This window comes from Mesorhizobium sp. BR115XR7A, assembly GCF_020165315.1.
Taxonomy (GTDB): domain Bacteria; phylum Pseudomonadota; class Alphaproteobacteria; order Rhizobiales; family Rhizobiaceae; genus Mesorhizobium; species Mesorhizobium australicum.
In genome coordinates this window covers 285,632-343,302 of the sequence record NZ_JAIUHW010000007.1, presented here as the reverse complement: position 1 = coordinate 343,302, position 57,671 = coordinate 285,632, and the positions used below count along the sequence as shown (strand labels likewise).

At 64.0% G+C, this 57,671-nt stretch carries 49 protein-coding genes (2 of these 49 running past the window's edge); 18 read left to right on the top strand and 31 right to left on the bottom strand.

Annotated features, from left to right (window positions below):
- The 8 genes from LB557_RS17655 to LB557_RS17620 all read right to left on the bottom strand — a co-directional run.
- Window positions 1-1,400, bottom strand: the 5' portion of a protein-coding gene (locus tag LB557_RS17655) for an alpha/beta fold hydrolase (RefSeq protein WP_224641684.1). The gene continues 154 nt to the left of window position 1, outside the view; the window shows 1,400 of its 1,554 coding nt (coding positions 1-1,400); the start codon lies at window positions 1,398-1,400; the stop codon falls past the left edge of the window.
- Window positions 1,401-1,510: 110 nt separating this feature from the next.
- Window positions 1,511-1,822, bottom strand: a complete 312-nt coding sequence (locus tag LB557_RS17650) for a formate dehydrogenase subunit delta (protein WP_015314122.1) — start codon at window positions 1,820-1,822, stop codon at window positions 1,511-1,513.
- On the bottom strand, window positions 1,812-2,642 hold the full coding sequence (gene fdhD, locus LB557_RS17645) for a formate dehydrogenase accessory sulfurtransferase FdhD (protein WP_015314121.1): 831 nt from the start codon (window positions 2,640-2,642) through the stop codon (window positions 1,812-1,814). The genes LB557_RS17650 and fdhD overlap by 11 nt, the downstream gene beginning before the upstream one ends.
- Window positions 2,643-2,644: 2 nt before the next feature.
- Window positions 2,645-5,557, bottom strand: coding sequence for a formate dehydrogenase subunit alpha (fdhF, locus tag LB557_RS17640; protein WP_224641686.1), 2,913 nt, complete (start codon window positions 5,555-5,557; stop codon window positions 2,645-2,647).
- Window positions 5,558-5,567: 10 nt separating this feature from the next.
- The gene (locus tag LB557_RS17635; protein ID WP_224641688.1) at window positions 5,568-7,124 is read right to left on the bottom strand and encodes a formate dehydrogenase beta subunit; all 1,557 of its coding nucleotides are present in this window, start codon (window positions 7,122-7,124) and stop codon (window positions 5,568-5,570) included.
- Entirely contained in the window at window positions 7,121-7,600 is a 480-nt protein-coding gene (locus LB557_RS17630) for a formate dehydrogenase subunit gamma (protein ID WP_140614859.1), read from the bottom strand. Before LB557_RS17630 ends, LB557_RS17635 begins: the two co-directional genes overlap by 4 nt.
- A gap of 134 nt (window positions 7,601-7,734) precedes the next feature.
- Window positions 7,735-8,634 (bottom strand): LysR family transcriptional regulator, encoded by a 900-nt coding sequence (locus LB557_RS17625; protein WP_015314117.1) that lies wholly within the window; start codon window positions 8,632-8,634, stop codon window positions 7,735-7,737.
- A gap of 146 nt (window positions 8,635-8,780) precedes the next feature.
- Window positions 8,781-9,158 carry a VOC family protein gene (locus LB557_RS17620; RefSeq protein ID WP_224641689.1) on the bottom strand — a complete coding sequence of 126 codons (378 nt, stop codon included), beginning with the start codon at window positions 9,156-9,158 and terminating at the stop codon, window positions 8,781-8,783.
- 144 nt (window positions 9,159-9,302) lie between these two features.
- Between LB557_RS17620 and LB557_RS17615 the strand changes: the two genes are divergently transcribed.
- Window positions 9,303-10,481: an Mrp/NBP35 family ATP-binding protein gene (locus tag LB557_RS17615; protein ID WP_224641690.1), complete on the top strand. Its 1,179-nt coding sequence runs from the start codon at window positions 9,303-9,305 to the stop codon at window positions 10,479-10,481.
- Window positions 10,482-10,499: 18 nt separating this feature from the next.
- On the opposite strand, the gene LB557_RS17610 is transcribed toward LB557_RS17615, so the two are convergent.
- Window positions 10,500-10,949 (bottom strand): SRPBCC family protein, encoded by a 450-nt coding sequence (locus LB557_RS17610; RefSeq protein ID WP_015314114.1) that lies wholly within the window; start codon window positions 10,947-10,949, stop codon window positions 10,500-10,502.
- A gap of 151 nt (window positions 10,950-11,100) precedes the next feature.
- On the opposite strand from LB557_RS17610, the gene LB557_RS17605 reads away from it, so the two are divergent.
- The 4 genes from LB557_RS17605 (at window position 11,101) to LB557_RS17590 (ending at window position 15,910) form a co-directional block, all read left to right on the top strand.
- Window positions 11,101-12,906: an IlvD/Edd family dehydratase gene (locus tag LB557_RS17605; RefSeq protein WP_224641691.1), complete on the top strand. Its 1,806-nt coding sequence runs from the start codon at window positions 11,101-11,103 to the stop codon at window positions 12,904-12,906.
- 231 nt (window positions 12,907-13,137) lie between these two features.
- Window positions 13,138-13,956: a chromate resistance protein ChrB domain-containing protein gene (locus LB557_RS17600; RefSeq protein WP_224641692.1), complete on the top strand. Its 819-nt coding sequence runs from the start codon at window positions 13,138-13,140 to the stop codon at window positions 13,954-13,956.
- Complete coding sequence (gene chrA / locus LB557_RS17595) at window positions 13,953-15,344, top strand: chromate efflux transporter (RefSeq protein ID WP_224641693.1); 1,392 nt, start codon at window positions 13,953-13,955, stop codon at window positions 15,342-15,344. Before LB557_RS17600 ends, chrA begins: the two co-directional genes overlap by 4 nt.
- A gap of 167 nt (window positions 15,345-15,511) precedes the next feature.
- Complete coding sequence (locus LB557_RS17590) at window positions 15,512-15,910, top strand: hypothetical protein (protein ID WP_015314110.1); 399 nt, start codon at window positions 15,512-15,514, stop codon at window positions 15,908-15,910.
- A 38-nt stretch (window positions 15,911-15,948) separates the two neighbouring features.
- Here the strand turns inward: LB557_RS17590 and LB557_RS17585 are convergent, their stop codons facing one another.
- The 3 genes from LB557_RS17585 to LB557_RS17575 form a co-directional block, all read right to left on the bottom strand.
- Window positions 15,949-17,178, bottom strand: coding sequence for an aromatic ring-hydroxylating oxygenase subunit alpha (locus LB557_RS17585; RefSeq protein ID WP_015314109.1), 1,230 nt, complete (start codon window positions 17,176-17,178; stop codon window positions 15,949-15,951).
- Between the two features lie 58 nt (window positions 17,179-17,236).
- The gene (locus tag LB557_RS17580) at window positions 17,237-18,820 is read right to left on the bottom strand and encodes a trimethylamine methyltransferase family protein (protein ID WP_224641694.1); all 1,584 of its coding nucleotides are present in this window, start codon (window positions 18,818-18,820) and stop codon (window positions 17,237-17,239) included.
- Between the two features lie 191 nt (window positions 18,821-19,011).
- On the bottom strand, window positions 19,012-20,505 hold the full coding sequence (locus LB557_RS17575; RefSeq protein WP_015314107.1) for a PLP-dependent aminotransferase family protein: 1,494 nt from the start codon (window positions 20,503-20,505) through the stop codon (window positions 19,012-19,014).
- Window positions 20,506-20,842: 337 nt separating this feature from the next.
- Between LB557_RS17575 and pgi the strand changes: the two genes are divergently transcribed.
- Together pgi and LB557_RS17565 are read left to right on the top strand one after the other, a co-directional pair.
- Window positions 20,843-22,486, top strand: coding sequence for a glucose-6-phosphate isomerase (gene pgi / locus LB557_RS17570; RefSeq protein ID WP_411970553.1), 1,644 nt, complete (start codon window positions 20,843-20,845; stop codon window positions 22,484-22,486).
- Window positions 22,487-22,491: 5 nt separating this feature from the next.
- Entirely contained in the window at window positions 22,492-23,214 is a 723-nt protein-coding gene (locus LB557_RS17565) for an HAD family hydrolase (protein WP_015314105.1), read from the top strand.
- On the opposite strand, the gene LB557_RS17560 is transcribed toward LB557_RS17565, so the two are convergent.
- Window positions 23,198-23,923 carry a class I SAM-dependent methyltransferase gene (locus LB557_RS17560; RefSeq protein ID WP_411970552.1) on the bottom strand — a complete coding sequence of 242 codons (726 nt, stop codon included), beginning with the start codon at window positions 23,921-23,923 and terminating at the stop codon, window positions 23,198-23,200. The genes LB557_RS17565 and LB557_RS17560 overlap by 17 nt on opposite strands.
- The gene (locus LB557_RS17555) at window positions 23,923-25,947 is read right to left on the bottom strand and encodes a long-chain fatty acid--CoA ligase (RefSeq protein ID WP_224641696.1); all 2,025 of its coding nucleotides are present in this window, start codon (window positions 25,945-25,947) and stop codon (window positions 23,923-23,925) included. Before LB557_RS17555 ends, LB557_RS17560 begins: the two co-directional genes overlap by 1 nt.
- A 466-nt stretch (window positions 25,948-26,413) precedes the next feature.
- Here LB557_RS17555 and LB557_RS17550 point away from each other — a divergent pair, with 466 nt between their 5' ends.
- The 5 genes from LB557_RS17550 (at window position 26,414) to LB557_RS17530 (ending at window position 31,676) form a co-directional block, all read left to right on the top strand.
- Complete coding sequence (locus tag LB557_RS17550; RefSeq protein WP_015314102.1) at window positions 26,414-28,006, top strand: ABC transporter substrate-binding protein; 1,593 nt, start codon at window positions 26,414-26,416, stop codon at window positions 28,004-28,006.
- A gap of 50 nt (window positions 28,007-28,056) precedes the next feature.
- A complete protein-coding gene (locus LB557_RS17545; protein WP_015314101.1) occupies window positions 28,057-29,064 on the top strand; it encodes an ABC transporter permease subunit in 1,008 nt (335 codons plus the stop codon).
- Window positions 29,065-29,134: 70 nt separating this feature from the next.
- A complete protein-coding gene (locus LB557_RS17540; protein WP_174361976.1) occupies window positions 29,135-29,989 on the top strand; it encodes an ABC transporter permease subunit in 855 nt (284 codons plus the stop codon).
- 2 nt (window positions 29,990-29,991) lie between these two features.
- Window positions 29,992-30,849, top strand: a complete 858-nt coding sequence (locus tag LB557_RS17535) for an ABC transporter ATP-binding protein (RefSeq protein WP_015314099.1) — start codon at window positions 29,992-29,994, stop codon at window positions 30,847-30,849.
- Complete coding sequence (locus LB557_RS17530) at window positions 30,846-31,676, top strand: dipeptide ABC transporter ATP-binding protein (RefSeq protein ID WP_224641698.1); 831 nt, start codon at window positions 30,846-30,848, stop codon at window positions 31,674-31,676. The genes LB557_RS17535 and LB557_RS17530 overlap by 4 nt, the downstream gene beginning before the upstream one ends.
- A gap of 252 nt (window positions 31,677-31,928) precedes the next feature.
- Here the strand turns inward: LB557_RS17530 and LB557_RS17525 are convergent, their stop codons facing one another.
- From LB557_RS17525 to LB557_RS17510, 4 genes are all read right to left on the bottom strand, one after another.
- Window positions 31,929-33,191, bottom strand: a complete 1,263-nt coding sequence (locus LB557_RS17525; RefSeq protein WP_224641699.1) for a cysteine desulfurase-like protein — start codon at window positions 33,189-33,191, stop codon at window positions 31,929-31,931.
- 38 nt (window positions 33,192-33,229) lie between these two features.
- Window positions 33,230-33,904, bottom strand: coding sequence for an amino acid ABC transporter permease (locus tag LB557_RS17520; protein WP_015314096.1), 675 nt, complete (start codon window positions 33,902-33,904; stop codon window positions 33,230-33,232).
- A 160-nt stretch (window positions 33,905-34,064) separates the two neighbouring features.
- Window positions 34,065-34,862, bottom strand: coding sequence for an ABC transporter substrate-binding protein (locus tag LB557_RS17515; RefSeq protein WP_140614841.1), 798 nt, complete (start codon window positions 34,860-34,862; stop codon window positions 34,065-34,067).
- A gap of 428 nt (window positions 34,863-35,290) precedes the next feature.
- Window positions 35,291-36,067, bottom strand: coding sequence for an HpcH/HpaI aldolase family protein (locus LB557_RS17510; protein WP_224641701.1), 777 nt, complete (start codon window positions 36,065-36,067; stop codon window positions 35,291-35,293).
- 121 nt (window positions 36,068-36,188) lie between these two features.
- Here LB557_RS17510 and LB557_RS17505 point away from each other — a divergent pair, with 121 nt between their 5' ends.
- The gene (locus tag LB557_RS17505) at window positions 36,189-37,280 is read left to right on the top strand and encodes an LLM class flavin-dependent oxidoreductase (RefSeq protein ID WP_224641704.1); all 1,092 of its coding nucleotides are present in this window, start codon (window positions 36,189-36,191) and stop codon (window positions 37,278-37,280) included.
- A 242-nt stretch (window positions 37,281-37,522) separates the two neighbouring features.
- On the opposite strand, the gene LB557_RS17500 is transcribed toward LB557_RS17505, so the two are convergent.
- The 13 genes from LB557_RS17500 to LB557_RS17440 all read right to left on the bottom strand — a co-directional run bounded on the left by LB557_RS17500 (window position 37,523) and on the right by LB557_RS17440 (window position 51,724).
- Window positions 37,523-37,918, bottom strand: a complete 396-nt coding sequence (locus LB557_RS17500) for a RidA family protein (protein WP_135916832.1) — start codon at window positions 37,916-37,918, stop codon at window positions 37,523-37,525.
- Window positions 37,919-37,994: 76 nt separating this feature from the next.
- A complete protein-coding gene (locus LB557_RS17495) occupies window positions 37,995-39,143 on the bottom strand; it encodes an acyl-CoA dehydrogenase family protein (protein WP_224641706.1) in 1,149 nt (382 codons plus the stop codon).
- 207 nt (window positions 39,144-39,350) lie between these two features.
- Window positions 39,351-40,163 carry an enoyl-CoA hydratase family protein gene (locus LB557_RS17490; RefSeq protein WP_224524384.1) on the bottom strand — a complete coding sequence of 271 codons (813 nt, stop codon included), beginning with the start codon at window positions 40,161-40,163 and terminating at the stop codon, window positions 39,351-39,353.
- The gene (locus LB557_RS17485) at window positions 40,160-40,630 is read right to left on the bottom strand and encodes a MarR family winged helix-turn-helix transcriptional regulator (protein ID WP_224641709.1); all 471 of its coding nucleotides are present in this window, start codon (window positions 40,628-40,630) and stop codon (window positions 40,160-40,162) included. Before LB557_RS17485 ends, LB557_RS17490 begins: the two co-directional genes overlap by 4 nt.
- Window positions 40,624-41,382, bottom strand: coding sequence for an SDR family NAD(P)-dependent oxidoreductase (locus LB557_RS17480; RefSeq protein WP_224641711.1), 759 nt, complete (start codon window positions 41,380-41,382; stop codon window positions 40,624-40,626). The genes LB557_RS17485 and LB557_RS17480 overlap by 7 nt, the downstream gene beginning before the upstream one ends.
- A gap of 370 nt (window positions 41,383-41,752) precedes the next feature.
- A complete protein-coding gene (locus tag LB557_RS17475) occupies window positions 41,753-44,047 on the bottom strand; it encodes a bifunctional salicylyl-CoA 5-hydroxylase/oxidoreductase (protein WP_224641712.1) in 2,295 nt (764 codons plus the stop codon).
- Between the two features lie 142 nt (window positions 44,048-44,189).
- On the bottom strand, window positions 44,190-44,789 hold the full coding sequence (locus LB557_RS17470) for a VOC family protein (RefSeq protein ID WP_224641714.1): 600 nt from the start codon (window positions 44,787-44,789) through the stop codon (window positions 44,190-44,192).
- An 80-nt stretch (window positions 44,790-44,869) separates the two neighbouring features.
- Entirely contained in the window at window positions 44,870-45,703 is an 834-nt protein-coding gene (locus tag LB557_RS17465) for an ATP-binding cassette domain-containing protein (protein ID WP_224713080.1), read from the bottom strand.
- Window positions 45,696-46,574 (bottom strand): ABC transporter ATP-binding protein, encoded by an 879-nt coding sequence (locus LB557_RS17460; RefSeq protein ID WP_140660595.1) that lies wholly within the window; start codon window positions 46,572-46,574, stop codon window positions 45,696-45,698. The genes LB557_RS17465 and LB557_RS17460 overlap by 8 nt, the downstream gene beginning before the upstream one ends.
- Window positions 46,571-47,419: an ABC transporter permease gene (locus LB557_RS17455; RefSeq protein ID WP_140660596.1), complete on the bottom strand. Its 849-nt coding sequence runs from the start codon at window positions 47,417-47,419 to the stop codon at window positions 46,571-46,573. Before LB557_RS17455 ends, LB557_RS17460 begins: the two co-directional genes overlap by 4 nt.
- Entirely contained in the window at window positions 47,412-48,419 is a 1,008-nt protein-coding gene (locus tag LB557_RS17450) for an ABC transporter permease (RefSeq protein ID WP_140660597.1), read from the bottom strand. Before LB557_RS17450 ends, LB557_RS17455 begins: the two co-directional genes overlap by 8 nt.
- Before the next feature lie 88 nt (window positions 48,420-48,507).
- Window positions 48,508-50,037 carry an ABC transporter substrate-binding protein gene (locus LB557_RS17445; RefSeq protein WP_224643806.1) on the bottom strand — a complete coding sequence of 510 codons (1,530 nt, stop codon included), beginning with the start codon at window positions 50,035-50,037 and terminating at the stop codon, window positions 48,508-48,510.
- Window positions 50,038-50,149: 112 nt separating this feature from the next.
- Complete coding sequence (locus LB557_RS17440; RefSeq protein ID WP_224643805.1) at window positions 50,150-51,724, bottom strand: phytoene desaturase family protein; 1,575 nt, start codon at window positions 51,722-51,724, stop codon at window positions 50,150-50,152.
- A 118-nt stretch (window positions 51,725-51,842) separates the two neighbouring features.
- Between LB557_RS17440 and LB557_RS17435 the strand changes: the two genes are divergently transcribed.
- From LB557_RS17435 to LB557_RS17415, 5 genes are all read left to right on the top strand, one after another.
- Window positions 51,843-52,634, top strand: coding sequence for a cyclase family protein (locus LB557_RS17435; RefSeq protein ID WP_140723067.1), 792 nt, complete (start codon window positions 51,843-51,845; stop codon window positions 52,632-52,634).
- Between the two features lie 152 nt (window positions 52,635-52,786).
- Window positions 52,787-54,358 (top strand): phytoene desaturase family protein, encoded by a 1,572-nt coding sequence (locus LB557_RS17430; RefSeq protein WP_140723064.1) that lies wholly within the window; start codon window positions 52,787-52,789, stop codon window positions 54,356-54,358.
- Window positions 54,358-54,840 (top strand): MarR family winged helix-turn-helix transcriptional regulator, encoded by a 483-nt coding sequence (locus tag LB557_RS17425; RefSeq protein WP_140723061.1) that lies wholly within the window; start codon window positions 54,358-54,360, stop codon window positions 54,838-54,840. Before LB557_RS17430 ends, LB557_RS17425 begins: the two co-directional genes overlap by 1 nt.
- Window positions 54,841-54,884: 44 nt before the next feature.
- Window positions 54,885-57,038 carry an indolepyruvate ferredoxin oxidoreductase subunit alpha gene (locus tag LB557_RS17420; RefSeq protein ID WP_140723058.1) on the top strand — a complete coding sequence of 718 codons (2,154 nt, stop codon included), beginning with the start codon at window positions 54,885-54,887 and terminating at the stop codon, window positions 57,036-57,038.
- Window positions 57,031-57,671, top strand: the 5' portion of a protein-coding gene (locus LB557_RS17415) for an indolepyruvate oxidoreductase subunit beta family protein (RefSeq protein ID WP_140723055.1). The gene runs 928 nt beyond the window's last position; 641 of the gene's 1,569 nt are visible here — the first part of the coding sequence; it begins with the start codon at window positions 57,031-57,033; the stop codon falls past the right edge of the window. Before LB557_RS17420 ends, LB557_RS17415 begins: the two co-directional genes overlap by 8 nt.

Sequence of the window (57,671 nt, the reverse complement as noted above, 5' to 3'; positions counted from 1 at the left end):
CCGGCGATCAAATTCACGACTTCGCTCTCGCGCGCGGTCAGGCAAGCCGGTTCGGCCGCTTTGGTCTTGGGCCGGCAGGCCGGCTCCAGGTGCTGTTCGGACATCGCAAGCACAAACGCCAGCGGCTCGTCCAGCTCGTCGATGCCCACACGCCCGCGATCGACGAAATGAAGACCCGAGCCGACGGCCAGATCGGCGACCAGCCTCGACGCCAATATCTCGCCGCGCCCGGCGTGAGCGGCGAGTTGTATCGTCACGCGGCCCGTCAATCCTGCAGGAGGGCCGCGCGACTCGATCTCGCCGACATGCGCCCCTTGCGCGCTTGCCACCCCGATTTGCTGCGCCGCGTCCCGCAACGCCGCCGCGCAACGCAAGGCACGCCCAGGGCCGTCGAAGCGCGAAATCATCATCTCGGAGTGCATGTCCGCGCAGCGCCCGCCATGGCGCGTCACAAGGGTCCGCCATGTCTCATGGAAATGCTGGCTGCGTTCGCTCCACATCCGGTCTCCGAGGCGGGCCGTGTCGTAGATCCGAGTCACGAGAAGCGCAGCCAGAACGCGTTCGGCTTCCACCACGGCGCGCTCGCCGGTCAGGAACTCCTCGATCAGGTCGGCGACCCGGTCGACATCACCGGTCCAGATCGGGTGGTCGCGTCCAGGGATTTCGACCAGCCGCGCGTTGGGGATTTTCCTGGCCAGAAAGCGGCTGGCGTCGGGGTCGACCCGCACATCGTTGCGGCGATGGATCAGCAGCGTCGGCGCGCCGATTGCCGCCAGGATGCCGCGCACATCGATCCCCGCGTTCATCCGCGCCAGCGTCGCCGCCGCGGTAGGGCTTGCCGACAGCCGCTCGAAGCGCGCCCACCAGGTTGAAAAGCGGGTATCGTCGACCCTGCCCGGTGCGAAATTGGGCAAGGTGGCGCCTGTGCCCCAGGCCGTCTCGGCCGTCGCGATGAAGGCTTCCAGACGCTCCGGCGGCATCACCCATTTGTGGAAATGCGCGTAGCCGCCATAGAGCGCCAGTGCCCGCGTCCGCTCTGGATAGGTGGCGGCGAACAGCATCGCCAGCGGCGCGCCTTCCGAAGCCCCAAGGATCGACGCGCGGCCGCTGCCGACCGCATCCATCACCGCGCGCACATCATCCATGCGGGTCTCGAGGCTGGGCAGGTGATGGACATCGACGCGGTCGGAAAGACCCGTGCCGCGCTTGTCGAACAGGATCAGCCGCGAGAAGGCCGAAAGCCGCCTCAGGAGCCTGGTATAGCCCTCGTCTTCCCAGTGCAGGTCGAGGTTGGAGATGAAGCCGGGGACGAAGACGAGGTCGAACGACCCCTGGCCGACCACCTGATAGGCGATCCGCACCTCGCCGCTAAGGGCGTATCGGGTCTCGATCGGCCTCACGAGGGTGTCCGCCCGGCCTGACGATTTCTGATCGCCAACCATAGCAGAGCCGCGCCGGTTGCGGCAGCTTATATTTTAGCGGAAATGAATGTAGCCGGCGGCCGACGCGGTTACTTTTGCGACGCGGCGACGTCGCCAGGCGAGGCCGCGAGGCCGAGCTTGAGATCGGCCTCCGCCGGCGTGATCGGCCGTTTGATCCTGGCCGAAGCGACCACGACCAGTTCGTCGAAGCCTTCACCGCCGCTGTCCAGCATCTCGAAGAACTGGCGCCGCATTCTCGGCTCCCAGAACTTGTTGATATGCTCGGCGACGCCGGCAACGCCTTCCTCGCGTGGCCTGGAGTGGAAAAAGGCGGCGATCTGGTTGGCCATGCGCACCAGCTTTTCCCCCGTGCTCATGATGTGCTCTTCGTCATGCGACATGCTGGGCAACTCCCGAAATCACCCGGTCGGGGTGGGTAAAAACATCGAAATCGTCGCCACGCACCAGCGCCACCAGCGTCATGCCGGCCTCTTCCGCGGTGCGGATGGCAAGGGCCGTCGGCGCCGAGACGGCGATGATGAAGGCTGAACCGATCGCCGCCGTCTTCTGCACCATTTCGACCGAAACACGGCTGGTCACTACGACGGCGCCCGATGCGCCATCGATATTGGCCTTGGCCAGCGCGCCGGCTAGCTTGTCCAGCGCATTGTGGCGGCCGACATCCTCGCGCGCCATGACGACGCCCTTGCCAGGGACGTAGAAGCCGGCTGCATGCACGGCGCCTGTCTCGGTATGCAGCGGCTGCACCTTCGACAGCAGCTTGACCGAGCGGGTGATATCGTCGGCCTCAAGCGTAAGTTTCGACGCACCCACCGGATCGACCGAGCGCATCGCTTCCTCGATGGATTCGATGCCGCACAGCCCGCAGCCCACCGGTCCGGCAAGCCGCCGCCGCCGCGCCTCGAAGCGCGTATTGGCCTGGTCCTTCAGCCGGATCTGGATGTCGATGCCGGCGCCATGATCCTCGACCTCGATGGCTTCGATCTCATCAGGCGCAGCGATGATGCCTTCGGTGAGCGAGAAGCCGAGCGCGAAGTCCTCGAAATCGGCGGGGCTCGCCATCATCACCGCATGCGTGGTGCCGGCGAAGGAGAACGCCACCGGCGTCTCTTCCGGCACCATGCGGTTGGCCGCAGCCGTGCCGCTGGCGCGGTGCGCCAGTCGCGATATCTGCGTCGTCGCTTTGCGGCGCGCGGCCAAGACTACTCCGCCGCCTGCAGCGGTGCGATGCGACGGCTCTGCTTGGCCTGCTCGTCATAGTCGCGTTGCCATTCCGACGGGCCGTTGGAAGCGCCGACCTGCACCGCGGTCACCTTGTATTCGGGACAGTTGGTCGCCCAGTCGGAGAAGTCGGTGGTAATGACGTTGGCCTGCGTGTCGGGATGATGGAAGGTGGTGTAGACCACGCCCGGCGATACCCGGTCGGTGATCAGCGCGCGCAGCGTCGTCTCGCCCGAACGGCTGGTCAGCCGGACCCAGTCGCCATCGCGCAAGCCGCGGTTTTCTGCGTCGTGCGGATGGATTTCCAGCCTGTCCTCGGAGTGCCACATGATATTTTCGGTGCGCCGCGTCTGCGCGCCGACATTGTACTGCGACAGTATACGGCCGGTGGTCAGCAGCAGCGGGAAGCGCGGTCCGGTTCTTTCGTCCGTCGCCACATATTCGGTGCGGATGAACTTGCCCTTGCCGCGCACGAAGCCGTCGACATGCATGATCGGCGTGCCAAGCGGCGCCTTGTCGTTGCAGGGCCATTGCACGGAGCCGACCCGGTCGAGCAGGTCGAAGGAGACGTTGGCGAAGCTTGGCGTCGTCTTGGCGATCTCGTCCATGATTTCGGACGGATGGGTATAGTTCCAGTCGAGGCCGATCGCACGGGCGAGTTCCTGCGTCGCCTCCCAATCGGCGTAGCGCGCCTTCGGTTCCAGCACCTTGCGCACCATATTGATGCGGCGTTCGGCATTGGTGAAGGTGCCGTCCTTCTCGAGGAAGGTCGAGCCCGGCAGGAAGACATGCGCGTAGTTCGCCGTCTCGTTGAGGAAGAGGTCGTGCACCACCACGCATTCCATCGCGGCCAAGCCGGCGGCGACATGCTTGGTGTCGGGATCGGACTGCAGGATGTCCTCGCCCTGGATGTAGATGCCCTTGAACGAGCCGTCGACGGCGGCATCGAGCATGTTGGGAATGCGCAGGCCGGGTTCGTCGTCGAGCTTCACGCCCCAGAGGCTTTCGTAGATGTCGCGCACCGCGTCACCCGAAATGTGCCGGTAGCCCGGCAACTCATGCGGGAACGAGCCCATGTCGCAGGAGCCCTGCACATTGTTCTGGCCGCGCAGCGGATTCACGCCGACGCCAGGCCGGCCGATATTGCCGGTGGCCATTGCGAGGTTGGCGATCGCCATCACCGTGGTCGAGCCCTGGCTGTGCTCGGTGACGCCGAGGCCGTAATAGATCGCGCCATTGCCGCCCTTGGCGTAGAGACGGGCGGCACCGCGGATCAACTCCGGATCGACGCCGGACAGCTTGCCGACGATTTCGGGGCTGTTTTCCGGCAGGGCGACGAAGGACGCCCAGTCCTGGAACTCAGCCCAGTCGCAGCGCTCGCGGATGAAGGCTTCGTCGAAAAGGCCCTCGGTGACGATGACATGCGCCAGCGAGGTCAGCACGGCGACATTGGTGCCGGGCTTCAGCGGCAAATGGTAGTCGGCTTCGACGTGGGCCGACTTGACCATTTCGGTGCGGCGCGGATCGAGTACGATCAGCTTGGCGCCCTGGCGCAGCCGCTTCTTCAGCCGCGAGGCGAACACCGGGTGCGCGGAAGCCGGATTGGCGCCGATGATAACCGCGACGTCGGTGAATTCGACGGAATCGAAGTCCTGCGTGCCGGCCGAGGTGCCGTAGGTCTGGCCGAGCCCATAGCCGGTCGGCGAATGGCAGACACGTGCGCAGGTGTCGACATTATTGTTGCGGAAGCCTTGGCGAACCAGCTTCTGGACGAGATAGGTCTCCTCATTCGTGCAGCGCGAGGAGGTGATGCCGCCGATCGCGGTGCGTCCGTACTGGTACTGGATGCGGCGGAATTCCTTGGCCGTATGGGCGATCGCCTCTTCCCAGCTCACTTCGCGCCAGGGATCACTGACCTTTTCGCGGATCATCGGCGACAGGATGCGGTCCTTGTGGGTGGCATAACCGTAAGCGAAGCGGCCCTTCACGCAGGAATGGCCGTGGTTGGCCATGCCCTCCTTGTAGGGCATCATGCGGATGACCTCGTCGCCCTTCACTTCGGCCTTGAACGAGCAGCCGACGCCGCAATAGGCGCAGGTGGTGACGGCCGAGCGCTCCGGCAGGCCCTTTTCGAGCACGGTCTTCTCGCGCAGCGCATCGGTCGGGCAGGCCTGCACGCAGGCACCGCAGGACACGCATTCGGAGGCAATGAAGTCCTCGTGCATGCCGGCGACCATGCGCGATTCGAAGCCGCGGCCCTCGATGGTCAGCGCGAAAGTGCCTTGCACCTCCTCGCAGGCGCGCACGCAGCGCGAGCAGACGATGCACTGCGCCGGATCATAGGTGAAATAGGGGTTGGACTCATCACGGGCGATGTAGTCGACCGCGAGCGAGCCATGGCCCGGCGCGACGCCATTTTCTTCCTTGACGTGGTTGCGGCCCTCAACGCCGTAGCGATTTTCGGTCAGGCCGACAGACTTCGCCACCACATCGAACTCGCTGGCGCCAGTTCCGGCCTTCTCGTGCCAGCCGGTCGGATGGTCGGAGACGTAGAGTTCCATGACGCCCCGGCGGATGGCGTCGAGCCTGTCCGACTGCGTGCGCACCACCATGCCTTCGCCGACAGGCGTCGTGCAGGAAGCCGGCGTACCGCCGCGCCCGTCGATTTCGACGAGGCAGACGCGGCAGGAACCGAACGAGTCCAGCATGTCGGTGGCGCAGAGCTTGGGGATCTCCACCCCGCCCTCCATCGCCGCGCGCATGATCGACGTGCCTTCCGGCACGCTGATGCTGCGGCCATCGACGGTCAGCGTGACCTGTTTTTGCGCCTTCGACTCCGGAGTTCCGTAGTCAACCTCTTCGATCAGCGTTGGGAAGCCGGCCTTGATGTTCATCTGCCAGCTCCTATTCAGCAGCCACGCGCGCTGGCGCGGGCTTGAAATCCTCAGGGAAATGGGTGATCGAGCTCATCACCGGGTAGGGCGTGAAGCCGCCCAGCGCGCAGAGCGAACCGAACTTCATCGTGTTGCAGAGGTCGGTGACCAAAGCGAGGTTCTTTTCCGGCTCGATACCGGCGGCGAGCCTGTCGATGGTTTCCACGCCCCGCGTCGAGCCGATGCGGCAAGGCGTGCACTTGCCGCAGCTTTCGATGGCGCAGAATTCCATGGCGAAGCGTGCCTGCTTCAGCATGTCGGCGGTATCGTCGAAAACCGTGATGCCGGCGTGGCCGATCAGTCCATCGCGCTTGGCGAATTCCTCGTAGTCGAACGGCGTGTCGAACAGTGCGCGCGGGAAGTAGGCGCCGAGCGGGCCGCCGACCTGCACTGCCTTCACCGGACGCCCGGTGGACGTGCCGCCACCGATCTCGTCGACGATCTCGCCCAGCGTCAGGCCGAAAGCGGTTTCGAACAGGCCGCCTTGCTTGACGTTGCCGGCGATCTGGATCGGGATCGTGCCGCGCGAGCGGCCCATGCCGAAATCCTTGTAGAAGGTGGCGCCCTTGTCCATGATGATGGGTACGGAAGCCAGCGAAATGACGTTGTTGATCACCGTCGGCTTGCCGAACAAACCCTGTATCGCGGGCAGCGGCGGCTTGGCGCGCACCACGCCGCGCTTGCCTTCCAGGCTGTTCAAGAGCGAGGTTTCCTCGCCGCAGACATAGGCGCCGGCACCGACGCGGATTTCCATGTCGAAGGCGTTAGGCGAACCCAGCACATTGACGCCGAGCACACCGGCCTTGCGGGCGGTCTCGACGGCCTTGTTCATGACAGCCACCGCGTGCGGATATTCCGAGCGGATATAGACGAAACCCTTGGTCGCGCCGGTGGCGATGCCGGCGATGGTCATGCCTTCGATGAGCACGAACGGGTCGCCCTCCATGATCATGCGATCGGCGAAGGTGGCGCTGTCGCCCTCATCGGCGTTGCAGACGATGTATTTGCGCTCCGATGTCGTATCGAGCACCGTCTTCCATTTGATGCCGGTCGGGAAGCCGGCGCCGCCGCGGCCGCGCAGGCCGGAGTCGGTGACCTGCTTGACGACGTCGGCGGGCGCCATGGCCACCGCGTTCCGCAGGCCGCTCAGTCCGCCGAGCGATTTGTAGGCATCGAGCGACAGCGGGTCGTTGATGCCACAACGTGCAAACGTCAAGCGAGTTTGTTTGGCCAGGAACGGAATCTTGTCCGGTGCGCCGAGCCAGCGCTTGTGATGGCCGCCGGTGAGAAAACCGCTGTCGAACAGGCTCTTCACGTCCGACGGTTTCACCGGCCCGTAGGCGACACGGCCATTGGCCGTCGCCACTTCGACCATCGGTTCGAGGAAATAGGCGCCGCGCGAGCCGTTGCGCACGATCTTGGCCTCGATGCCGCGCTCCGCGAGTTCCTTGGCGACGGCCTTCGCGACCTTTTCCGCGCCCAGCGCCAGTGCGCCGGAATCGCCGGGAATATAGATGCGGGGGGTCATGAGCGCACCTCGGCGACGATCTCGTCGATCCTGTCGTCATCCAACCGACCGATCACCTCGCCATCCAGCATCGCAGACGGCGAGCAGGCGCACAGCCCGAGGCAATAGACCGGTTCCAGCGTAACCGATCCGTCACGCGTGGTCTCATGGAAGTCGATGCCGAGCAACTGCTTGACCTTGGCGGCGACCGCGTCCGAACCCATCGACTGGCAGGCTTCCGCCTGGCAGAGCTTGAGCACGTGCCGCCCGGCCGGGCGCGCGCGGAAATCATGATAGAAAGTCACGACACCATGCACCTCGGCCCTGGACAGGTTCAGGCCGTCGGCAATGATGGGGACGGCATCCTGCGGGACGTGGCCGAATTCTTCCTGGATGCCGTGGAGGATCGGCAGCAGCGGACCCTCGAGGTCCTTCAACTCCTGGATAATCGCCGCCGTGCGCGATGCGATCTCGGTACTTGCAGGCTGCATCGTCATGCAGCGCCCTCCCTGGTCGATAGCTTTTATCGCTAAGTCTTTACAAAATCAGAGGAAACCCGCGAAATCAATAAAGCTGTTTCGTTGCTCGATAGAAATCTTCTATCGATGAGCTTCGCTCAGCATTGTCTAGCCTAGCGGTGGGCGCGGAAATCGTCTGCCAGCGCCATCGCCTCGTCCAGCAGCGCCTGCACCAGCGGCGTGTGCGGCTCGCGCGGCGCGGCGACCAGCCCGACTGTGTGGCTGGCATCGGGCTCGACGATCGGAATGGCCCGGATCGGTTCGGAAAACCCGAATGTTTCCGCAAGGTTGAGTGGCATGATCGATGACCATTTGCCGGTCCGGATGTGCGAGAACAGCACGATCATCGAATTCGATTCCAGCGTCGGCCGCACCTGCACGCCGGCTTCCGCCAGGTGCTGGTCGATGATGCGGCGGTTCTGCATGTCCGGCGTCAGAAGGCACAGCGGCAACTGGCTGATCTCGGACCATGTCACTTTGTCGCGGTCGGAATAGGGATTGCCGATTGCGGTGATCAATTGGTAGCGCTCGTCATAGAGGGGCACGCTGGTCACCCGTCCCAGCGGTTCGTTGTCGAGATAGGTGATGCCCGCATCGACATCGAAATTGCCAAGCAGCGACAGCACTTCGATCGAGGTCCGCGACAGCACCGAAAAGGTGACGCCTGGGTGCTTGTCTCGAAAGGGCGTCGTCAATCTCGCGACCATCGCCAATGCCGTCGGGATTGCTGCAATCCGGATGCGGCCGGAAAGGCCATACCGGGCGGCGCGCATCTCCTCGCGCATGGTCCTGGAGTCGCCGACGATGCGGCGCGCCCAGACCAACACCTGCTTGCCCTCCGGGGTCAGCCCCTGGAACCGCGACCCGCGATTGACCAACATGACGCCGAGCTGGCCCTCGAGCTGCTTGATGCCGGCCGACAAGGTCGGCTGCGTGACCCCGCACGCCTCGGCCGCCCGTCCGAAGTGCTCTTCCTTGGCCAGCGCGATGAAGAATTCCAGCTTGTCGATCATTGGCGGAAGCTATCCGGCGCGGTGGCGTCGCGCCAGATGGTGTCGCGCTCAATCCTCCAATGCATGTCGCCCGAAAGTGACTTCGGTTTTGGGACAACGACATGCATAAAAAAGCGATCGCGCCGCGCTGCCTCGATCGCCGGGATCTACCGATCCACGAGATTGAGGATGTTGCCGTCCGGATCCTTGAACCATGCGACTTTCATGCCGCCGCCGACATGCAGGTCACCCTCCATCGTCAGGCCGGGCATCTCGTAATGCTCGAAGGCGACACCCTTCGACTTGAGGGCGTTGACGACATCGGCGATGGTGTCGCCGACCCTCCAGGTTACCGCCGTCGCCTTGTTGGTCCCTGCGAATTCGGAACGATAGACATTGATCGTGGTATCGCCGCTTTTGTAGACGATCAATTCGCCGCCCTCATCGTGCACCTGTTCCAGGCCGAGTGTTCTCTCATAGAAGGCCTTGGCCTTTGCCAGATCCTTCACGGCGAGGTTTGCCGATGCGTTGCTGTTTGCAAGCATGATCGTCTCCTTCCCTGGTTGTCATTCCCTCTGGTCATGGAAATAGGTCGCCCAGGCCGCTTGACGACCCATCATGCCTGGCGCTTGGAGCGGTCCGCGATCTGCACTATGTGAGCTGCAGCCGAACGCCAGGGAACAACAGCCATGTCCATCACCAAGGAAATCATCACCGAGCGCCTGAAGACGGTGAACGGGCCGGATTTTACCGGAAACATCGTCGACCTCGGCATGGTTTCGGAGATTTTCATCGCCGATTCGAAAGTGTTCTTCTCGATCACCGTTCCCGCCGCGCGCGCTCAGGAGATGGAGCCGTTGCGCGCCGCCGCCGAGCGGGTGGTGAAGGCCATTCCCGGCGTCGCCGGTGCGGTCGTCGCGCTGACGGCTGAAAAGAAAGGCGGCGGCATGGAGGCGTCGGTTCCATCGCGTCCCGCACCCAGGCCGGCGCCGACGGCTCCGGTCGCTGCGGCACCACGGGCGGCTCCGCATGCTCCCGCTTCGCAGAGCCAGGGCAAGCGCGGCGTGCCCGGCATCGAGGCGATCATAGCGGTTGCTTCAGGCAAGGGTGGCGTCGGCAAGTCGACCACGGCCGTCAACCTGGCGCTCGGCCTTGCCGCCAATGGCTTGCGGGTCGGTGTGCTGGATGCCGACATCTATGGCCCGTCGATGCCCAGGCTGCTTAACATCCATGGCCGGCCGCAGACGGTCGACGGCAAGATCCTGAAACCGATGGAGAACTACGGCCTCAAGGTGATGTCGATGGGTTTCCTCGTCGATGAGGAGACGCCGATGATCTGGCGCGGGCCGATGGTGATGTCGGCGCTGACGCAGATGCTGCGCGAGGTTGAATGGGGGCGGCTCGACGTGCTCGTCGTCGATATGCCGCCCGGCACGGGCGATGCGCAACTGACCATGGCCCAGCAGGTGCCGTTGGCGGGTGCCGTCATCGTCTCGACGCCGCAGGACCTGGCACTGATCGATGCCCGCAAGGGCCTCAATATGTTCAGGAAAGTCGATGTGCCGCTGCTCGGCATCGTCGAGAACATGAGCTACTTCATCGCCCCGGATACCGGCAAGCGATACGACATCTTCGGCCATGGCGGCGCGCGCCGCGAGGCGGAGAGGCTCGGCGTCACCTTCCTCGGCGAGGTGCCGCTTGAAATGGGCATCCGCGAGAGCTCCGACGCCGGCACGCCCGTGGTCGTCTCGAAGCCGGATGGCGCCGAGGCGAAAATCTATCGCGATATCGCTTCCAAGGTCTGGGAAAGGGTCAACGAGGAACGCGGCGCGGCCGAAGCGGCCGTGCCGAGTATCGTCTTTGAGTGAACCCTCACGGGGAGTGCGTCAGCCGCCCACTTTCTCGCCGAAAGCCGAAAAGAACTGTCCGGCCAGTTTCTTCGACGTCGATTCGATCAGCCGGCTGCCGAGTTGCGCGATCTTGCCGCCGACTTCTGCCTTGGCCGCATATTTGAGGACCGTCGCGTCCGGCCCGTCGGCGGTGAGCGTGACGTCGGCGCCGCCCTTGGCGAAGCCGGCGATGCCGCCCTTGCCTTCGCCCTGGATGGTGTAGGCATGCGGCGGCTTGAGATTCCTGAGCGTCACTTCGCCGTTGAAGGTGGCCTTGATCGGCCCGATCTTCAGCACCACCGTTGCCGCCATCTCGGTCGCCGATTTCATTTCCAGGCTCTGGCAGCCCGGAATGGCGCCCCTCAGGACGGTTGGGTCGTTCAGTGCTTCCCACACTTTCTGCACGGGTGCGGCGATACGTTCCTCGCCCTCGATCACCAAAGCCATCTAAACCTCCCGCATCGCCTATGTCGGATTGGTCGTAGCGTGCGGCTCGATAGCTGTCTATCGCACCAAAGTCCGGATTCAGATCACGCGTGCCCCTTGCCTGCATCCGCGCGTTGTCATATCGATTTGTCATACAAATACGGAGACCATGATGGCCGGCGCCCCCACGAACAAGAAAAAGTTCCGCTCGCAGGAGTGGTTCGACAATCCCGACAATCCGGGAATGACGGCGCTTTATCTCGAGCGCTACCTGAATTACGGGCTGACACGCGCCGAACTGATGTCGGGCAAACCGCTGATCGGCATCGCGCAGACGGGCTCTGACCTTTCGCCTTGCAACCGGCACCATATCGAACTCGCCAAGCGCGTGCGCGAAGGCATCGTCTCGATGGGCGGCATTCCTTTCGAATTCCCCTGTCACCCGATCCAGGAGACCGGCAAGCGGCCGACCGCGGCCCTCGACCGCAACCTCGCCTATCTCAGCCTTGTCGAGGTGCTCTACGGTTATCCGCTCGACGGCGTCGTGCTCACCATCGGCTGCGACAAGACCACGCCTGCCTTGCTGATGGCGGCGGCGACCGTCAACATCCCGGCCATCGCGCTGTCGGTCGGCCCGATGCTCAATGGCTGGCATAAGGGCAAGCGCACCGGCTCGGGCACCATCGTCTGGGAATCGCGCCAGCGCCTATCGGCCGGCGAGATCGGCTATGACGAGTTCATGGACATCGTCGCGTCCTCGGCGCCGTCCACCGGCTACTGCAACACGATGGGCACGGCCACCACGATGAATTCGCTGGCCGAGGCGCTCGGCATGCAACTGCCCGGTTCGGCCGCCATTCCCGCGCCCTACCGCGAGCGCGGCCAGATCGCCTACGAGACGGGCAAGCGCATCGTCGACATGGTGCACGAGGACCTGAAACCGTCCGATATCATGACCCGCGCGGCCTTCGAAAACGCCATCGTCGTCAATTCGGCGATCGGCGGCTCGACCAACGCGCCGATCCATCTCAACGCCATCGCCCGCCATCTCGGCGTGCCGCTCGACAATGACGACTGGCAGACCATCGGCCTCAAAGTGCCGCTCATCGTCAACTTGCAGCCGTCAGGTGAATACCTGGGCGAAGACTATCACCACGCCGGCGGCGTGCCTGCCGTGGTCGCCGAACTGATGAAGGCCGGAATGCTGCCGCATCCCAATGCCTTGACCGTCAATGGCAAGTCGATCGGCGCCAATTGCGAGGGCGTCGCCAACGAGAATACCGACGTCATCCGCACGGTGGCCGAGCCGCTGAAGGCCAATGCCGGCTTTATCAACTTCAAGGGCAACCTGTTCGATTCGGCGATCATGAAGATGAGCGGCATTTCGCCGGAATTCCGCGAGCGCTATCTGTCGAACCCGAACGACCCGGAAGCCTTCGAAGGCAACGCCATGGTCTTCGACGGCCCCGAGGATTACCACGCCCGCATTGACGATCCGGCGCAAGGCATCGACGAGCATACCATCCTGTTCATGCGCGGCGCTGGTCCCGTCGGCTATCCCGGCGGCGCCGAGGTCGTCAACATGCAGCCGCCGGCCTATCTGATCAAGAAGGGTATCCACGCGCTGGCCTGCATCGGCGACGGCCGCCAGTCCGGTACGTCGGGCTCACCGTCGATCCTGAACGCCTCGCCGGAAGCCGCGGTCGGCGGTGGCCTGGCGCTGCTCAAGACCGGCGACCGCGTCCGCATCGACCTGCGGAAGGGCACGGCGAACATCCTCGTCAGCGATGACGAGATCGCACGGCGACGCGCCGAGCTGCAGAAGGATGGCGGCTATCATTATCCCCAGCACCAGACGCCCTGGCAGGAGATCCAGCGCGGCATGGTCGACCAGTTCTCGACCGGCATGGTGCTGAAGCCGGCGGTGAAATATCAGGATGTCGCCCACACCATGGGAGTGCCTCGCGACAATCATTGATTATTCCCGGGAATAGTCATCGATTATTCCTGGCTGATCAGCGATGATGGATGACGACGACCGGCGGCCTGATCGATCAGGCCGCCGTTCTCAACGCCACAGGCCGGGAAACGCTCCGTCCTTGACAAGCCAGCCCAACAATTCCACCATCATCGCAAGGGGTGTATCGCGACGACCCCGTGAGGCGTCAGCCCAATGTTCGCGTCCAGGCTTCTTCAGGAGGTGGACGCCATGCCGTCAACAACTGCTATCACCGTACAGCAACTATCCCGTCTGATTGGTCTGCCGGGCGCACCTTTGATCGTCGATGTCCGTATCGATGAAGACTACGACGCCGACCCGCGCCTGCTGCCGGCCTCTCACCGGCGCAATTTCAAAACGGTCTCGGCCTGGGCACACGACCTTGCCGGCAGCCAAGTGGCCGTCCTTTGCCAGAAGGGGCAAAAGCTTTCGCAAGGGGTTGCCGCGTGGCTGCGGCATGAAGGCATTGCCGCCGAATCCCTCGAAGGCGGCTTCGAAGCCTGGCGCGATGCCGGCGGGCTTCTGGTCCGCGCCGACAAGATACCGTCCCGCGATGAAAAGGGCCGCACCGTCTGGGTAACGCGGGCTCGTCCCAAGGTCGATCGCATCGCTTGCCCATGGCTGATCCGGCGCTTCATCGATCCCGACGCGGTGTTTCTCTTCGTCGAACCCGCTGAAGTTCCGGCTGTCGCAGACCGCTTTCAGGCCGTGCCTTTCGACATCGACAATGTGTTCTGGAGTCATCGCGGCGAGCGCTGCACCTTCGACACGATGATCGAGGAGTTCGGGCTGGAATCCCAGGCACTCGATCGGCTTGCCACGATCGTGCGCGCGGCCGACACCGCACGCCTGGATCTCGTTCCCCAGGCAGCCGGATTTCTGGCCGCCTCGCTTGGCCTGTCGCGCATGTTCCGCGACGATCTGGAGCAGCTGGACGCCGGCACGATGCTCTATGACGCGTTCTTCCGCTGGTGTCGCGACGCCACTGACGAGACGCACAACTGGCCGGGCGGGGCAAAGCCGTCATGAGCAGCCTCATTTCGGGCAATGATGCAGACCTCGTCGAGGCGCCGGCGGTCCCGAGCTTCCGCGAAGCCACGAAACTCTGGGCGAAGATCGGATTGCTGAGCTTCGGCGGGCCGGCCGGTCAGATCGCGCTCATGCACAAGGAATTGGTCGAGGACCGGCGCTGGATCGGCGAACAGCGTTTCCTGCATGCGCTGAACTACTGCATGCTGCTGCCCGGTCCCGAGGCCCAGCAACTCGCCATCTATATCGGCTGGCTGCTGCACAGGACGATCGGCGGCCTTGTCGCCGGTGTCCTGTTCGTGGTGCCCGGCGCACTGGTCATGCTCACCCTGAGCATTCTCTATGCGCTCTATGGTGATGTCCCGCTGGTCGCGGCGCTGTTCTTCGGGGTCAAGGCCGCCGTGCTCGCGGTCGTGGTCGAGGCGGTGATCCGCATCGGCCGCCGCGCCTTGAAGAACCGGTTGATGGTGGCGATCGCGCTCTGCGCTTTTCTCGGCATCTATGTGCTCGCCATCCCGTTCCCGCTCATCGTCCTGATTGCGGGATCGGTGGGATGGGTGGGAAACCGTGTCGCGCCAGCCCTGTTTTCCGGCGCGGCGCACGGCAAGAACGACGCTCCCGATATCAGGGGCGCGGTCGACCTGATGTTCGAACGCGGCGAACTGGCCCATACCAGACCGACACGATGGCATGCGCCGCGCACCATCGCGATCTGGCTGCCGATCTGGCTCGGGCCGGTTCTGTTGCTCTGGGCGCTCACCGGGACAAACAGCGTGTGGACGCAGATTGGCGGCTTCTTCAGCCTCATGGCGGTGGTCACCTTTGGCGGCGCCTACGCGGTTCTTGCCTATGTCGCGCAGGCAGCCGTGCAGTCCTTCGGCTGGCTCGCCCCTGGTGAAATGGTCGATGGCCTCGGCCTTGCCGAGACCACGCCGGGTCCACTCATCCTGGTGTTGCAATTCGTCGGCTTCATCGCCGCGTTTCGCCACGCCGGCTCGCTGGATCCGCTGCTTGGCGGATCGCTTGGAGCGCTGCTGACGCTGTGGGTTACGTTCACACCCTGCTTCTTCTGGATATTCCTCGGCGCGCCCTACATCGAGGCCCTGCGCGGCAACAAGGCCCTGTCGGCCGCGCTGGGCGCGATCACCGCCGCCGTGGTCGGCGTCGTCATGAACCTTGCTCTGTGGTTCGCCTTGCACGTCGTCTTCCGCGAAGTGCGCATGACGGGCCTGGGCATGAACGTGCCGGTGCTTTTGTCGATCGACTGGCGAGCCGCGCTGCTTTCGGTCGCCGCCATGGTCGCCATCCTGAAGTGGAAAACCGGTGTGCTGCCGACGCTTGCGGGATGCGCTCTTGCCGGCGTGTTGCTGCTCGCCACGGGCGGCTAGTGGATGTCGCCCGGAAGTGTCTTCGGTTCGGGAAAACGACATGCATCGAAACAAGATCTAAGGCGCGTCGCATGAATCCGTTTCGACGCGACGCGCTTTAGATTTTCCGGCTCCTTTGTATTCCGCTTCCGAACCCCCTAACTGGTGGAAAACGGATTGGACCAGCAATGGCGGGACGACGCTCTTCCCTCGGCTTTCTCGGTATGTTCGGCCGCTCGGGTGATTTGCGGCAGCTCGATGCCGCCTTGCGTGGCGCCGACCTGCATCCCGCCCTCGTGCCCGAAGGGGTGAAACTAACCATCGTCAATCTGATGAAGGACCACTGGCCCGAGGAGCCGCCGCCGCAGGCCTATCCGCGGGTAGCGAACCTGTTCAGCTACTGCATCGCCGGACCGGAAACCTTCGAGCGTGCGCAAGGCCCACAGCAGCGGCTCGACGCGGAGCGCCGGATCGAGGCCGCTCTCGAAACCGGCGACGATCTCGATGCCCAGATCGTGCTGATGGCACTGCACGCCAAGCTGATCAACGCCGAGGTGGTTGAGCGCTTCGGGCTGGGCGCCGACTGAGCGCTGGCTGAGTGCTTTCGTGAAACGCTGAAACCGCTCTAAGCCCGGCTTATCTCCTGGAGATACCAGCCGATATAACGCAGCTCGTTGTACTCCATCGGCGCGATCGGTCCGGGCACGAAATAGTGCGAGCGTACGCCGCGCGCCGTATGCTCGATGATCTTCTTGTCCTCGTCCGTGGTGACCTTCCACAGCCAGGTCAGTTTCTCCAGATCGTAGTCCTGGCCTTCGACAGCGTCGCCGCGCACCAGCCAGATCAGTTCCATCTCGCAGGTCTGAGCCGTTTTCGGGATGAATCGGTAGATCATCCCATGGTCGGGGTAGCAGACGAGGAAAGTCGTGCCGCCAAGATGGATGGAGGTGACGCCGCCGTCATAGTCGGTGAAGCGGCCCATCAGTGGCGCGACGGGGGAGCCGTCCCGGCTGCCGCTCGAAACGCCGTCATAGAGCGCATAGCGGAAGGTGTGGATCGCCTCCTGGCCGGCGGCCGAATTCTGCCAGCGATCGCCGCTGCCGATCTCGATGCCGAGAGCGCAGGTCCGCTGTTCCATCGCGGCATTGAGCTGCTCGATCATCTCCGCGGGCTTTTCCAGCGCGTGCGTCTGCGAATATTCGGGATGCGCCGGTCCGCAATGGTAGCATTCGACATAATTTTCGACGGCGAGCTTCCAGTTCGCCTCGAGCGGGTAGCTTTGGCGATACGCCACCTTGGCATCGCCCCACCCATATTGTCCGCAACTCGTGCGCAAAGATTGCTCGATCGGATCGAAATCGAGTGGCGTCTCGGCGAAGGAGATGAAGACAAGGCCGGTCGCGACGCGGACATGGAGCTTCTTCAGCCCGTGCGCGGTGCGGTCGAAATCCTTCGGCATCAGCCTGGCGGCGCGCAGCGAGCCGTCATTGGAATAGGTCCATGCATGGTACGGGCAGACGAACACTTTCGCGTTGCCCTTCTCTTTGGTGCAGACCTCGGCGCCGCGATGGCGGCAGACATTGAGCATGGCATGCACGGTGCCATCCATGCCACGCGACAGGATGACCGCCTCGTCACCGAGCTTGAACAGTTCGAAGTCGCCGGGATTGGGAATGACGCTGGCATGCGCCAGGCAGTGCCAATGGCGGCGGAACAGACGTTCCATGTCCCGCTCGAAAATATCCTGGTCGTGGTAGAATGGGCGCGTCAGGCCGTAGCCTGGCCGGTGCGAGGCCACCAGCCGATCGATGGCATCTTCGGTATTTGCGGCTTGCTGGATAGGATAGACGCTCATTTGTCGTTCTGCCCAATGGTTGGTTCTGTCGGTGGCTATCTGTATGTCGGTCTTCTGGCTAGCCGCCCATGCTCGCGCGCGGCAGGTGGATCAGGTTGCCGAAGCGGGCGCGCAATCTGTCGTCGACCAGCTTGGGCACGTGCCGCGGAAATCGTTCCGCAAGGATGCGCTTCTTTTCGTCGATCGCCCGGGCCAATATATCAGGGCGGCCTTTTTCGTTCCATTCCTTCGGTGAGGAACGGTCGCCGAAGGCGGGATAAAAACGCTCTGCCCGGGCCGATTTGAGCGTTTGCTCGTTGTCAAGATAATGGCCCGGACCCTTGAGGCAGACATCGGCGATGGTGTCGATCGACAGCGCTTCGTCCGTCACTTCGATGCCGCGTGCGCAGCGCAAGCAATGGCCAAGCATGTCATTGTCGATGATCAGGCTTTCCAGGCAGAAGCCGAGCAGCGAGGCATGCATGCCGGCCGATTCGTAGACGAGGTTGAGGCCCGAGAGGCCGGCCATCACATTGGTGATGCCTTTCTCGTAGCCGGACTGGATATCGGGCAGTTTCGAGTCTGTCATGCCGGCGGCCGAGCCGCCGGGCAGGTCGTAGAATTGCGCCATCTGCGCGCAGGCCGCCGTTACCACCGCCTGTTCGGCCGAGCCACCGGCCATGGTGTTGGTGCGCAGGTCCGACATGAACGGCCAGGCGCCGAAGATCGCCGGATGTCCCGGCTTGAGTGCGTTGACATACACCAGGCCAGCCAGCACTTCGGCCACTGCCTGCGCGACCGCGCCGGCCATCGCCGCCGGAGCGGTTGTTCCGGACTGGCCGGTGGAGAGGAGCAGGATGGGGATGCCGCCTTCGACACAGGCCTCGAGCACGCCGCAGGCATCCTCGGCGAACTTCATCGGTGGCACGACGAAGGAGTTGGAGTTGGAAACGAACGGCCGGGCGCGGAAATTCTCCTCGCCACCGGCGATGGCATAGAGCATTTCGAGCGCCGGCTTCACATTCTCGCGCACGGTGAAGGACGTGCCGACATGCTTCGACGTCCCCATCACGCAGGCGTAGAGCGTGTTGAAATCCATATCGAGCGGGTCGGCGATGTCGCGCGCCACCATCGGCCGCTGGAAAAAATGGATGTTGCTCAGTCCATCGACGATGCGGGCGGCGTCATAGATGTCCTGCAGCTTCGATTCGCGATACTCGCGTTTTTCGAGATCCACCAGATGCACGGCGATACCCGCCGTGCCGTAATGGACGCGCTTGCCCTGGATCACCATGTCGTGCCTGGGGTCCTGGCCATGCAGCGTGAAATGCCGCGCGGCTCGCTTGATGGTGTCGAGTACGAGCGCACGGGGGAAACGGATGCGGCCATCGTCGCCATGGATGGCGCCAGCCTTGGTCAGGACTTTTATGCAGGACGGGATGGCGTTGGCGAAGCCGACCGTTTCCAGAAGCGTCAGCACGCCCTCATGAATGCGCTCGCAGTCGTTTCCGCGCAATGGCCCGTAACTGCCGCCTTCCATGGCTTGGTGTAGTGGCCCGTTTGGTGGAATGGCTGATTTCACCGCACGTCCCTTTTCGCGGTCGCCGGAGCGTTGTGGACGACGGTTCGCCGGCATGTCCTGCTTTTCGACAGCCACTGGCATGGAAGCACTCCACCTCTACCGGCAGGAGCTCGTGGCGGTTGGTCCACCATCAACCTGCTTCTTCTCTGACGCCGACTATGCCGCCGGCACTGGCCCATCCTATGAGCCAGCTGGCCCAGCTACATGTGCCAGACCTAAAACAAACCGGAGCCGCTGAGAAGCGGCTCCGGTCACGAAATCGGCTTGATGGATCAGGCGGCGGCCGGCCTGCGTCCGGCTGCGGTGGCGAGTTCCCGGATGCCGGGCTCGATGTGCTGCAGAGCGATAGAGGAAATGCCCAACCGCATGAAACGCGAAGGCTTCTCGGTGCGGTCGAAGAAGCGGTCGCCGGGCTCGATGATGACGCTGCGCGAGGCCGCGGCTTCGGCCAAACCGCGGGAATCGGTGCCGCGGGGCCCTTCCAGCCACAGCGACGTGCCGCCGGCCGAGTCGGTCGAGCGCCATTCCGGCAGGAAGGCCGAAATCGCATGGACCAGCCGCTTGCGCCGCTCGTCGAAGGCGCTCGACAGCCGCCGCACCAGCGCTTCGTGATGGCCGAGCGACAGGAACAGCGCCACGGCGCGCTGATTGTTGGCCGGCGGATGGCGCAGCATGAAGCGGCGCAGCGCCCTGAGTTCGGCGATCAGTCCAGCGGAAGCCACGATGTAGCCAAGCCGCAGCCCCGGGGCCAGCGTCTTCGACATCGAGCCGACATAGACGACGCGGCCGGAACGGTCGAGGCTCTTCAATGCCTGCTGCGGCGCCTCGTCGAGAAGCTGGCTGTCATAGCCGTCTTCGATGATGATCTGGTTGTGCCGGTTGGCGCGCGCCAGAAGATCCTGCCGCCGCTCCGCCGACAACGGCACCATGGTCGGGCAATGATGACTGGGGGTGACGAAGACGAAGCCGGAATCATTGGGAATAGAAGAGGTTACGATACCGGACTGGTCCACTGGCACCGGCTCGATGTCGGCGCCCGCGAGCCGGAAGATCGAGCGTGCGTCGGGATAGCCTGGATCCTCCATCGCCACTTTCGAGCCCTTGGTCATCAGCAGCGAGGCCAGCATATAGAGCGCGTTCTGGGCGCCCAGCGTGACGATGATCTCGTCGGGATTGGCGAAGATGCCGCGCCGGGGCAGCAGCCGTGCCTGGATTTGCTCGATCAGCAGCGGATCGTCGCGGTCGACCATGTCGGACGCCCAGTTGCGGATCTCCAGCACGGCCAGCGCCATGCGGTTGCACTCGCGCCACTCGGCGGTCGGGAACAGCGCCGGGTCGAACTGGCCGTACACGAAGGGGTAGGAGGACTTGATCCAGTTCTCGTGCTTGGCGGGCGGCGGCATGTCGCTTGCCGCGATCTGCCGGCGCGCCTTCCAGTCGATCTCGTTGGCCTGGTCGGGTGCTTTCTGGTGCGGCTTGGCGGGTGTCGCCAGCACGTCCGGATTGACGAAATGGCCGCGCCGCTCGCGCGCCACCAGGAAACCCTGGTCGACGAGCTGCTGGAATGCCAGCACCACCGTTCCGCGTGCGACGCCGAGTTTTTCGGCCAGGATACGGCAGGAAGGCAGCGGCATCGAAGCGGCGATCTGGCGGTCGAGAATCGCGGCCACGATGGCTTGGCGGATCTGCGCCTGCAGGGTCTGGCCGGATTCGGCCGAAATCCGGAACAGGCCGGACCATATCGCCGTGTCGTTTCTCTGTGGCATGGAAGATGTTCCTCGATGGCCAGCTTTTTTCGCTTGGCTGGACCAGCCGAACGTAACCGTGGCACAAGGGGTTGCGCCAATCAATTTTTCTGATCTTTGGGATTTATGCCAGTGATCCTTCAAGCTCGAAATAAGGCGCGGCCCCTCGCTCTCGACACCACCTCGCTCCTCGATACCCACCTCCTTGCTCGATACATTGTGTCATCGCATCGTGATGTGCTGCGTCATCGCCGCGTATTGACCGGATGGATTTCGGCTCAATAGTTGGGGCGCGACGACACGCGCCGGAAACATCCGGTCTGATATGGTGCGTCGAAAAAGCCAGGAGTCCCCGCCAGTGGATCAGTCAGCCTTCCAGAAACAGCTTGCCGCCCTGCGCGACCATCGCGCCGCGGCCCCGGGCGACATGCGCCAGGCCTTTGCCGCCGATCCGCAGCGCTTCAAGACATTCTCCGCCGCTGACGGCGACCTCCTGCTCGACTGGTCGAAATGCGCCGTCGATGCGACGACCATGGACTTCCTTGAGAAGCTCGCCGCCGCAGCCGATCTGGAAGGCCGTCGCGCCGCCATGTTCGCCGGCAAGAAGATCAACATCACCGAAGACCGCGCCGTTCTGCACACGGCGCTGCGCAACCTGAGCGGCAAGGGCATCACGGTTGACGGCCAGGACGTCAAGGCGGATGTCATATCCGTGCTCGACGCCATGGGCGCCTTCGCCGATGCCATACGCTCCGGCAAGGCAACAGGCGCCACCGGCAAGAAGATTACCGATATCGTCAACATCGGCATTGGCGGCTCCGACCTTGGTCCGGCCATGGCGACACTGGCGCTCGCCCCCTATCATGACGGCCCGCGCGCCCACTATGTCTCCAACATCGACGGCGCTCACATCCACGACACGCTGAAGGGGCTGTCCGCCGAAACCACGCTGTTCATCATCGCCTCCAAGACCTTCACCACGGTCGAGACGATGACCAATGCGCAGACGGCGCGCGACTGGGTGCAGAAGGCGCTCGGCAAGGAGGCCGTGGGCAAGCATTTCGCCGCCGTCTCTACCGCGCTCGACCTGGTGGCCAAGTTCGGCATCGAGCCGGATCGCGTCTTCGGCTTCTGGGACTGGGTCGGCGGCCGCTATTCGCTGTGGGGCGCGATCGGCCTGCCGGTCATGATCGCCATCGGCCCAAGGAACTTTCGCGCTTTCCTCGACGGCGCGCACGAAATGGACGAACACTTCCGCACCGCGCCGCTCCAGAAAAACCTGCCGGCGCTCCTCGGGCTGGTCGGCTGGTGGCACCGCGTGATCTGCGGCTATCCGGCCCGCGCGGTCATCCCCTACGATCAGCGCCTGTCCAGACTGCCGGCCTATCTGCAGCAGCTCGACATGGAATCGAACGGCAAGAGCGTTACCCTTGACGGTACGCCGGTGACGACGCCGACCGGGCCGCTGGTCTGGGGCGAGCCAGGCACCAACGGCCAGCACGCCTTCTTCCAGCTGCTGCACCAGGGCACCGATTTGATCCCCGTCGAGTTCCTGGCCGCCGCCGTCGGCCACGAGCCTGATCTCAAGCATCAGCATGACCTGCTGCTCGCCAACTGCCTGGCGCAGTCGGAAGCGCTGATGAAGGGCCGTACGCTGGAAGAGGCGCGCGCGCAGATGCTGGCCAAGGGCATGAAGCCGGCCGATGTCGACCGTATCGCGCCGCATCGTGTCTTCTCCGGCAACCGGCCCTCGGTGACCATCCTCTACCGCAAGCTCGACCCGCGCACCTTCGGCCGGCTGATCGCGCTTTACGAGCACCGCGTCTTCGTCGAGGGCACGCTGTTCAACATCAACTCCTTCGACCAGTGGGGCGTCGAACTCGGCAAGGAATTGGCCACCGGCCTCCTGCCTGTCGTGGAAGGCAAGGAAAGCGCCGCAAACCGGGACGCCTCGACCAGGGGCCTTGTGGAACGCATCCACCAATTGCGTGGTTCGGAGTGAAGCGCTTGGCTGACATCAAGGGGATATTGTTCGACAAGGACGGAACGCTTGTCGACTTCAACGCGACCTGGCTCGGCGTCGCCGACTTCATGGCCATGGACGCGGCCGACGGCGACCGCTGGAAAGCCGACAGGCTGCTCGCGGCCGCGGGCTTCGATTTCGCCAACCGGCGCTTCAAGCCCGATTCCATCTTTGCCTCCGGCACCAATCTCGACGTTGTCGAACTGTGGTTCCCGCGCCTGTCCAATGAAGACCAGATGCTGGCCGTTGCCCGTTTCAACGAGATCACCTCGGTGCAGGGCTCGACGATGGCGGTGGCGCTGCCGGGCATCGCCGACACGCTGGCTCTGCTGCACAGGCGATCCTACCGGCTTGGCGTCGCCACCAACGATTCGACCAGCGGCGCGGAAAAGACGCTTGTCACGCTGGGTGTCGCGCAACTGTTCGAAGCCGCCTATGGCTATGACGCGGTGGCCAACCCCAAGCCCGCTCCCGACACCATCCAGGCCTTTTGCGATCTTACGGGGCTCAAGCCGTCTGAGATCGCCATGGTCGGCGACAACAGGCACGATCTCGAAATGGCGCGTGCCGGCGGCTGCGGCCTGGCGGTGGGCGTGCTCTCCGGCACCGGCACGCGCGAATCGCTGGCCGAGATCGCCGATGTCATCCTGGATTCGGTTGCCGATCTGCCGGATTTCCTTTCGACGCGGGTCAAGGAGACGGTCTGATCGGCAGGGCGGCGTACTGTTCGGGCTGGAGGCGAAAGACAGCGCTCGGCTTCAGCGCGGCGTCTTTCGCCTCGCCGAAATCCGGCACCTTGTATTCGGCAAGCAGCCGCAGCCGCGAGCGCGGCAGATAGGCCCGGCCCGGATCGCCGACCAGCACCTCGATGCCGGCGGCGAGGCAGCGGTCGAGGAAAGGCATCATCCCCAAGGCGACACCTTGCCCGTAGAACACGTCGCCGGCGAGCACCAGGTCCACGGCGGGCGGTGGCCCGGTGGTGATGTCGTTCCCCATTATCGTGATCGTGACGCCATTGGCCGCTGCATTCAGCGCCAGCGCGGCAACGCCGTTCCGATCGACCTCGGTGGCCATCACCTCACACGCGCCGGCCTTTCCCGCGGCAATGCCGACAATGCCGGAGCCTGCTCCAAGGTCGAGCACGCGGCGGCCCGCCACGATCTCCGGATGGTCCAGCACATAGCGCGCCAGCACGGCGCCGCCTGCCCACGCATAGGCCCAATAGGGCGGCTGCGGCTCCTGCGAATCGGCGTCATCGCCTTCGACAAGGCGCCTCAGCCCGCTGCTCGGGTGGGCGGTATAAAGCCGGATTTCGGGAAGCGCCGGCACCGATGTCAGGCGCATGTTCGCCTTGATGAATTCCGCCGGGTCGAGGCGCGGGCGCCGGACCGGCGTATCGTCCTTGGCGAGACCCACTATTCGCGCAGCTCCCGCCGCAGGATCTTGCCGACCGGCGTCTTCGGCAATTCGGTCCTGAACTCGATGTATCTGGGCCGCTTGTAGCCGGTCAGGTTCTCGCGGCAAAAGGCGGTGATGGCCTCGGCGGTCAGGGCCGGGTCTTTCTTGACGATGAACAGTTTCGGCACTTCGCCCGAATGCTCGTCCGGCACGCCGATCGCCGCCACTTCGAGCACGCCGGGATGCGCCGCCACGACTTCCTCGAGTTCGGTCGGATAGACGTTGAAGCCGGAGACGAGGATCATGTCCTTCTTGCGGTCGACGATCTTGGTGAAGCCGCGATCGTCCATGAAGCCCATGTCGCCGGACTTGAAGAAGCCGTCCTTGGTCATCACCCTGGCGGTCTCGTCCGGCCGGTTCCAGTAACCGGCCATCACCTGCGGTCCCCTGATGCAGATCTCACCGACTTCGCCGAGCGGTACGTTGTTGCCGTCGTCGTCGCGAATGGCGATTTCGGTCGAGGGCAGCGGCAGGCCGATAGTGCCGGTGAACTCGCCGGAGCTGAACTTGTTGGCCGTCGCCACCGGCGAGGTCTCCGAAAGACCGTAGCCTTCGCTGATGGGGCAACCGGTCAGCGCCTTCCAGCGCTCGGCGACACCCTTCTGTACCGCCATGCCGCCGCCAAGCGTCAAGAGCAGCGGCTTGAAGTCGAGCTTGCGAAAGTCCTCATTGTTGAGCAGCGCGTTGAACAGCGTGTTGAGGCCCGGAAAGATATGGATCGGATACTTGCCCATTTCCTTGACGAAGCCGGGAATGTCGCGCGGATTGGGGATCAGTATGTTCTGGCCGCCCATCTGCATGCCCATCAGTGCATTCACCGTCAGCGCGAAGATATGGTAGAGCGGCAGTGCGCAGACTAGGTTGAGATGCGCCGGCTTTGGCTTGGCGGTATAGGCGTCCTGCAGCCAGAGCGCATTCTGCGCGACATTGGCCAGCACATTGCTGTGCGAGAGGGTCGCGCCTTTCGAGATTCCGGTGGTGCCGCCGGTATATTGCAGGAAGGCGACATCGCTGGCGGCCACCGTGGCCGGCTTAAACGTCATGCCGCGGCCAGTCTTGAGGGCCGCATTGAACTTGACATGGCCAGGCAATGACCAGGCCGGCACCATCTTTTTGACGCGGCGCACGACCAGATTAACGATCGAGCCCTTCAGGCCGCCGAGCAGGTCGCCCATTGCCGCGACGACGACGTGCTTGACCGAGGTCCTGGCGACGACCGCCTGCAGGGTGTTGGCGAAGTTTTCGAGGATGACGATGGCCTGCGCCCCGGAATCCTTGAGCTGATGCTCCAGTTCGCGTGGCGTGTAGAGCGGATTGACGTTCACCACCGTGAAGCCGGCGCGGGCGACCGCCATCATCGCTATGGGATATTGCAGCACGTTCGGCATCATCAGGGCGACACGGGCGCCCTTCTGCAATCCTGTGGACTGCAGGTAGGCACCGAAGGCCGCCGAAGACTGTTCGAGCTGCGCGTAGGTGATGGACTTGCCCATGCACGTGAAAGCCGGCTGGCCGGCGAACTGCTTGCAGGCGCCAACGAGGAAGTCGCCGATGGAACCGTAGGGAAGGGCGCCGATCTCGGCCGGCATGTTCTTGGGATAGCTGTTGAGCCATGGCTTTTGCGGCAGGCCGGCGGCGAGTTCGGTGAGCGCCTTCGGCAGCCGCTGGCTGGCCGCTGTCGCTGGCTTCGAGACCGGTGCAGCCTTCACTGGTGGCGAACTCTTCGTCGTCGCGGTTTTGCCCGTTCCGGCCTTGCCCGATCCGGCCTTGGTCGCGGGCGCCTTTGCCGGCGCGGCCTTCGTCGCCGGCTTCGCGGCGGTCCTGGCGGTGGCCACGGCTTTTGCCGCGGGTGCTTTCTTGCCGGCGGCCGCCTTCGCGGTCGCTGCCTTGCCCGCGACCTTGCCCTGCCCGTCGCCGCCGGCGGCTGGCCTAGGCCCCGCCTTGGCCGACGCTTTCACCGGGGCCTTCGATGCTTTTGCCACCCGTTCCTCCTCGACAACCCTGGTCGCCTGCTCTCGCTGGGCCCTACCGCGCCGCCTCCAGATTGATGGAGACGTCCCTCCGCTGCCGCCAGCTGTCTATCTATGTATTGCCTCTATCGGCGGCGGTGCAAGTCTTGCCCTAGCGGCAGGATGCCGAAAGATTTGCCGCCGAAAACCTTTCCCGCCGGCCACGGCTGGAACGGCATCTTTCCGCACCGGCGGCGGATGAATACAGGGCGCGGCACCCTTGTCGCCGGACGTCTGATCAATAAAAAAATGCGGTCGTTAATAATATCGTGAATAGAAAAAAGTGCTAATTTTTTCTGCCATTTAGCGAAATTGCGGATTTTTTTCCTGCTTCCCGCGGGGTAAGCAAACGGGGTGTTCCAAACCCGGAAAAACGGTGCTTATATGCGCGCTTCGCGAGCCTGATAGAGGGGCTTGGAAGAACATCAGGGAGTGCTCAATGAAGAAGAAATTGACTTTTGCAGCCGCGTTGCTGGCTGCAAGCGTCCTGGGCGGCGTGGCCAACGCGAAAACTCTGGTCTATTGCGCTGAAGCGTCGCCGGAGGGTTTCGACCCGGCGCCGTATACCGCTGGCCAGACATTCGACGCGTCCTCGCGCACCGTGTTCAATCGCCTTGTCGAATTCGATCACGGCAAGACCTCGGTCTCGCCCGGCCTGGCGGACAGCTGGACCATTTCCGACGACGGCAAGGAATATACCTTCAAGCTGCGCAAGGGCGTCAAGTTCGCGCCCACCGACTACTTCACCCCGACCCGCGACCTGAACGCCGACGACGTGGTGTTCTCTTTCGAGCGCCAGGTCGACAAGAATGGCCCCTGGTTCCAGTACATACCGGGCATCGCCTACCAGTATTACAATGACCAGTTCGGCGACAACATCACCAAGGTCGAGAAGGTCGACGACCTGACGGTGAAGTTCACCCTCAAGGAACCGGCAATCACCTTCATTCCGACCCTGGGCATGGATTTCGCCTCGATCGTCTCGAAGGAATATGCCGACAAGCTGCAGGCCGACAAGACGCCTGAACTGTTCAACCAGAAGCCGGTCGGCACTGGGCCGTTCATCTTCGTCGACTACCAGACCGATGCCGCCATCCGCTACAAGGCCAACCCGGACTATTGGGGCGGCAAGCAGAAGATCGACGATCTGGTCTTCGCCATCACCACCGATCCGGCGGTGCGCGCGCAGAAGCTGAAGGCCGGCGAATGCAACATCATGTCCTACCCGGCACCGGCCGACATTGCCGGCCTGCAGGCTGATGCGAACCTGACGGTCGCGGAGCAGGAAGGCCTCAACGTCGGCGCGCTGATGTACAACACCCAGCAGAAACCGTTCGACGACGTGCGTGTCCGCAAGGCGCTCAACATGGCCATCAACAAGAAGGCCATCATCGACGCGGTGTTCCAGGGCGCCGGCCAGGTGGCGATCAACCCGATCCCGCCGACCATGTGGTCCTACAACAAGGACGTGAAGGACGACCCGTACGATCCGGACGCGGCCAAGAAGATGCTTGAAGAGGCCGGCGTCAAGGACCTAAAGATGAACGTCTGGGCGATGCCCGTCTCGCGTCCGTACATGCCGAACGCGCGCCGCACCGCCGAACTGATCCAGGCGGACTTCGCAAAGGTCGGCGTCACCGTCAACATCGTCAGCTACGATTGGGGTGAATACCTCAAGCGCGCTTCCGCGGTCGATCACGACGGCGCCGTCATCGTCGGCTGGACCGGCGACAATGGCGATCCGGACAACTTCCTCGGCGTGCTCCTGAGCTGCGCTTCCGTTGGTTCGAACAACCGCGCGGAATGGTGCAACAAGGACTTCGATGCGCTCATCAACAAGGCCAAGACGGTTTCCGACCAGGCCGAGCGCACCAAGCTCTACGAACAGGCACAGGTCATCTTCAAGGAGCAGGCACCGTGGGCGACGCTCGCCCACTCCAAGGTGTTCATGCCGATGCAGAAGACCGTCTCCGGCTTTGCGATGGATCCGCTCGGTATCCATCGCTTTGACGGCGTCGATATCGCCGAATAAGGTTCGCGAAACGGGGCGGCGCCACAAGGCCCCCCCCCACCTCGCCCGCCATGCTGCGTTATATCCTCGGCAAGCTCGCCCTCATCATCCCGACCTTCATCGGGATAACCATCCTCGCTTTCGGCTTCGTGCGCATCCTGCCCGGTGATCCGGTGCTGGTGCTTGCGGGCGAACGTGGCCTGTCGCCCGAACGCCATACGGCGCTGATGCACCAGTTCGGGTTCGACCTGCCGATCTGGCAACAGTATCTGACCTATCTGACCAATATCCTCGGCGGCGATTTCGGCACCTCGTTTTCAACCAAGACGCCGGTGCTCAAGGATTTCCTGGTGCGGTTCCCGGCCACGGTCGAACTCGCCATCTTCGCCATGATCTTCGCCGTCATCTTCGGTGTCGCCTTCGGCATTTTCGCTGCCATCCGCCGCGGCTCCTGGTTCGACCAGCTGACCATGGGCACCGCGCTCGCCGGCTATTCCATGCCAATCTTCTGGTGGGGGCTGCTGCTGATCATCGTGTTTTCCGGCACGCTGCACTGGACGCCGGTCTCGGGCCGCATCGACCTTCTCTATTTCTTCAAGCCGGTGACCGGCTTCATGACCATCGATTCCCTCATCTCGGGCCAGAAGGGCGCCTTCCGCTCGGCGGTGTCGCACCTCATCTTGCCCACCATCGTGCTCGGCACCATTCCGCTGGCGGTCATCGCCAGGCAGACCCGCTCGGCCATGCTCGAAGTGCTGGGCGAGGATTATGTGCGCACCGCGCGCGCCAAGGGCCTGGCGCCGCGGCGCGTCATCGGCCTGCATGCCTTCCGCAACGCGCTGATCCCGGTCGTCACCACGATCGGCCTGCAGGTCGGCACGCTGTTGACCGGCGCCATCCTGACCGAGAGCATCTTTTCGTGGCCGGGCATCGGCAAGTGGATGATCGATGCCATTTCCAAGCGCGACTATTTCACCGTGCAGGGCGGGTTGCTTTTGATCGCGCTGATCGTCATGTCGGTGAACCTTATCGTCGACGTGCTCTATGCCGTCATCAACCCGCGCATCCGGGCGAATTGACATGACCAATGAAGGCCCAGCCACCATCGAAGCCGCGACCGTCGTCAAGCCGCAGGATGCGCGGCTGCAGATGTTCGCCGAATTCTGGCACTATTTCTCGATCAACAAGGGCGCGGTGATCGGCCTCTTCGTCTTCGCCCTGCTGATCCTGATCGCCATCTTCGCGCCGTTGCTCGCCCCGCATTCGCCTGATGACCAGTTCCGCGACTTCTTCCTGACCCCGCCGGCCTGGCAGGCGGGCGGCAACGCGCAATTCCTGCTCGGCACCGACGCCGTCGGCCGCGATATGCTTTCGCGCCTGATCTACGGCTCGCGATTCTCGCTCGCCATCGGCTTCGTCGTCGTTACCACGGCACTGATCTCCGGCGTCATCCTCGGCCTGCTCGCCGGCTACTGCCGTGGCTGGGTCGACACGCTGATCATGCGCATCATGGACATCATCCTGGCTTTCCCGTCGCTGCTGCTGGCCCTGGTGCTGGTCGCGGTGCTCGGCCCAGGCCTCGTCAATGCCATGATCGCCATCGCCTTCGTGCTGCAGCCGCACTTCGCCCGGCTCACCCGCGCCGCCGTGATGGCGGAGAAGACCCGCGAATATGTAGTCTCGGCCAAGGTCGCCGGGGCCAGCCATCTCAGGCTGATGCTGGTCACCATCCTGCCCAACTGCATCGCCCCGCTGATCGTGCAGGCGACGCTGTCCTTCTCCAACGCCATTCTTGAGGCGGCCGCCCTCGGCTTCCTCGGCATGGGCGCGCAGCCGCCGACGCCGGAATGGGGCACCATGCTTGCCGAAGCACGCGAGTTCATCCTGCGCGCCTGGTGGGTGGTGACCTTTCCCGGCCTCGCCATCCTGATCACCGTCTTTGCCATCAACCTGATCGGCGACGGCCTGCGCGACGCGCTCGACCCCAAGCTGAAGAGGTCGTGAGCATGTCCCTGCTCGAGATCAAGAATCTCACCGTTTCCTTTGACACTGCCGCCGGACCGTTCATGGCCGTGCAAGGCATCGACCTTTCGGTCGAACCGCGCGAGGTGCTGGCGATCGTCGGCGAGTCCGGCTCCGGCAAGTCGGTTTCGATGCTGGCGGTGATGGGGCTGTTGCCCAACACCGCGACGGTCAAGGCCGACCGCATGGCTTTCGATGGTGTCGACCTGTTGAAGCTCAGCCCGTCCGAACGCCGCAAGATTGTCGGCAAAGACATCTCGATGATCTTCCAGGAGCCGATCGCCAGCCTCAATCCATGCTTCACCGTCGGCTTCCAGATCGAGGAAGTGTTGCGCTTTCACATGGGCATGGATCGCGCCCAGCGCCGCGCGCGCGCCATCGAGCTGATGAAGCTGGTCGGCATCGCCGATCCGGAAGAACGGCTGAGCTCGTTTCCGCACCAGATGTCGGGCGGCCAGTGCCAGCGCGTCATGATCGCGATTGCCATCGCCTGCAATCCGAAACTCTTGATCGCCGACGAGCCGACCACCGCGCTCGACGTCACCATCCAGAAGCAGATCCTCGATCTCCTGGTCTCGCTGCAGGCCAAATACGGCATGGGCCTGATCATGATCACCCACAATATGGGCGTGGTGGCCGAGACCGCCGACCGCGTCATCGTCCAGTACAAGGGCCGCAAGATGGAGGAGGCCGACGTGCTGTCGCTGTTTGAATCGCCGAAAAGCAATTACACGCGCGCGCTGCTGTCGGCGCTGCCGGAAAACGCCGTCGGCGACCGGCTGCCGACTGTGTCCGACATGCTGTTCGAGCCTGCCCCTTCGGCAGCGGGAGCCTCGGCATGAGCACCACGGTCCTCGAAGGCAAGAACATCGTTCGCGACTACCACATCGGCGGCGGCCTGTTCTCCGGGCCGCGCACCGTGCATGCGGTCAAGGGCGTCTCTTTCACGGTGGACAAGGGCAAGACGCTGGCCATCGTCGGCGAAAGCGGCTGCGGCAAGTCCACGCTCGCCCGCATCATCACCTTGATCGATCCCGCGACATCGGGCGAATTGTTCATCGACGGCAACAAGGTCGACATCGCCAAAGGCGGATTGACGAAGGAGATGCGCCGCAAGGTGCAGATCGTCTTCCAGAACCCTTACGGATCGCTCAATCCGCGCCAGAAGATCGGCGATGTGCTGGGCGAGCCGCTGCTGATCAACACCGACAAGCCGGCCGCCGAACGGCGCGACCTCGCCATGAAGATGCTGAAGAAGGTCGGCCTCGGTCACGAGCACTATAACCGCTATCCGCACATGTTCTCGGGCGGCCAGCGCCAGCGCATTGCCATTGCCCGTGCGCTGATGCTCAACCCAAGCCTGCTGGTGCTCGACGAGCCGGTTTCGGCGCTCGATCTCTCGGTGCAGGCGCAGGTGCTCAACCTGCTCGCCGACCTGCAGGACGAATTCCAGCTGACCTATGTCTTCATCAGCCACGATTTGTCGGTGGTGCGCTACATTGCCGACGACGTGATGGTGATGTATTTCGGCGAGGCCGTCGAATACGGCTCGCGCGACGAGGTCTTCGCCGACCCCAAGCACAGCTACACCAGGACGCTGTTCGCCGCGACGCCGCGCGCCGATGTGGCGAGCATCAAGGCGAGGCTGGCGAAGAAGAAGGCGGCCTAAAGTCGCAAGCCATGCAAATGGCCGACGTCAGCGCCGCCCCTCATTGTCCTGCCGGACATTTCTCCCCGTATAGTGACGGGGAGAAAAACGCTCTCACGGCCGGTTTCGCCACCACCAAGATTGCGAGCAGGGTGCCGAGGGTGCGGCCAGCCTCTTCTCCCCGTCACTATACGGGGAGAAGGTGCCGGCAGGCGGATGAGGGGCAGCGCGACGGCCCGGATCGATCGGTGCGATTGCCGCGAGCCTGACTCATTACGACAGCTTGGCGATGATGGCGCGCAAAGCCTCACCGAACTTGTGGATCTCCTCGACCGTATTGTAGTGGACCAGCGAGGCACGGATAGCGCCGCTGTCCATGCTGAGGTTGAGGCGCTTCATCAGCCGCGGCGCGTACATGTGGCCGTCGCGGATGCCGATCTGCATCTCGGCCATTTCCTCGACGATCCGCTGCGGCGACAGCTTGCCGATGTTGAAGCAGAAGGTCGGCACACGCTCGTTGATGCGCGCCTCGTCGGCGACACCGTAGATGGTTGCGCCGCAGCCCTTCAGCACGCCCATCATCTCGCGCGCCAGAATGAGTTCGTAGTCGCGGATGGCGCCCATGCCGGCGACGATGTTTTCGCGTCGCGAGCGGTTGTTGGAGGGCGCCAGATTGCGGCCGATCAGTTCCAGATATTGCACGGCGGCATCCATGCCCGACACGTTCTCGTAGATGAAGGTGCCGGCTTCCACCTTGTAGGGAGGCTCGTCCGGAATGAAATCCTCGCGGAAGGTCGGCAGCCGCTTCAGCGTCTCGAAGCGGCCCCACAGAAAGCCCATATGCGGCGAGAAATTCTTGTAGCCGGAGCAGACGAGATAATCGCAGCCCCAGGCCTGCACGTCGATCAGCCCATGCGGCCCGTAATGCACGCAGTCGAGGAACACTTCGGCGCCGGCGGCCTGGGCGATTTGCGCCACCGACGCGACGTCGACGATCGAACCGATCGAGTGCGCCGTCACCGTGCAGGCGACCAGCCGAGTGCGGTCCGAAACCAGCGGCTTGAGATCGTCGACATGCAGATTGCCATCCTCACGCATGCGCCACCACTTGAATTTGGCGCCGGCCGATTCCAGCGCCAGCCAGGTGGCGATGTTGGCGTCGTGGTCCATGTCGGTGATGACGATCTCGTCGCGTTCTCCAAGCATCTGGCCGATGCCGAGGCTGACCAGGCGGATGAAGGAGGTGGCGTTCATGCCGAAGCAGATTTCCGCCGGGCTGTAAGCATTGATCAACAGTGCGACGCTTGTCCGCGCATCGGCGACCGACTGGTCGACGGTGACGCTGCGGCCATAGCGGCCGCCGCGCTGCACATTGTGCGAGACCAGATGGTTGGTCACCGCGTCGAGCACGCTCTGCGGAATCTGCGCCCCGGCGGCGTTGTCCATGAAGATGAAATCGCCAGCCCGCTGCAGGGCGGGAAACATGGCGCGGATGGTGTCGACGGGAAAACCGCCGGTGACCTGGGAATTGCTCAAGGATATCTCCTGCGAAGTGCTTGCGGGGTGGTGAGTGGTCAGCGGGTCTTCTCGGTCTTGAAGCGGGCTTCAAGCAGGCTGACGAGACGAACCATCGGCCAAAGGAAGATGAGATAGACCAGCGCCGCGCCGATCAGCGGCGAGGGGTTGGCGTAGAGCGACTGTGCGTTGGTCGCTTCCTTGAGCAGTTCCGGCAGCGCCACGGTGGAGGCCAGCGACGTGTCCTTGAACATCGAGACGCAGTTGCTGGTCATCGGCGGGATGACGACGCGCACCGCCTGCGGCAGCACCACTTTGCGCAAGGTCAAAAGGAACGGCAGGCCAAGCGCCTGCGCCGCCTCGAACTGGCCGCGCGGAATGCTCTCTATGCCGGAACGGAACACCTCCGCCGAATAGGCCGACATGATAATGGCGAACGCGGTCACCGCCGACGCCCAGGACGATAGGCGTATGCCGAGGAAAGGCAGCGCATAATAGATCAGGATCAGCACGACCAGGACCGGCAAGGCGCGGAAGATGTCGGTGTAACCGACCGCCAGCCAGCGCAGCGGCTTCGGCGCATAGAGCCGCAACAGGCTGATCACCAGGCCGATGGGAATGCCGATGCCGATGCTGAGCAGGCCGAGCAGCAGCGTGTTCAGGAAGCCGCGCAGTAACGCCGGCAGGCTCGATGCGATGACGTCGGCGTTGAAGAAAGTGTCGATCAGCGACATCGAGGCATTCCCGAACGGTGTTGCGTCATCTGACGCCAGAGCCCGACCCGGAACATCAAGATCGGCTTTGCCGAACGGATGCCAGTCCCGGGAAGGTCATGCGTGAAAAACGGGACGTGCCGACCCCTTGGGGCCGGCACGCATTCCGTCTGGCCGCCGCTCAGGCCTTGGGCATAGGCATTTCCTTGACGGTCGAGGAATCGGCCGGCGCGTCGCTGCCGAACCACTTCTTGTGGATCGCGGCCAACGTGCCGTCCTTCTTCATCGCCGTCAGCGCGTCGTTGAGTTTGCCGAGCAGCGGATGATCCTTGGTCATCATCAGGCCGTACTGCTCGCCGGTCTTGATGCGCTGCTTGACCTTCAGGTCCTTCATCTTCGTAAAGGAATATTCCATGCCGGGAATGTCGCTGACGGCGGCGTCGATACGGCCGGCGCTGAGGTCGAGCAAAAGGTTCTGCTGCGTGTCATAGCCCTTTACATCGCTGAAGCCGTCGGCTTCCTGATGCGCCTTGACCCAGGTCTCGCCGGTCGAGCCCGAGAGCACGCCGACGATCTTGCCCTTGAGGTCCGCCTCGGCGTTGACCGCGCTGTCGGTCTTGGTCGCGATACCCATGTCGGAATCATAATAGGGCTGGGTGAACGACTGCGACTTCAGCCGCTCCGGCGTGATCGTGATCGAGGAGATGGCGACGTCGATGCGCTTCGAAGTGGTCGCGGCGAACAGCGCCTGGAAGCCGAGATCGGCGATGTCGGTGGTCATGCCGGCGCGCTTGGCCGCCTCGTTGACGATGTCGACTTCGAAACCCTCGAACGTGCCGCTCTCGTTCTTGTATTCAAAGGGCGGATTGGTCGGGTAGGCGCCGACATTGAGCACATCGGCGGCATAGGCGGTTGCCGGTCCGGCCGCGATGCCGATTGCCGCGGCGACAAGGATGAGATTGCGACGGTTGAGCTTCATTGGTGGTCCCTCTGGGGTGTTCCCTCTGGTTGTTGATCGGGCGGGCTGGCCCGCACGGTTCTTGCCGTCCCGCCTCCCAGCGGGGCGTCAATTCATGATGGCGGCCATGCGCTCGAGCGCAGCCGCGATTTTGTCGCGGTCGCATACGCATTCACGCGCGAAAGGTTGGCGATGGTCTCGGTACGCAGGTCGTGGAGCTGAGCGCGCGCACCATCGAAAGCGTAGCGCGCGCTGGTCGATGATTGGGGCTGCACAAACGACAAGGACTGAAACCCCTCCCACCCGGAGCACCATGATGACTGCCCGTAAAGCCCTCCAGGCCGACAGTCGCCATCCATCCTGAATGCTTATCCAAAGCGCGGCGCTTTTCAAGGCAAAAGTTTTAAGCTTAAAAAGTTTCCTGGCTTGATCGCTTGTGCAACCCGGCGCTAGCGCGGGTCCTCCCGCGCCAGTTCGGCCCGGGCGGCGGCATAATTGGCCGCGGCGCCCGCACCCAGGTACATCGTGTCGCTGGCCAGGACGAAGAAGCTGACGCCGATTGCCGCCCATTGGCCGATGGCCTGCGGGCTGGCGCAGAATATGCCGGAGGTCTTGTCGTGCGCGATCGCCACGCCGATGATCCTGCGGATCGCGTCCGTGAGCTTGTCGGCGCCCTTCGGTCCGATCGCATCGATCGACACGGAGAGATCGCCGGGGCCGACGAAGATCACGTCGACGCCGTCGACATCAGCGATCGCCTCGATGTTGGCCAATCCCTCTGAAGTCTCGACCTGGACCGCCACGACGATCCGGTCATTGGCGCCGGCCAGATATTCGGGAATGCGATAGCCATAACCGGCCGCGCGGCCGGGTCCGACGCCGCGCTCGCCCCGTGGCGGATAGCGGGATGCTTTCACGGCCATTGCCGCCTGTGCGGATGTCGAGACGCGTGGCACCAGCACGCCTTGCGCGCCGCTGTCCAGCGCCGCCTGGATGGCTTCGGGCGCTTGGCCGGGAACGCGCACCATCGCCGGCACGCGGTGGACATCGGCGGCGCGCACCATGGTCTCGATGATGTCGCGCGGAATCTGGGCATGCTCCCAGTCGATGCAGAGGAAGTCGAGGCCGGACAGCGCCATCACTTCAACCGCGACGGGGTGAGGAATGGCAGCGAAGGAGCCGACGAGGTTGGCCTTGCCGATGCAATTCTGGCGGAACTCGCTCATGCCTAGTCCTTTTCTCATCCCGCCAAACTCATATCGGCAAACAGGCGCAGGGCGAAGCTATTTCATGCTTGAAATATTTTCGCGGAGCCGTAGCGTGCGATCTTCGCCGGGAGGTCGCGACATGAACAAAGCACATCCGCTGCACGGCTCCAACAAACTGAAGCTTGGCGTTTTCTCGACCAACGCCGATGGCGGCCTTGCCATATCGGATGTGCCGGAACGCTGGACGGCGAGCTGGCAGGACAATCTGACGGCCGCCCGGATCGCCGATCGCGCCGGGTTGGAGTTCATGTTGCCGATCGCGCGCTGGCGTGGCTTTGGCGGCCGCAACAAGGTGCGCGAGCGGTCCTTCGAGACCTTCACCTGGGCGGCGGCACTCAGCATGGCCACCGAGCAGATCGGCCTCTTCATGACCGTGCATGTGCCGCTTGTGCATCCGCTCTATGCCGCCAAGGCGCTGGCGACGGTCGATCACATCAGCCAAGGCCGGGCCGGCCTGAACATCGTCTGCGGCTGGAACCCGAAGGAATTCGGCATGTTCGGCACGCCGCTGGTCGAGAAGGGCTACGACCAGGCGGCCGAATGGATCGAGATCCTCGAGAAGCTCTATGCATCGGCGGAGCCGCTCGACTACGAAGGCACCTATTATCACCTCAAGGAGGCGGTCAGCCGGCCGGCCAGCCTGCAGGTTCCGCGCCCCGTGACCATGAACGCCGCTTTCGGCGGCCCCGGCCGCGATTTCGCCGCGGCCCATTGCGACTACCTGTTCACGACCTTTTCCGAGATGGCGGATGCCGGCAAGCATGTCGCCGACATCAGCGAGCGAGCCGACAAGGTCGGCCGGCAGGTCGGCGTCTACACCGTGGCCCATGTCGTCTGCCGTCCGACCATGGAAGAGGCGCAGGCCTATTACAACAGATATGCCGTCGATATGGCCGATCACGAGGCGGTCGATGCGCATATGGCCGGCAAGAAGGAATTCTCGCAGTCGCACGACCCGCATGCCTATGACCGCTACCGGCAGCGTTTCGCCGGCGGGGCCGGCACCTATCCGCTGGTTGGAACGCCGCAGACGATCGTCGCCGAAATGGCCGCCATTGCGGAGCACGGCTATCAAGGCATCGCCCTGTCCTTCGTCAACTACACCAGGGAATTGCCCTATTTCTGCGACCACGTACTGCCGTTGCTCAGGCAGGCCGGGCTTCGCGGGTAGCAGCGATGCCAAGGGGATGATCGGTGGCCTAGCCAGGATTTCAACGTCGTCATCCCTGGGCGGAGCAGGAGCGAAGCTCCGTCGCGGAGACCCTGGGATCCATGCCGCGATCTTAGCGACGGAGTGCGGCGGAGCAGAATTCCGGACCGCTGCAACGCTTTGATTTCACGGCATGGATCCTGGGGTCTGCGCCGCGTCGCTGCGCTCCTTGCTTCGCCCCAGGATGACGAAGCGATGGGCGTTTATTCCGGAATAACGGCGGTCGCCTGGATCTCCACCTTGGCGCGGTCCTCGACCAGCGCCACCACCTGCATGGCGGCCATCGCTGGAAAATGCCGGCCGATCACCTCGCGATAGGCCTCGCCGATCCCCTTGAGGTTGCCGAGATATTCGGCCTTGTCGGTAAAATACCAGGTCATCGAGGTGATGTGCCGTGGCTCCGCGCCGGCCTCGGCCAGCACCGCGACGATGTTCTGAAGCGTCTGCCGCACCTGGCCGGCGAAATCGTCGGTCTCGAACTGGCATTGCCCGTTCCAGCCGACCTGTCCGCCGACGAAGACGAGCCTGCCGCGCGCGGCCACGCCATTGGCGTAGCCGACCGGTTTTGCCCAGCCTTCCGGCTGCAGGATCTCGTGCATGTCGTCTCTCCGCCTGTCCAATATCGGGTCCGCAATATCCGTCTCGAAAACATTTCAGTCCGTGGTCACGACCTGTTCAGGCCGCGCCCATTACTTGCCGTGCGATCACAACCTTCTGCACGTCCGATGCGCCCTCGTAGATTCGCAGCGCGCGGATCTCGCGATACAGGCTCTCGACGATATGGCCCTTGCGGACACCATCGCCGCCATGCAGCTGCACCGCTTTGTCGATCACCTCCTGCGCCTTGTCGGTGGCGAACAGTTTGGCCATCGCCGCCTCGCGCGTCACCCGCGCAGCGCCCATGTCCTTGGTCCAGGCGGCGCGATAGACCAGAAGCGCCGCGGCATCGACGTCGAGCGCCATGTCGGCGACATGGCCCTGCACCATCTGCAACTCGGCCATCGGCGCGCCGAACAATTTGCGTTCGGCCACCCGCTTGATACTTTCATCGAGCGCGCGGCGGGCAAAGCCGAGTGCCGCCGCGCCGACGGTCGAGCGGAACACGTCGAGTACCGACATGGCGATGCGGAAACCGTCGCCAGGCTTGCCGATCAGGGCCGAGGCGGGCAACCGCACGCCGTCGAAAGACAAGCGCGCCAGTGGATGCGGCGCGATCACTTCCAGGCGTTCGGCGATACCGAGCCCCTTTGCAGCGCCCGGCACCAGGAAGGCAGAGAGCCCCTTGGCTCCGGGCGCCTCGCCGGTGCGGGCGAAGACGACATAGATGTCCGCAATGCCGCCATTCGATATCCAGGTTTTTTCGCCCGTGAGAACATAGCTGTCGCCGTCACGGGTCGCCGCCATCTCCATGTTGGCGACATCAGATCCCGAACGCGGTTCCGATAGGGCGAAGGCTGATATCGCCTTGCCGGCGCGTGTCCTCGCAAGCCATTGCTGCTGCTCCGACGTGCCGAACAGGCTGAGCGCGCCGGTGCCGAGACCTTGCATGGCGAAAGCGAAATCGGCGAGGCCATCGTGGCGGGCCAGCGTCTCGCGCGTGATGCACAGGGCGCGCACGTCGAGTGGTGCAGGGTTGTCCGTATCGAGCGCCGTCGGCTTCAGCCAGCCGTCCCTGCCCAGTTTCGCGACCAGCTCGCGGCAGGCGGCGTCGACGTCATGGTGGTCGACCGGCAGGTTTTTCGCGCACCAGGCGTCCAGGTGCCCGGCGAGTTCGCGATGGCGGCTTTCGAAGAAGGGCCAGTTGAGGAAGGAGCGGTCAGGCATGGATATCTCCCGTTACGCCTCGTTCCGTCACACCCCCCTCTGGCCTGCCGCTAATCTCCCCCGCAAGGGGGGAGATTAGCGGTTTCACCGATGCCGCCCCTTCCTCAGAGCTGGTAATTGGCGAAAGCCAGAGTGACATCTGATCTCCCCCCTTGCGGGGGAGATGGCCGGCAGGCCAGAGGGGGGTGCCTACGCAACAAGCCATCCTCAATTCCCCTCGAACACCGGCTTTTCCTTGGCCACGAAAGCCCGATACGCCCGTTCGAAATCGCGCGTCTGCATGCAGATCGCCTGCGCCTGTGCTTCCGCCTCGATCGCCTGGTCGAGACCCATCGACCATTCCTGGTTGAGCTGCGTCTTGGTGATGCCGTGGGCGAAGGTCGGGCCGGAGACGATGCGGGCGGCCATGTCGAGCGCGTCGGCCTCAAGTACGTCTGCCGCTACCAGCCTGTTATAGAACCCCCAGCGCTCGCCTTCCGTCGCTGTCATGGTTCGGCCGGTGTAGAGCAGTTCGGCGGCGCGGCCTTGGCCGATGATGCGCGGCAGGATCGCGCAGGCGCCCATGTCGCAGCCGGCTAGGCCGACGCGGGTAAACAGGAACGCCGTCTTGGCTTCCGGCGTGGCGATGCGGATATCCGAACTCATCGCGATGATGGCGCCGGCGCCGACCGCCACGCCGTCGACCGCGGCGATGATCGGCTTGCCGCAATTCAGCATCGCCTTGACGAAATCGCCGGTCATGCGGGTGAAGGCCAAGAGCTGCTTAATGTCCATCTTGACCAGCGGGCCGATGATGTCGTGGACATCGCCGCCGGAGCAGAAATTGCCGCCATTGGAGAGGAACACCACGGCGTCGACGTCGTCGGCATAGACGAGATCGCGGAACGTGTCGCGCAGCTCGGCATAGCTGTCGAAGGTCAGCGGGTTCTTGCGCTCCGGCCGGTCGAGCCGGACCTTGGCGATCCTGCCCTCGACCTCCCACAGGAAATGCTTCGGCTTGAGGCCGGCCATTGCGGTCATTCGCGTCCCTCCCAGTTGCTGCGGAACGAGGTCAGCATGCCGGTCAGCCGGCGCGCATCCTCCTCGCTGACCTTGCCCAGCAATTCGCCGATCCAGCCCTCATGCGCGGCGGCGATGGTGGCAAAGGACTTCGTACCTTCCTCGGTCAGCCGAACCATCGAGGTGCGGCGGTCGCCATTGCGGCGCGCGCGCGCCACCAGCCCTTCCGAAACCAGCCGGTCGACAATACCGGTGACATTGCCGTTGGACACCAGCAGGAAGCGCGACAGGTCGCTCATCAGCATGCCTTCCGGCGCGCGGTAAAGTGCTGCCATGACGTCGAAACGCGGCAACGTCGTGTTGAATTCCTTCTTCAGGCGCTCGCGCAGTTCGGCCTCGATCGTGCGCGACGCGCGCAGCAGCCTGATCCACAGGCGCAGCCGGTCCTTGCCGGGTCCCGATGGCAGGGGCAGGGGGCCGGCTACCATGTTTCACCTCCCGAGATCGAAATCGCCTGTCCGGTGATCGATTGCGCCGCGTTGCCACACAGCCAAAGCACGGCTTCGGCAATTTCCCGGGGCTGGATGAAACGGCCTTGCGGATTGGTCGAGGCAAGACTGGCCCGCGCCTGTTCTGCCGAGCGGCCGGTCTTTTCGACGATGCGCTGGATGGACTCCTCCAGCATGTCGGTCTCGACGAAGCCTGGGCACACGGCGTTGACGGTGACACCGGATTTCGCCGTCTCGGCGGCCAGCGCCCGCATCAGGCCGACGACGCCATGCTTGGCCGCGACGTAGGGCGCGACATAGGCGTAGCCCTTCAGACCTGCCGTGGAGGCGATGAACACGATGCGGCCTGCCTTGCGCGCGGCCATGCCGGCCAGCGCCGGTTTCACCGTCAGGAAGGCGCCGGTCAGATTGACGTCGAGCGTCCGCTGCCAGTCGGCCAGCGGGATCTTGTGCGCCGGCGTGCTGCCGGCCATGCCGGCATTGGCGACGACGATGTCGAACGGTCCGCGCGCGGCCTCCGCTTGCGCGTAGAGCGCCGCCATCGCCGCCTCATTGGTGACGTCTGCGGCAATGCCATGGATGCGACCGTTTTCGCGGGCAACCTTGGCGAGCTCAGCTTCGCGGCGCCCACATATGGTCACATCGACACCAGCCCTAGCCAAGGTGAGCGCGATGGCCCGGCCGACGCCGGAGCCGCCGCCGGTGACCAGTGCGTGCTTGCCCGCGATCATGTGGCAATCCTGGAAGGTCGGCGCTGCCTCTTGCGCCAGATCGAAGCCATGGCATGCACAGACATTCTGGGACTGGCGATTGGCTCGATGCTTGGTTGCCAGGTGGTTCCCCCAATCCGTCGTTGCTTCGCAACGCCACCTTTCCCTCCTCCGGAGGGAAAGGAAGGGAGCCTCATGAGACGAGCATCGGCGGCAGAGGGGTCGCACCGTTCCTCTCCCCCGTCGATCGGGGGAGAGGTGGATCGGCGAAGCCGAGACGGAGTGGGGGTCGACCAGCGCAGTGCAAGACCATGCATGCGCGACGCCCCCCTGCATGCTGCGGGAAGGTGCCGGCAGGCGGATGAGGGGCAGCGTGGCGAACGAAAAATACTCATACGTTCAACCCCGCGGCGGCATCGCGCTCGGCCAGTCGGTAGATCTGGTCGCGGCCGGGCAGATAGGGATCCGGCCATTTGACGCCACGGTCGCCGAGCGTGACCGCCGCATGCAGCGTCCAGTAGGGATCGGCGAGATGCGGCCGTGCCAGCGCGACCAGATCGGCGCGGCCGGCCATCAGGATGGAATTGACGTGGTCCGGCTCGTAGATGTTGCCGACAGCCATCGTCGCCATGCCGACCTCGTTGCGGATGCGGTCGGAAAACGGCGTCTGGAACATGCGGCCATAGACCGGCTTGGCGGCAACCGACGTCTGGCCGGCCGAGACGTCGCAGATATCGACGCCGGCCTCGCGCAGCATCCCAGCGATCTCGACGGCGTCTGCCGGCGTCACGCCTTCGATGCCAACCCAGTCATTGGCCGAAATGCGGACCGAGATCGGTTTTCCCGCCGGCCAGGCGGCGCGCACCGCGTGGAAGATTTCGAGGGGATAGCGCATGCGGTTCTCAAGTGAGCCGCCATAGGCGTCCGCGCGCCGGTTGGTGACCGGCGTGATGAAGGACGACAGGAGATAGCCATGCGCGGCATGGATCTCCAGCATGTCGAAGCCGCAGCGATCGGCCATTTCGGCCGAGGCGACGAATTGATCGCGCACCAAATCCATGTCGGCGCGATCCATCGCCTTCGGCACCTGATTGTCAGGCGACCACGCGACGGCCGATGCCGCCATGACAGGCCAGTTACCGGCGGCCAGCGGCACGTCGGTGCCTTCCCAACCGACACGGGTAGAACCCTTGGCGCCGGAATGGCCGATCTGGGCGCAGATCTTCGCTTCGGTTTCGGCATGGACGAAGTCGACCAGTCGCCTCCACGCCACCTCATGCTCGGGCGCGTAGAAACCGGGACAGCCGGGCGTGATGCGCCCTTCCGGGCTGACGCAGGTCATCTCGATATAGATGAGCCCGGCGCCGCCCTTGGCGCGCTCGGCGTAATGGGTGAAATGCCAGTCGGTCGGGCAGCCGTCGACGGCCTTGTACTGCGCCATCGGCGAGACGACGACACGGTTTTGCAGCCGCATGTCGCGCAGCTTGAACGGCGCGAACATCGGCGCCCGGCGCAGCCTGTTGCCACCGGCACCCGCCTGGCGCTGAAACCATTCTTCGGCGCCGCCCAGCCATTCGGCATCGCGCAGTCGCAGATTCTCGTGGCTGATCCGTTGCGAGCGGGTCAAAAGCGAATAGTTGAACTGCACCGGATCGAGGCCGAGATAGCGCTCGACCTCCTCGAACCATTCCAGCGAATTGCGCGCCGCCGACTGCAGCTTCAGCACCTCGGTGCGGCGGGCGTCCTCATATTTACGGAAGGCGGCCTCGAGGTCCGGTTCGATCTCGACATAATCGGCCAGCGCCACCGCGCTTTCCAGCGCCAGTTTGGTGCCGGAGCCGATCGAGAAATGCGCCGAGGCCGCCGCGTCGCCCATCAGCGCCAGATTCTTGTAGGACCAGCGCTCGCACAGCACGCGCGGGAAGTTGATCCAGGCCGAGCCCCGGATATGGTTGGCGTTGGTCATCAGCGCGTGGCCGCCAAGATGCTTGGCAAAGATGCGCTCGCACACCGCGATGGACTCCTGCTGCGACATCGCGCCGAAGCCGAAGGCGGCCCAGGTCTGTTCGCTGCATTCGACGATGAAGGTCGCGGTCTCGCTGTCGAACTGGTAGGCGTGCGCCCACACCCAGCCATGCTCGGTCTTCTCGAAGATGAAGGTGAAGGCGTCGTCGAATTTCTGGTTGGTGCCGAGCCAGACGAATTTGCATTTGCGTGTGTCGATGTCGGGTTTGAAGATATCGACGAACGTGTTGCGCGCCCTTGAGTTCAGTCCGTCGGCGGCGACGACCAGGTCATGCGTCTCCATATAGGGGCGGGGATCGGCGATGTCGGTTTCGAACATCAGCTTGACGCCGAGTTCGCGCGCGCGGCGCTGCAAGAGGACCAGCAGCCGCTTGCGGCCGATGCCGCAGAAGCCGTGCCCCGACGAGACCGTGCGCACGCCGTCATGGATGACAGCGATGTCGTCCCAATAGGCAAAATGCTTCTTGATCCAGACGGCGCTGACCGGATCATTCTCAGCAAGGTTCTCGAGCGTCTCGGCCGACAGGACCACGCCCCAGCCGAACGTGTCGTCGGCGCGGTTGCGCTCGAAAACCGTCACGTCGTGCGCGGCGTCCCTAAGCTTCATCGAAATGGCGAAGTAAAGGCCGGCTGGTCCGCCGCCGAGAACCGCAACCTTCATCTGTGCGATCTCCTCTTCGCTTGCTGGAGTTCAGTATCGCGCCGGGGCCAAGATATTTCAAGCTTAAAGTTTTATGCCGAAATGATTATGCAAAATAGCGGGCCGGGCGCTCGCGCATCGGCGCAAGCGCGCGGCCCGGGGGTCACTTTTCCGGGTTCTTTGGGCTCCACAGCACCGTTTCGGCACTCTTCTCGTACGCCATGCCGTCGGGATAGCTGATCGCCTCCAGCTGCAATCCCCAGGGCGCCTGGAAATAGAGGATGGTCTGGCCGGCGGCGGGTCCTTCCTTGACCGGCAGCGGCCCCAATCTGGTCTTGACGCCTTTGGCGTCGAGATAGGCTTTCGCCGCCGCGACGTCGTCGACATAGAAGGCGATGTGAAAACCGCCAATGTCGCTGTTTTTCGGTGTCAGATCCTTCTGGTCGGGCGCGGTATATTTGAACAGCTCGATGTTCGATCCATAGCCGCAACGCACCATGGTGACCTGCTCGATGACAGCCTTCGGATCGACGCCGAGCAGGTCCTGCATGAAGGTGCCCTTGTCGTCGGCGAACGGGCCGAACGACATCGCCTTCTTGCAGCCGACGACCTCGGTGAAGAAGTCGACCGCCTGCTTCATGTCGGGAACCGTGATGCCGGTATGGTCGTGCCCGCGCATGCCGGGGATCGAGCTCGCCGAGGCCATGCCGGCGCTGCCCAGAACAGTGGCGGCGAGCACCGCAAATCGTGTTGTTGTCTTCATGTTTGTTCTCCTCCGTTTGGCGGGACTTGGTTAGCCTTCGATCGCACGTCCGAAGCCCGTTTTTCGGCGTGCGGTTGTTTTCATGTCGGGACCCTTGCCGTTGGGATGTTCAGCCAGTCCGGATCGATTTCCGGCAGCGGAATGGCGGCGAGCAGGTCGCGCGTGTAGCTCTGCCGCGGCATGTCGAACAGCGCGTCCGTGGCGCTCGCTTCCACGATGCTGCCTTCGCGCATGACGATCACCTGCCGGCACAGCCGCCGGATGACCGACAGATCGTGGCTGATGAAGGCGACCGTCAGGCCCATCTCCGCGGCAAGCTTCTCCAGCAGGGTCAGGATCTGCGCCTGCGTCGAGACGTCGAGGCCGGAGACGATCTCGTCGGCCAGCACGAATTTCGGCGACAGCGCCAGCGCGCGGGCAATGCCGACGCGCTGGCGTTGGCCGCCCGACAGTTCGTGGCGATAGCGGCTGGCGAAGCTTTGCGGCAACCCAACCCGCTGCAGCGCCTCGGCGACGCGATCCCTGAGATTGTCGCCAAGCCCGTTCTGCTTGAGTGGAGCGGCGATGATGCTGGCAATGGTACGCCGCGGGTTGAGCGACGACATCGGATCCTGGAAGATCATCTGCAGGTCGCGGCGCAGTGGCCGCAGTTCCGCTTGCGGCAGATGGGTGATGTCGCGGCCTTCGAAACGGATCTCGCCGGCGCTCGGCTCCAGCAGCCGCACCAGCGCACGGCCAAGCGTCGATTTGCCGGATCCGGATTCGCCGACGATGCCGGTCACCGAACCTCTCGACAGATCGAAGTCGAGACCTCTGAGAATTTCGGCCAGCGGTGCGCGGCCGATGAGCGGCTTGCGCGTCATGTCGGGTAGCGCGACCTTCAGCCCGCGCACGGAGAACAGCGGCTCAGCCATGCGGGCGCCCCCAGGCCTGGTCGGCGGCAGCGATCTCAGCCGCGAGCCCGGCCAGTACCGTCTCGTCCACCGGTTTCAGCGATGCGAAGGGATCGGTATAGCGCGGCGTCGCAGCCATCAGTGCTCGGGTGTAGGGATGCCGAGGTGCCGCGAACAGCGCCGCCGTTTCGGCCTCTTCCACCACCTTGCCGGCATAGAGCACCGACACTTTCTGACTGATCTTGGCGACGACGCCGAGATCGTGGGTGACGAACAGGATCGCGGTGCCGTGCTCGCGTTGCAATTGCGCGATCAGGCGCAGGATCTGCTTCTGCACGGTCACGTCGAGGGCCGTGGTCGGCTCGTCGGCGACGATCAGCCGTGGCTCGGCGGCAAAGGCGGCGGCAATCAGCACGCGCTGGCGCATGCCGCCGGACAATTCGTGCGGATAGCTTTTCAGCACACGGTCGGGGTCGCGGATCTGCACCTCATCAAGCAACTGGCGGATACGTCGATCGGCCTTGTCTCCGCTCCAGCCGAGGATGCACACCAGACGGTCGGTCATCTGGGGGCCGATGCGGCGCGAGGGGTTGAGCGCGGTCAGCGGATCCTGCGGGATCAGTGCCGTGCGCGCGCCGATCAGCGTGCGCCGTGCTTTTGGCGGGAGTTTGCCGAGGTCTTCGCCCTCGAGTCTCATATTGCCTTCGACGATGCGCACGCTCGATGGCAACACGCCAAGCACCGCCTTGCCGATCATCGTCTTGCCGGCGCCGCTTTCGCCGACAAGCGCGCGGACCTCGCCGGGTTGTACCGAGAGCGATACCGAGCGCAGCACGCGCTGGCTGTTGGCCAGCACCGCGCTTAGATTGTTTATCTCGAGACAGGCGCTCATCGCAGCACCGGATCGAAACGCGTCTTCAGCGCTTCGCCGAACTGGCTGAATGACAGCACGGTGAGGATGAGCGTGATTAGCGGAAACACCAGCACCCACCAGGCCTGATGGATCGACAGCCGGCCCTCGGCGATGATGCCGCCCCAGGTCGGGTCGTCGGTCGAGATCGACAGGTTGACGAAGGACAGGATCGCCTCGACGATGACGGCGATGCCCATCTCCAGCGACAGCAGCGCCACGATCGACGGCACCACATTGGGCAGCACTTCGCGCAGCATGATGCCGACGCGGCCATAGCCGGCGATGCGGGCATTCTCGACATAGTCCATGCGCGACTGGCCCATCGCCTCGGCGCGGATCACCCGGCAGAAACGCGTCCAGTCGATGATGGCGATGGCGAGGATGACGGAGCTCAAGCCGGTGCCGAGCACGGCGACCAGGAGGATGGCGAACAGCACCGGCGGGAAGGCCATCCAGATGTCGACGATGCGCGAGATGATGCGGTCTGCCCAGCCGCCGAAATAGCCCGCGACCAGCCCTAATGTGGAGCCGACCACGCAGGCGGCGATGGCCGCCGCGAAGGCAACGATGAGGGCGATGCGGCCGCCGAAGATCAGCCGGGACAAGAGGTCGCGGCCGAGGCTGTCGGTGCCGAGCCAATAGCCCGGCTCGGCGCCATCGAGCCAGAACGGCGGCAGACGTTCCAGCATCAAATCCTGCGCCAGCGGATCCTGCGGCGCGACCAGCGGCGCGAAGATCGCGGCCAGCAGCGCCAGCAGCAGCCAGCCGCCGGCGAGCCACAGCCTCGGGCTCGATCCGCGCCTGATGATGCGTGCCTCATCCATGGCGCAGCCTCGGATTGAGCAGCGCATACATCATGTCGACGGCGAGGTTGATCAGCACGAACAGCAGCGCGAAGACCAGCACGATGCCCTGGATCAGCGGCAGGTCGCGGTTGATGACGGCGTCGATCGCCATGTTGCCGAGGCCCTCATAGGAGAACAGCCGCTCGACGATGACGGTGCCGCCGATGAGGAAGGTGAACTGCACGCCGATGAGCGTCAGCGTCGGCAGCGCGGCGTTCTTCAGCGCCTCGCGCAAGATGACCTGCGTTTCCGAAAACCCCTTGACCCGCGCCAGCACGACATAGTCGAGGTCGAGCACCTCCTTCAGCGACTGCTTCAGGAGCTGCGCGATGATGGCCGCGAGCGGCAGCGCCAGCGCCACGGCTGGCATCAGCATGTGCTTCAAGAGGTCCCAGGTGAGGTCGAAGCGCAGCCGAAGCAGGCTCTCGAAGAAGTAGAACTGGGTGACGAAGGGCAGGTCGAGCTGCGGCGACACGCGGCCGGAAATGTCGAAGATCGGCACCAGCACGCCGAACAGCAGGATCAGCACCAGGCCCCAGAGAAAATCGGGGATAGAAAGCGCGGCACCGCTGGCGATGTCGATGCCGGCCTCGACCGCCGTGCCGCGCTCGCGCGCGCCCAGGATCGCCGTCGTGCCGCCGATCGCCACTGCCATAATGAGCGCGACGATGGCAAGCTCCAGCGTAGCCGGCAGCCGGCTGAAGACGAGGCCAAGCACGTCCTGCCGGAGCGAGATCGAGGTGCCGAAATCGCCCCTGGCGACACCGGACAGCCAGATGAAGAACTGCTGCACGATCGTCTTGTCGAGCCCATAGAGCGCACGCAGACGGGCGATGTCGTCATTGGTGGCGCCGGGCGGCAACATCATGGCGATCGGATCGCCGGGCGCGACGCGGATGACCACGAATACGACGACGGCCACGCCGAACAGCGTGATCAGCATCGTCAGCAGACGGATCAGGAATCGTTGCAGGAGCATGTAAATCTTTGCAGGAGCCCGCAGGCTCATATGCGTGTAGAAATGCGCGCCGTCGCTATGGACGGCGCGCGGTAAGCCCAGGCTGATATCAGGCCGGGGTCATCAGGGCCGGCAGCAGCGCGCCGGAAATATGCTGCACCACCTTGACGCCCTTCGCATGCACGATCGGTTGCGCATACTGCATAAGCGGCAGCACGTAGGCCTGCTCGGCGATGTATTTATCGACCGCCTTCCACCCGGCGATGCGCTTGGTCTCGTCCTTCTCTCCCCACAGCGGGTTGATCATGTCGATCAGGTCCTGGCTGTCCCAGACCGAATGCGGGCTCGGCCCATACATGGCAAAGCCGGTCGACGTGGTCGGGTCGCCAATGGCGTTGCCCCAATTGTAGAAGGCCGCCGGCGCGAGCTTGTCGGCGGCGCGCAGTTCGTAGTGCTTGGCGATCTCGTAGACCTCGATCGTCGCCTCGATGCCGACCTTGCGCCACATGCCGACGATCGCCTGGATCATTTCATAGTCCTTGGGCTTGAAGCCCTTGGTCGTCTGGATGGTGAACTTGACCGGCTTCTCCGGCGAGTAGCCGGACGCGGCCAGCAGTTCCTTGGCCTTTTCCGGATTGTGCTCGACCTTGATCGAGGCATCGTAGGCCGCGTATTCCGGCGTTTCCAGCGTGGCGAGCGGCTGGCCGTAGCCGCGCAGCAGCCGCTTGACCAGAAGCTCCTTGTCGACCGCCATGACGGCTGCCTGGCGCACGTTCTTGTCCAGCATCGCTTCGATGTCGTTGAAGAAGATCATGCCGATGTCGGAAACATTCTTGATCGACCCGGCAAGCCCATCCTTGGCGATCAGCCGGTCGTACTCTTCATAGGGGATTTCGAGCGTCACCTGCGAGGAACCGGATTCGATCTCGGCCACGCGGCTTGCCGCGTCGGTGACGAATTTGATCGTCACATTCTCGAAAGCCGGCTTGCCGCCCCAATAGGTGGGATTGGCCTTCAGCCGTAGGAAGGCGTTGCGCTCGAACTTTTCGACCATGTAGGGACCGGTGCCGATCGGCGCCTTCTCGAAACCCTCGGCGCCGACTTTCTCGTAATAGGCTTTCGGCATGATGTAGCCGGTGAGGAACGACATCCATTTGAAATAGACCGGGTCGAACTGCACGACATCGCCCGTGATCTTGTTGCCGTCGATCTTGAAATTGTTGACGTTCTTCCACACGAACTGGATCGGGTTGCCGGTCTTTTCATCGCCCGCCCGCTGCAACGACCAGACCACGTCCTCGGGCGTGAACGGCGAGCCGTCATGCCAGGTTACACCCTCGCGCACCGTCATCATGATCTTGGTGCGGTCCTCGTTCCAGCCCCATTCGGTGAGCAGGCCCGGCGCGAAGGACAGGTCCGGCTTCTGCGGGATGAACTGGTCGAACACCGACTGGTAGAGGCCCTGGATGGTCGGGTTGACGGCCGACGGTCCGGTGGTCGGGTCCCAGGACGGCAGGTTGACATTATAGGCGATGGTCAACTCGCCGGCGGCGGCATTGGCCATCTTGGGCAGGCCGACAGCGGCCACACCAAGTGCCGCGGCACTGTATCCCAGTAATTCGCGTCTGTTTATTGTCATGGTCGTTCCCCTTGTTGGTTTATTTGTCTTTTGCGCGGCTTCGTCCGGTCATTGGTTAGGGCTTCGTCGGCAGCAGCGCTTGCCTCTCGTCGCCTTCATGAAATCGTCTGGCCTACCTCCCGCCAAGCTGTTGCGCGAGCATGAAGCCCGAGGCGGCACCCGTGCCGGCACCGGGCCATGTCGCGGCGCCGGTGAGATGCAGATTGCTGATCGGCGTGTCCCAGCCGGCATAGCCGCGCGCCGGACGGAACAAGAAGTTCTGCGCCAGATGATGGCTGCCGCAGACCTGGTCGCCGCCGACGAGGTTCGGGTTCTCGCGCTCGAGGTCGATCGGCGAAAACACGGCGCGGCCGAGGATCTTCGCACGCAGCCCAGGTGCGTAGGTCTCGATGATGTCGAGCACGCGGTCGGCATAGGCCTCCTTGACCTGGTCCCAATGGGCTGCTGCGATCTTGCCCGAGGCGTCGCCCACGATTTCGGCGGGCAGCATGCGCACCTGCACCCACAGAACATGTTTGCCTTCAGGTGCCCGGGAAGGATCGACCGCCGTCGGCTGGCCGACGACCAGCACCGGTTCGTCCGGCAACATGCCTGATGTCGCCTGCTGATAGGTGCGCGACATCTGCTCGAGCGATGGCGCTAGATGCACATAGGCGAACCGCCGAAGCTCTGCCCCGGCGCGCCAGTCCGGCAGGTCGTCCAGCGCCAGGTGGATCATCATCGTGCCGGGTGCATGCCGGAATTTTTGCATCGCCGTGTCGAAGCCGGCGTCGCCGGAACCGTTCGGCAAAAGCGTGCCGGCCAACGCCTTGGGTGCAACGCCGGCAATGACCGCCTTGGTGGCCGTATGCGTCTCGCCGGAAGCAAGCCGCACACCGGTCGCCTTGCCACCGGAAACGGTTATCTCGGCGACATCGGCGCCGGTGACGATCCTGCCGCCGGCCGATGTGACAATGCCGGCCAGCGCCCGGATGATCGTGTCGGCGCCACCCTTGCCCAGCACCATGCCAAAACTCTGGTTGGCCATCGATTCCAGATAGGGGAACACCGCGCCGCCGGCGATGTCGGGCGCGAAGTCGAGATGCATGCCCCAGGTGGCGAGCGTCGCCCTGATGTGTGGAGACTCGAAATTTTCCTCCAGCCAGGCACGCGGCGACGACAGCAACAGCCGGCCGGTGTCGAGCGCGCCGGAAACACCTTTTTTGCGCCACAGGTTCCAGGCGGTGCTTGCAAGCGCCCGGGCGCTCATCGGCGAGCCCAGCAGCTTGAACAGATGCTCGGCCTCGGCTGGGAAAGCGGCAATCAGCCTGCGCCACGTCGCGGCATCGGCGGCTGAAAAGGCAGCCATGCGTCCGGCGGTCTTTTCCAGGTCGTTGCTGACACCGAACCAGCGTCCATCCGGGAACGCGCTGGCGAAACAATCGGCGACCGGCGCGAATTCCAGCCCCTGCGCTTTCAATTCATTTGCATATTTCCGGTGGAAGGCGGAGCCGGCGAACAGGCTCAGATTCATCGCGCCGAAATCGTGGCGGAAGCCCGGAAGCGTGAATTCGCGGGTCTGGACGGCTCCACCGATTGTTGTATTGCGCTCGAAAACCCCGGTTTTCCAGCCCTTGAGCGCCAGATGCGCGGCGCATGCCAGAGTGTTGTGGCCCGCCCCGACAAAGATGGCGTCGAACTCGCTCACGCCCCGTTCCCATTTCCTTTATGCTTAAAGATAATTGCAGATGCATATGTTTTCGTCTAGTAGGATATTAAGGGCCGAGACGAGCCTTGATCATGTCAGACAAGAGGGAACAGAGACCATGGATACCCAGAAACTCCTCGGCGAAGTTGCCGGCCAGCTCCTTTCCGGCGCCATCAAGGTGGTCGACCTGACGGCGCCGCTCGGGCCCGACACACCGCTGATCAAGCTGCCGCCGGAGCTTGCCGTCGACACGCCGAAGGTCGAGATCCACTCGATCTCCCGCTATGACAAGAACGGTCCATGGTGGGCGTGGAACTGGCTGAAGCTCGGCGAGCATTCCGGCACGCATTTCGACGCGCCGCAGCATTGGATCAGCGGCAAGGATTATCCGGACGGCGCCACCGATACCATTCCGGCGCAGAATTTCATCGGGCCGGTCAATGTCATCGACTGTTCGAAAGAGGCGGCCGCCGATCACGATTTCCTGCTCACCGTCGACCACATCAAGGCCTGGGAGGCCAAGCATGGCGCGATCAATGCCGGCGAGTGGGTGGTGATGCGCACCGACTGGTACAAGCGCAACGGCTCGGAAGCCGAGTTCCTCAACGCTAACGAGACCGGCCCGCACACACCCGGCCCGACGGCGGAAGCCATCCAGTTCCTGATCGGCAAGGACATCAAGGGCTGGGGCTCGGAGACGATCGGCACCGATGCCGGCAAGGCCGGCGGCATGGAGCCGCCATTCCCGGCGCACACGCTGATGCACAAGGCCAACCGCTATGGCCTCGCCAGCCTCTGCAATCTCGACCAGCTGCCGCCGAAAGGCGCCATCCTGATCGCGGCGCCGCTCAAGATCGAGCACGGCACCGGCAGCCCGATCCGCGCGCTGGCGCTGGTGGCGGGGAAATAAAGCGAGGGCGGTCTTCGGGAGAAGATCATGGCTGCAAATGGTACCGCGATGACGAAGTGGGCGCGGCGACCTGGTGAGGTTGCCGCTCTACGCCAAGGAACGCTACCGCGCGCAATTGAACATCATCCACCAAAGCGGGGGAGCACCCCTCGATGACCGCCCCCGATCACATCATCGTCGGCAGCGGCATCAACGCGCTGGTCTGCGCGGCGATGCTCGGCGGCAAGGGCGCCAAGGTGCTCGTTCTGGAGCGCAACGACCGTATCGGCGGTTGCATGCGCACCGAGGAGATCACTGCGCCGGGCTTCGTCCACGACGTGATGGCGACCACCTTCGTGCTGTTCATCACCTCGCCGGCCTTTGCAGCATTGGGCGGCGACCTCGCCCGGCACGGGCTGGAGTTCTGCCACACCGGCACGCCGACCGGCGTGCTCATGCCTGACGGCAGCCATGCCGTGCTCAGCACCGGCCGCGCGGCCAATGTCGCTGCGCTGAACGCGATCGCGGCCGGCGACGGTGACCGGCATGCGGAAGATGTCGGCGGCATCGAGCGCAATGCCGGCCTGCTGTTCGGTCTGCTCGGCGGCGCGCTTTGGTCGTACCCGACGGCGAAGCTGCTGGCCGGCGATACCTGGCGGCGTGGTCCGCGCGGCCTAGCCGCCTTTCTTGGCGAAGCGCTGGTGCCGGCGCGCGGCTGGCTGGAAAGCAGCTACCAGTCCGAAACCATTCGGGCGCTCTGGGCGCCCTGGGTGCTGCATGCCGGGCTTGGCCCGGAAGATGCGTTTTCCGGCCAGATCGCCAAGGTGATCGCCTTCGCGCTGGAGGCTGCCGGTGCGCCGATCGTCAAGGGCGGGGCGAAGAACCTGCTTGCCGCCTTCGAAGCGCTGATCAGGGAACGCGGCGGCGACATCCGCACCGGCGCCGACGTCGCTTCGGTCGTCCAGGCGGGTGGCCGCGCAGCCGGTGTGCGGCTGGCGTCGGGCGAAACGATCACAGCGAACAAGAGCGTCATCTGCTCGGTCACGCCGACGCAGCTTTACGGCCGTCTGCTCGGCAAGGACGCTTCGAAGGACGACGTCGAAGCGACGCGGAAATACCGCTATGGCAAGGGCAATTTTCAGATCCATTACGCGCTGACCAAGCCGCCGTCCTGGCGCGGCGAGGGCCTCGACAAGGTGGCGCTGCTGCATCTGACGCCCGGACTGGACGGCGTTTCGAAAGCCTGCAACGAGGCGGCGCGCGGCATGCTGCCGGAGGTGCCGACCATCTGCGTCGGCCAGCCGCACGCGCTCGATCCATCACGCTGTCCGGAGGGCCAGGCGATCCTGTGGCTGCAACTCCCCGAGGCGCCCCGCCACATCAAGGGCGACGCCGCCGGGAAGCTCGATGCGCCTGCCGACGGACAATGGACCGAGGCGCTGCGCGAGGCCTATGCCGATCGCGCTGAAGCGATACTCGCCGGCCATATCGACGGCTTCAAGGACAGCGTGATCGCGCGCCGCGCCTATTCGCCGGCCGATCTCGAGGCGATGAATATCAACCTCGTCGGCGGCGACCCTTACGGCGGCTCCTCTGTTGTCGACCAGTCGTTCCTGTGGCGGCCGTTCAAGACCAGCCGCAACCATCAGACCGGCGTCAAGGGCCTCTACCATATCGGCGCCTCGACCCATCCCGGTGCGGGCCTCGGCGGTGGCTCCGGCTTCCTGCTGGCAGGGAAGCTCTGATGGAACAGAAGGTCGCCGAAAAACGCCAGCGCATTTCCACCCTCGGCCAGATCGGCCTGCAGCAATTCGCTCCCTATCTGATGAACCGCATCATGGGCCGCTACAACGCTACCTTGCGCGACGACTTCCGCAAGCAGGGCCTGACCATTTCGCAGGTGCGCACGCTGGCGGTGCTGTCGGTCACCGACGGCGTCACCGTCAACGACCTCTCGGTCTATACTGTCATCGAGCAATCGACCCTGAGCCGCACGCTGGACACGCTAGAGGGGCAAGGCTTCGTGCGGCGCGAGCAAGGCGTCACCGACAGCCGCATCCGCCACGTGTTCCTGACCGACGACGGCCGCGCCGAGTTCACCCGCGCCTGGCCGGCCATGCATGACGCCTTCGAGGCGATGTTCGACGATATCGACGACGCCGAATATGCAGCACTCATCGCAACGCTTTTGAAGATGCTCAAAAACATTCGCAAGCACGACATCTAGATATAGGCGCCGCCAGCTGTCGGCGGCAACGGAAGGAGGCAGACATGGCCGAACGGTCTTTTGCCAAGGAAGTCGAAAAACTCAGGCTCGGCGCCGGCGAGGAATTCGCCGGCGAGGGCATCCTCGCCATCACCAAGGCGCTGCTGCAGTGCGGCGTCGGCTATGTCGGCGGCTATCAGGGCGCGCCGATCAGCCATCTGATGGACGTGCTGGCCGACGCGCAGGACATTCTGGGCGAACTCGGCGTGCATTTCGAGGCGAGCGCCTCGGAAGCCACCGCCACCGCCATGCTCGCCGCTTCGGTGCATTACCCGATCCGGGGCGCGGCGACGTTCAAGTCGACCGTCGGCACCAATGTGGCTTCAGACGCGCTGGCCAACCTCGCTTCCGGTGGCGTCACCGGCGGCGCGCTGATCATCGTCGGCGAGGATTATGGCGAGGGCTCCTCGATCATGCAGGAGCGCAGCCATGCCTTCGCGATGAAGAGCCAGGTCTGGCTGCTCGACCCGCGTCCGAACCTGCCGTCGATCGTCAAGGCGGTGGAGGATGGTTTCGAACTGTCGGAAATCTCCAACACGCCGGTCATGCTGCAGGTGCGCATCCGCTGCTGCCACGTGCATGGCCATTTCATCGCCAAGGACAACAAGCGTCCGCCGATGACGGTCGCCGATGCGCTCGAAGCGCCGCGCCGCGACACCGGCCGTATCGTTCTGCCGCCGGCTTCTTTCCTGCATGAGAAGGAGAAGGTCGCCAAGCGCTGGCCGGCCGCGGTCGATTTCATCAAGAGCCGCAAGATCAACGAGATCTTCGGCTCGGATCACGGCTCGATCGGCATTGTCATGCAGGGCGGCATGTACAATTCGGTCATCCGTGCGCTGCAGCGTCTCGGCCTTGCCGACACCTATGGCGAGACCGACGTGCCACTCTACGTGCTGAACGCCGTCTATCCCCTGATCGACGATGAGTTCCTGTCGTTCTGCGAGGGCAAGCAGTCGGTGCTGGTCGTCGAGGAAGGCCAGCCCAACTACATCGAACAGGCTTTCGCCGCCATGCTGCACAAGGCCGGGCGTGGCACCCGTCTGGTGGGCAAGGAGCATCTGCCGATGGCCGGTGAATATACCGGCCAGGTCATGCTCGACGGCATCGGCGCCTTCCTGCGCGCCGAGGCGCCGCACCTGTTGCCCGGCGAAGTGCGCGCGCCAAACAAAGTCGGCGATGGCCTCGATACGGCGGACCTGATCAATGTCGTTCCAGGACGACCGCCCGGTTTCTGCATCGGCTGCCCGGAGCGGCCGATCTTCGCCGCGACCAAGCTGGTCGAGCAGGAACTCGGCAAGCACCACATCGCCTCCGACATCGGCTGCCATCTGTTCTCGATCATGCCGCCCTTCGAGCTTGGCGCGACCACCATGGGCTACGGGCTGGGGCCGGCATCGGCCTCGGCGTTCAACGCGCCCGATGCCAAGCGCCGTTCGATCTCCTTCGTCGGCGACGGCGGCTTCTGGCACAACGGCCTGACCTCATCGATCGGCAATGCGGTGTTCAACAAGAATGATGGCGTCATCGTCATCGTCGATAATTTTTACTCGGCCGCCACTGGCGGGCAGGACATCCTGTCGTCGCGCGCGGGCAACAAGACCAAGTCGACCAAGCATCCGATCGCCGAGGCGGTGAAAGGCATGGGCGTAAAATGGCTGCGCCATGTCGACCGCACCTACGATGTCGGCAAGATGCAGGACACGCTGCGCGAGGCGCTGACGACTGACGAGAAGGGGCCAAAAGTCATCGTCGCTTCGTCGGAATGCATGCTCAATCGCCAGCGCCGCGAAAAGCCGCTGGTCGACAAGGCGATCAAAGGCGGCGAGCGTGTCGTCAAGCCGAAATTTGGCGTCGACGAGGACATCTGCACTGGCGATCATGCTTGCATGCGGCTCTCCGGCTGCCCATCGCTGTCGGTCAAGTCGCTCGACGATCCGCTGCGCGACGATCCGGTCGCATCGATCGACCAGAACTGTGTCGGCTGCGGCAATTGCGGCGAGGTCGCCGATGCGGCGGTGCTGTGCCCGTCCTTCTACCGTGCCGACGTCGTGCACAATCCAAGCCGCTGGGACCGTTTCCTGGAGACGGCGCGCCGCGCGACGATCGGCTTTCTGCAGAGGCGGCGCGAAGGCCGGCGCCTGATATTCGCCGATGCTTGATCCTGTTCCTTCCTCGCGCCCCCGGTCCGGTGCTGCCGATGAGCCGGTGATCAAGCTCGCCGTTCTGGCCGTCGGCGGCCAGGGCGGCGGCGTGCTCGCCGACTGGATCACCGACGTCGCCGAGCGCAATGGCTTTGTCGCGCAATCGACCTCGGTCGCCGGCGTCGCGCAGCGCACCGGCGCCACCATCTACTATATCGAAATGGCCCGCGACACCGGCCGCCTGCCGGTCTTCGCGCTGTCGCCCTCGCAGGGCGATGTCGATATCCTGATCGCCGCCGAATTGATGGAAGCCGGCCGAGCCATCATCAGGGGCTTCGTCACCCCCAACCGCACGACGCTGATCGCTTCCTCGCACCGCATCGCCGCCGTGTCGGAAAAGATCGAACCGGGTGATGGCCGCGCTTCGTCGTCCAAAGTCCACGCCACGGCCGAGGCCGCATCGAAGCGCTTCATCGCATTCGACATGGAAAAGATCGCCGCCGACAACGGCTCGATGATCTCGGCCAGCCTGCTTGGCGCGCTGGCCGGCTCCGACGCGCTGCCGTTTACCCGTGAAAGCTACGAGCAGGCGATTGGCACCGGCGGCCGTGGCGTCAAGGCCAGCCTCGCCGCCTTCGCGGCTGCGTATGA

Coding starts and splice junctions, on each gene's coding strand:
- LB557_RS17650 (WP_015314122.1), bottom strand. CDS start 1,822: ATGTCGCATGACGAAGAGCACATCATGAGCACGGGGGAAAAGCTGGTG.
- fdhF (WP_224641686.1), bottom strand. CDS start 5,557: ATGAACATCAAGGCCGGCTTCCCAACGCTGATCGAAGAGGTTGACTAC.
- LB557_RS17635 (WP_224641688.1), bottom strand. CDS start 7,124: ATGACCCCCCGCATCTATATTCCCGGCGATTCCGGCGCACTGGCGCTG.
- LB557_RS17630 (WP_140614859.1), bottom strand. CDS start 7,600: ATGACGATGCAGCCTGCAAGTACCGAGATCGCATCGCGCACGGCGGCG.
- LB557_RS17625 (WP_015314117.1), bottom strand. CDS start 8,634: ATGATCGACAAGCTGGAATTCTTCATCGCGCTGGCCAAGGAAGAGCAC.
- LB557_RS17620 (WP_224641689.1), bottom strand. CDS start 9,158: ATGCTTGCAAACAGCAACGCATCGGCAAACCTCGCCGTGAAGGATCTG.
- LB557_RS17615 (WP_224641690.1), top strand. CDS start 9,303: ATGTCCATCACCAAGGAAATCATCACCGAGCGCCTGAAGACGGTGAAC.
- LB557_RS17610 (WP_015314114.1), bottom strand. CDS start 10,949: ATGGCTTTGGTGATCGAGGGCGAGGAACGTATCGCCGCACCCGTGCAG.
- LB557_RS17605 (WP_224641691.1), top strand. CDS start 11,101: ATGGCCGGCGCCCCCACGAACAAGAAAAAGTTCCGCTCGCAGGAGTGG.
- LB557_RS17600 (WP_224641692.1), top strand. CDS start 13,138: ATGCCGTCAACAACTGCTATCACCGTACAGCAACTATCCCGTCTGATT.
- chrA (WP_224641693.1), top strand. CDS start 13,953: ATGAGCAGCCTCATTTCGGGCAATGATGCAGACCTCGTCGAGGCGCCG.
- LB557_RS17590 (WP_015314110.1), top strand. CDS start 15,512: ATGGCGGGACGACGCTCTTCCCTCGGCTTTCTCGGTATGTTCGGCCGC.
- LB557_RS17585 (WP_015314109.1), bottom strand. CDS start 17,178: ATGAGCGTCTATCCTATCCAGCAAGCCGCAAATACCGAAGATGCCATC.
- LB557_RS17580 (WP_224641694.1), bottom strand. CDS start 18,820: ATGCCAGTGGCTGTCGAAAAGCAGGACATGCCGGCGAACCGTCGTCCA.
- LB557_RS17575 (WP_015314107.1), bottom strand. CDS start 20,505: ATGCCACAGAGAAACGACACGGCGATATGGTCCGGCCTGTTCCGGATT.
- LB557_RS17550 (WP_015314102.1), top strand. CDS start 26,414: ATGAAGAAGAAATTGACTTTTGCAGCCGCGTTGCTGGCTGCAAGCGTC.
- LB557_RS17545 (WP_015314101.1), top strand. CDS start 28,057: ATGCTGCGTTATATCCTCGGCAAGCTCGCCCTCATCATCCCGACCTTC.
- LB557_RS17540 (WP_174361976.1), top strand. CDS start 29,135: ATGTTCGCCGAATTCTGGCACTATTTCTCGATCAACAAGGGCGCGGTG.
- LB557_RS17535 (WP_015314099.1), top strand. CDS start 29,992: ATGTCCCTGCTCGAGATCAAGAATCTCACCGTTTCCTTTGACACTGCC.
- LB557_RS17530 (WP_224641698.1), top strand. CDS start 30,846: ATGAGCACCACGGTCCTCGAAGGCAAGAACATCGTTCGCGACTACCAC.
- LB557_RS17520 (WP_015314096.1), bottom strand. CDS start 33,904: ATGTCGCTGATCGACACTTTCTTCAACGCCGACGTCATCGCATCGAGC.
- LB557_RS17515 (WP_140614841.1), bottom strand. CDS start 34,862: ATGAAGCTCAACCGTCGCAATCTCATCCTTGTCGCCGCGGCAATCGGC.
- LB557_RS17510 (WP_224641701.1), bottom strand. CDS start 36,067: ATGAGCGAGTTCCGCCAGAATTGCATCGGCAAGGCCAACCTCGTCGGC.
- LB557_RS17505 (WP_224641704.1), top strand. CDS start 36,189: ATGAACAAAGCACATCCGCTGCACGGCTCCAACAAACTGAAGCTTGGC.
- LB557_RS17500 (WP_135916832.1), bottom strand. CDS start 37,918: ATGCACGAGATCCTGCAGCCGGAAGGCTGGGCAAAACCGGTCGGCTAC.
- LB557_RS17495 (WP_224641706.1), bottom strand. CDS start 39,143: ATGCCTGACCGCTCCTTCCTCAACTGGCCCTTCTTCGAAAGCCGCCAT.
- LB557_RS17490 (WP_224524384.1), bottom strand. CDS start 40,163: ATGACCGCAATGGCCGGCCTCAAGCCGAAGCATTTCCTGTGGGAGGTC.
- LB557_RS17485 (WP_224641709.1), bottom strand. CDS start 40,630: ATGGTAGCCGGCCCCCTGCCCCTGCCATCGGGACCCGGCAAGGACCGG.
- LB557_RS17480 (WP_224641711.1), bottom strand. CDS start 41,382: ATGATCGCGGGCAAGCACGCACTGGTCACCGGCGGCGGCTCCGGCGTC.
- LB557_RS17475 (WP_224641712.1), bottom strand. CDS start 44,047: ATGAAGGTTGCGGTTCTCGGCGGCGGACCAGCCGGCCTTTACTTCGCC.
- LB557_RS17470 (WP_224641714.1), bottom strand. CDS start 44,789: ATGAAGACAACAACACGATTTGCGGTGCTCGCCGCCACTGTTCTGGGC.
- LB557_RS17465 (WP_224713080.1), bottom strand. CDS start 45,703: ATGGCTGAGCCGCTGTTCTCCGTGCGCGGGCTGAAGGTCGCGCTACCC.
- LB557_RS17460 (WP_140660595.1), bottom strand. CDS start 46,574: ATGAGCGCCTGTCTCGAGATAAACAATCTAAGCGCGGTGCTGGCCAAC.
- LB557_RS17455 (WP_140660596.1), bottom strand. CDS start 47,419: ATGGATGAGGCACGCATCATCAGGCGCGGATCGAGCCCGAGGCTGTGG.
- LB557_RS17450 (WP_140660597.1), bottom strand. CDS start 48,419: ATGCTCCTGCAACGATTCCTGATCCGTCTGCTGACGATGCTGATCACG.
- LB557_RS17445 (WP_224643806.1), bottom strand. CDS start 50,037: ATGACAATAAACAGACGCGAATTACTGGGATACAGTGCCGCGGCACTT.
- LB557_RS17435 (WP_140723067.1), top strand. CDS start 51,843: ATGGATACCCAGAAACTCCTCGGCGAAGTTGCCGGCCAGCTCCTTTCC.
- LB557_RS17430 (WP_140723064.1), top strand. CDS start 52,787: ATGACCGCCCCCGATCACATCATCGTCGGCAGCGGCATCAACGCGCTG.
- LB557_RS17425 (WP_140723061.1), top strand. CDS start 54,358: ATGGAACAGAAGGTCGCCGAAAAACGCCAGCGCATTTCCACCCTCGGC.
- LB557_RS17420 (WP_140723058.1), top strand. CDS start 54,885: ATGGCCGAACGGTCTTTTGCCAAGGAAGTCGAAAAACTCAGGCTCGGC.